This is a genomic window from Aliiroseovarius sp. PrR006 (assembly GCF_010500215.1).
In the GTDB taxonomy this organism is placed as follows: domain Bacteria; phylum Pseudomonadota; class Alphaproteobacteria; order Rhodobacterales; family Rhodobacteraceae; genus Aliiroseovarius.
On sequence record NZ_JAAGOY010000008.1, the window covers coordinates 113,947 to 160,226 of the forward strand.

The following is a 46,280-nucleotide window of genomic DNA, read 5'->3' on the forward strand; positions in this document are numbered from 1 at the left end:
TTTCTGACAGCCAGTTTGCCGTGGCTTTGTTCCAGCAAGGCGAACTGACACTGGACCCCACCCACAGCGTGTCTTTATTTGGTTCACTGCTGGCAGAATTGAACTCCGAACTTTCCAAGGTCGAAACTCAGATTCAGAACCTCAGGAAAGCTGCACCAAACAGCCCAAACCTTCCGTGGTTGTTGAACAGGTCCGAGGTGATCACCGACAGGATTGAGCAAATCAAATCCGAGTATTCAAGTGAAGAGACTGGGTACACAGAGAGCATTTCTGAATTCGAGCGCCTAGAACTACAGCATGAACTCGCTCTCAAGCGGCTCGCCGTTGTTGTAGCGTCATATTCGGCGGCACTTTCGGAAGCGCAAAGACAAAAGGTATTCCTAGAGCACTTCGTTTCACCAAACCTGCCGGACAAGTCAACAGAACCTAAGCGGCTTACGATTACCCTAACTGTTCTGGGTTGGGCGAGCTTGCTGTACTTGGTTGCTTGGCTGATGATTTCCGGCCTTCGCGAACACTCTGTGAGAGAGTGAAAACGACCAGCTAGCCTCCTCGCTCAAATCATATCTGCCGGCTAGCCGGCATTTCCCAGCATTGCTCAATCCTTTTTTAACGACAGTACTCTACGTGTTTGATTAGGCGGCGAATAATTTGTGAATTACGGCTTGGAAGCGCACCACCATACGTGTACTCATGATTGTATAGTCGATATCTTTATCTCCACAAAAGAGAGTGTGGCGTATCTATCATGTTTCAGTTTTCAGATCTTACTGATCGTTTCGAAAAAAATCTTGCGAGTGGCGCGCGTCCCCTCGCCCTTCTCAGCAAGAAAGATCGCACCTTGCTTGCGATGTCGAATGATCTAAGCACATGGTTCCACGAAAAGGCGCTTCCGCTCTGGGCTGATCGGGGTTTTTGTTTCGATGAATGCCGCTTTATCGAAGGCTTGTGTGAAAATGATCAGCCTATCCGGCTGGCCGACAACCGAGCACGGATTCAACCACGGCAGATTTATGCTTTTACATCCGCATGGATGCGTGGCTGGCGCGGTATGTCACCTGAGATGATCGTCAGCAGTTTAGAGTGGTTCACGTCCCGATACCGCCGTTCTGATGGCACTTTTGGAAATATCGTTAGTGCTGAGGGATTCCTAACCGACCCACGGTTTGATCTTTATAATCAGTCGTTCGTGCTATTGATGTTTGCCCAAATGGCTCAGTTTCAACCCAAGCATAAAGCCCTCTTTGAAGCAGAAGCAGTTTCACTACTAAGGGCAATCAAAGCCGGCTACACGAATGCCCACGGAGGATACCTATCAGGACCCGCTGCGGAAGGTTTCATGGAATCCAATCCGCATATGCATCTGTTTGAGGCTGCGCTTGCGTGGGAGAGTGTTGCAAAAGACAATTCCGTCTGGCGGGACCTCTCCGACGAGATAGGCGCGCTCGCCATAAAACGCATGATTGATCCCAGTTGCGGGACGTTAGGCGAATACTTCAATTCAGATTGGACACCTGCACCGGGCACCAAGGGAGAAATTGTCGAACCAGGGCATCAGTTTGAATGGGCTTGGCTGCTCGTCCGGTGGGCTAAACGCTGCAACAACCCCTGGGCCAAGAAAGCCGCGCTTCGTCAGTATAAGTTTGGGCGAAAACACGGGACATCCAAACTTGGGCTGGTCATGATGTCAGTTGGAAGGGATGCCGCCGTCATTGATCCGACCGCTCGGCTTTGGTCACAGACCGAATGGCTTAAGGCCGCCACCCTTTTCGCGCAAGATCCGTCCTTTTCAGGCCAACATGACTTCATGAGCGAGATAATTCGCTCACTCCACGCCATCTCAGCATTCCTGAATACAAAAGAGAATGGCTCTTGGATCGATCGGATTGATCCCAACGGTCACACTCTCGATGCCAAAGCTCCCGCCAGTTCTTTATATCACATCGCGAGCGCGGTTTACGAACTTGAAGACGCCCTAGAAGGGCTAACGCATCTCAAGCATTTCTAAAGAAATGCCCATTCCTTAGAGGCTCACGAAACATGCACTCAACCTTGGTTCAACCAGTAGTTTTGGCCGGTGGATCAGGCACGCGCCTTTGGCCACTTTCAACGCCGGAATATCCCAAGCAGTTCCGCCCTTTGCTTGGCGATACATCTACATTTCAGAGCACGCTGGCTCGCGTGACATCCCCCGGGCTGTATAAACCACCGATTACCATCACGAGTGCGGCACATATTCAGATTGCGAAACAGCAGCAGCAAGCCGTAGGCGTGAAGGGGACGTTAATCGCCGAAACGGCAAGACGTGATAGTGCGGCAGCCGTAGCCGTGGCGGCTCTGTCTGCACAGCGCGATGACCCAAAATCGCTAGTTCTGACCCTGGCTGCAGATCACGTGGTGCAGGACAACCAAGAATTCAACGCCACAGTCCGGGCAGGATGCACCGCAGCAGAAAATGGTTCTGTTGTTGTTTTCGGCTTGCGCCCTTCCGAACCGAAAACGTGTTACGGTTACATCAGCCCAGGCGTCCCACTGGATGGATCGGAAACGGTGTTCATGGTCGACAGATTTGTCGAAAAGCCTAACCCACAAAAGGCTATTGAGTTCATCCGAGATGGCTACCTCTGGAACTCAGGAAACTTTCTTTTCCGCGCAGATGTGATGGTTGAAGCATTCCGAACTTACGCGCCGGATATCCTCGCCGCCGCCCAATTCGCGCTCGAAAAATCATCCGAGTTTGAACCAGGCATCTGGGAACTCGACAAGTCTAGTTTCCAAAAAGCCCCCAATATCTCAATCGACTACGCAATTATTGAAAAACTAGAAAACTGCGCGGTTGTTGAAGGCCGTTTTGCTTGGTCGGATATCGGCGCCTGGGATGCAGTTTGGGAAACCTTACCCAAGGATAGCGATGAGAACGCATATGTTGGATCCGCGCATTTTTCCAAGTCCCGGGGCTGCTTCGTTCATTCAGAAAGTAGGGAAACAATGGTGGTTGGAATGACCGATGCGATCATCATCTCCACAAACGACGCTGTGCTGGTGCTGTCCAAAAACAATGCGCAGGATGTCAAAAAGATAGCGCAACTTCTGGATGACTAAAGGGATTTCACCTATAGGTCAGTTGATTATCTAGCTAGCAATAAGAAAGTTTCTTGTGGCAGACATGAAGCGGTTTCAGATCAACTATTTTGGCAAGGCCGAATCTTGGATTGTACCCCGGATGGTGCGCGCGTTGCCGAAGTGGGTAACACCCGACATGATGACTCTGCTTTCACTCATAGGGGCGGGGTTGGCATCTTATGGCATGGTCAAGAAGGGTGACGTGATCTGGGGGCTTGTGCTTCTAATCTTCGGGCTTCTTCTGAATTGGATTGGTGACTCAAGCGATGGCGCTTTGGCTCGCCACCGAAACAGGCAGCGCCCGAAACTGGGCTTCTGGATCGACCGTGCCGCTGATACGATCTGCTTCGTGCTTATCTTTGTATCGCTTGGCGCATCGCCCTATCTGAATATGGGTTCGGGCTTGGGTTTGGCTGGGGCATATCTGTTCTATCAACTGGCGTCATTGAATCTGGCAAGGAGAAATCGGATTGCGTTGATTGGGTATTGGGGCATAGGTGCAACTGAAGCTCGCCTGCTGATCGCATTGTCCGTGACAGTGCAGCATATTTTGATCTCTTTTGAAATCAGGCCTGCAATTGGACCGCTCCCCGTCGAGGCCTGTATTGCAACGGTGTTTTCGTTCGGGATGGTAACTGCGGGCGTTCGACTTCTGTCACAGTCCACCAAGCACCCGTCCAGCAAGAGAATACTAAACTAGAGGTGCTTTTGACCAAGATGAGAATGAAAGATCTGGCATTAAAAAGTCTTTCCCCAACCCAATAGCCCCTAGGCAGTTCAGGCCTGAAGGCCCCGGTAAAGATTCTCCATACGCTTTTCATAAGCCTTCATCGAGAACAGATCAGCTTGTTTTCTCCCCAAATCAGAAAGCTTGTTTCTAAGGTCTGCGTTGCCATTCAGCTCGCGGATACCTTCTGCAATCTGCTGCGTTTCATATGGATCCACCATAAGGGCTGCCTCTCCTGCAACCTCCGGCAACGAGCCCGCATTGGATGTCAAAACCGGTGTGCCAAGCTTCATTGCCTCCAGAACGGGTAGTCCGAACCCCTCGTATAGCGAGGGGAAGCAGACAGCTTTAGCCCCCATAATCAAACTCACAAGGATTGGGAATGGCGCATGATCGATATGGATGATCCGCTTGCGTCGATAGAAATCTGTGCCGACCTGCTCCAGATACGATGTGGCCTCGTCATTGATCAGTTTCATTTCTTGCGCGGATTTCCAAGCCAGCTTTCCGACAAGAACAAGCGGCGCATCAACATTCGAGGTCAAGTAGGCTTCGACCAGTCGCCCCACATTCTTCTTCGGTTCGATTGCGCCGAAGAACATGAAGTATTCTTTGTAGTCGAGGTTGAAGCTACCTTTTACCTCTCGGCGAACAACATCTGCTGATTTAGAAGCGTACTTCTCAGGGATATCAACGGCTTGATAGGTATTTGTAACTTTTTCTTCTGAAACACCTAAAAGGTTAATGATATCCTTCCTTGACGTTTCAGAGACCGTCACGATGTGATCGGCCTTCTTGGCAATCATCTTGCATAGCTTGTAATAAGCCGCCTTCTTATCAAGTGTCGTAAAGGGCAGCCGAAGCGGCACAAGATCGTGGAGCGTGTAAATGTTCTTCGCTCCCGGCGTGTACATTGGAAGAGGATACGTCCAGTGCGCGATATCGGGCGTTGAGGGTGTTTTTACAGCCAGCCGCGCCGGGTGAATGCTGAGCGTCTTCCAAAAATGACGGTGCGCCTTGCCGAAAACATCCGGACTGTTAACAATTTCGTCGAAATACGGCATTCTCGATTTATAATGGGTCGAGATGACATTACCTTCGATTTCAATGGGTTTGGCCATCGTTGGGCGGAAAGAGCTCAGGCTTTCGGTCAGAAACCGTCCAGCTAGCTTCCACTTGCTCGCCTCTTCTGTGTTTGGGTCAAAGAAAAATACTTCCTGAAGCAGAGGAATCTTTTCTGGCCCGCGCTTCGCGTCATAAAGGACACTGGTCTTGTAGTTCAAATTCCGCGTGCAGTAGCTTAGGTTCCTGGCATAGGTTGCAACCCCAGTTCCCTTCTCCAGTCCCAAGTTGAAACCATCAATCATTACATGCGTCATGTATGCCTCAATCAAATTTTCCAAAAACGGGCATTACGCACCTTCTTTTCAACCTCTGATTATGACAAATTGCCTAGTAAGTACATGGCCGAGATACACAAAAATTGCGCGGCAAAAGCTCGGGTTCACTCTCTGAGTGAATTTCCAAGCTGCTTTGAGCCATTGGGTGGCTCTTTCAAGTTGGATGGCCTTTATGCATCTAGCCCCTGAGCGACATCTTCAACAGGGCCATTCAAAACATGCACATTGAATGCCCGCAAAATTGCGGTCGCCGGTTTTAGGGCTATGCCAGACGCGGCGATACATTGACATGGAGAAGTCCAAAATGTCCGAAGATCGCGCCTTCATCGCTCTTAATTCGTACTTCGATCGGATCTTCAGGGAATGTTACATCCGCCGCCAAATTGGCAGCAAACTTTCCGGCTCTTGCTGCGGAAACCTTCCCCCGACCGATAACTTCTTTGTTCACCAATTCGATGGTCAAAGGTAAGTCGATAGCATCCTCTGAAAACTGCATTGCGATCCTGAAATCATACACTCCTTGGGGAATATGAAAATAAGGACCGTAGTACAAAGTTCGGGCAGGGCCTGTTAGATCCAACCACATGCTTCTAACGGGTTCATTTATCTCTCCGAGCATGAAAAGGGTATGGTCCCATTTATACCCGGTGGTTGGCCTGCCGCTTTTCGGACTGCCAAATACACCAGTTTGCAGTCTACTTTCGGCATGCTCTCCCTCGGTTGGATATGCATTGGGAAGATCCTGACCCAGCTCCTGCAACAGTTCGCCACTACTCTCAGCTATACCGCAAGCTTCCTTAACAAAGCCCTGCAACATCCGGACAATGTCGCACCCATCCGCGAAGTCACTTTTTTCCACGATCAAAGTATTCTCAAGTTTGGCTAAGTCAGCGCAAAGGGCCACGCTGGCCGAGATCGCCCGCAAGTCCGCAAGCGTGCCTTGTGTAAGTTCTTCACGATCGCTTCCAAGCGCACAGACAGGGTCGTCAAAAAAACCCACTATGGGGATGGATGCTTGAGAACAATTGTCGGCCAGCAGCGGGTTCGGAAAGTTGGTTGACACAACGTGAAACCCATCCACATCGCAAAAGGTGCCAGAAAAATCACTTAGATCGATATGGCTATGCATTACCTGCACGTGGGAGGCGATAAGGGACTTGAGGGCGTTCACCCCCCAATTGAAGAACGCCCCGGGGTAGCCGATCAGCAAGATCGTCATGTAGGTTCCACCTTGTCTCAACTCAGACCATTTGGGGTCATGATGCCCCGACTTATGGTCGCTACAATTCTCTAGCAGCGCTTACTTCAACCGATGGAGCTCTTGACACCAAAGTTGGTCAGGGTCGTTTGAGCGCCTCTCTGTTCCGTTTCAACCCAGCCTTTGCCGGACTTTTTCCAGACTATGCGCGACCAGTTCCTGAGCTTGGGTTGATGTCGGCGCCTCCGCATAGCAGCGGAACTCTGGCGCATTGCCAGATGGGCGAAAATGGACAACCAGATTCCTCTCAAACGACATGCGAAGACCATCCGTTGTGTCAATCGAAGATTCTGCCCCAAGGTCGCGGAAAAACGAAGCACGGGCCTGAGATGATTGGATCAGTTCTGCAAGGAAGTTCTGAGAAAGCTGGGTTGAAACCTCGGTCAAGCGGTCACCTGCAGTAAAGCGAGTTGGAAGTGTCGAGACCAACTCCGATAACGTGATACCTTCGGCTCGGGCGGCTGCCAGAGGTGCAAGCATTGGCAACAGGCAGTCGCGGGTCATCAGCGGTGCTAGGGTTTGCCCGGTCGGGCCGATAGCCGGAAAACCCAAAAGAAAACCTCCGTTGGCTTCATACCCAACCACCCGAGCAGCCGGGTCAGCCTTTAGGGCGTCGTCCATTGCCGCGATCACATATGGGGATCCGATACGTGTCAGGTTAACAGCAGCAAAACCGTCCATCTCTTGCACCCCTGAATTTGATGAAACTGGCGTACAAATTATCTGGGCGTTCAGTATTTGCGCGGTCAACATCCCCAGAAGATCGCCCGGCACGACGACACCATCCGCATCAGCGACCATAGGGCGGTCAGCATCACCATCGGTAGAAATCACAGCATCCAGGTCATGTTCGGCACACCACCCGGCTAACATGGCGCGGGTTTTGGGGTCCAAAGCCTCGGTATCGACGGGAATAAACGTGTTCGATCGGGCCAGTGTCACCGCCTCTCCGCCCAAAGCACTTACCACTTCACACATGATGTCGCGGGCCACAGAACTGTGTTGATAGACCCCAATGCGGAAACCGGTCAGAGCACCACTTCCAAATCCGTTTATGTAGCGCGCCACGTATTGCATACGGGCGGTGTCATTGTTGGTGATTGGCGCTGCAAGACCAAGACTGCCCCGACCCAGATTTGCTTGAATGCTTTGTTCATCTTCTTTTGAAATTTCGCCAGAAGGTACGTAGAATTTTAACCCGTTTCTGTTCGAGGGGATATGGCTACCGGTAATCATAATGGCGGCGTTTCCTGCTTTCAGCGCCGCCAGCGCCAGAGCCGGGGTGGGCAGCGCACCACAATCGAATACAGACACTCCCTGTGCCTGAGCTGCAGCGGCAACCGTTGCAGAGATAGCAGGAGATGACGGGCGGAGATCTCGCCCCAAGAATAGAGCACCACCATGAGGGCAGGCTTCTAGAAAGGCGCGTGTGTAATCTTGCACAAGGTTTTCGGTCAGCTCAGTGACCAAACCGCGTAGGCCGCTGGTGCCAAATTTAGGAGCCATTTCAATCTTCTTTTTGCATGAGATAGCGAGCCTATGCAAAGCCACCTGAGTTTAGTCTTCCTAGTACCCAGCCCTCACAACTAGGTATGGTAGTGCAATATTGATAATTATCTATCTTGACGGGCATTTGCAATCATTCAGCAGTGTATTTCGGAATGGTTACACCCCACATCGTGCGATGGGCTGCAAATCCTCAGACTTCGTACTGCCCAAGGGCGGCTAAACCTGATTTGCCACATCAACGCACCAAATCGGCCTTTCGTTCTACTCACCGCGGCTTTGATTGCGCCCGAGTTCTTGTGCTGATCCCCGTAATTGGATGAATGATTGCTCGCGACACCTATCCGGAAACGGAGGCGCGCGGGCCATCCTATGAACTCACGGACATCGGAATGCCGAACACGCCACCGAGCAACCCATACCTCAAATGGCGTCCCGGGAACGACTTTGAAATCACGCGCCATCATTCAAGCGCGCATAGTGGGGAGGGAAGCCTTTTTGTGCTCAGAATAGAAATTGAACTGAGAAAGCCACAATGGATGGGCGATAATGGCCCATTCCTATCCTTCGCAACCATTGCGGTGAAGACCGGCTTCAATATTGTCTGACTTGCCTAACTTGGCTTCAGGTCCGAGAAGCCTCGAACGCTGTCCAAGCTTTCTCGAACGCTTCGAAGTCAAACCCGTCGGCGCGGGCGGGGTCCAGAACCAACTTTTCGGTGTCGAGCAGCTTGTGGATCGCGTCTTCGAGCATTGGCACGACCTCGGGTGGGATGACCAAAGCACCGTGGCGGTCGGCGTGGACCAGATCACCATCGCGCACTGTCATGCCGAAGATCTCGACCTCGGTGCCGATTTCTTTCACGTGGACGAAGCCATGCGACGGGCCGGTGGACCCAGCAACCACCGGGAAGCCGTCGGGCAGATCGCCAAGGTCGCGCATCACGCCGTTGGTCAGTGCGCCGCTGATTCCAAAGCCCTTGTGGACGGTGGTGTTGATTTCGCCCCAATAGGCGCCGATGGCGTTGGGATAGTCCAAGTCCTCGACCACAGTGATCGCCGGGCGCGGGCCTTCCGACATGTGGCGGTAGTAGTTCATGCGCCGGGTTTTGATCACTTCGGGCGCTTCTTCGGGCGGGGTCACAGCGGCGATTTTCGCGGTGCGTGCATAGCCCACCATCGCCCCGCCATTCGGGTCCGAGCACAGCATTGTACCGCGGGTGAAGGCGTTGAAGCCGCGTTTGCCTTGGGCGACCTCAATGGCGTTGCAAACAGTGGGCGTGTCGACGCTTTGCAGAAGGGCAAGAAGGGATGGGGTCATAGCTCCTCCAACCAGCGGGACAGGGCCGCTGTGGTTTCTTCGGGTTGTTCCAGCGTGGGCAGGTGGCCCGCGTCTTCGATGATCTCAAGCGTGCTCTGGGGCATAAGGTCATGCATCAGTTCATGGCGCGAGACAGGACACAGCGTGTCGTCCCGCCCGCACAGCACAAGCGCCGGACCAGTAAAGGCGCGCAGCGTATCAGTTTGGTCCGGGCGGTCACGCAGGGCTTTGGACTGGTTCACGAACACCTCTGGCCCCAGATCCATCGCCATCGCCATGCACAGATCCAGAATAGCCCCGCGATTGGGACCGTCGGTCAGGTAGTTCGGCTTCATCTCATCCCGCATCACGCGGCGTAGCTCTCCGGCCTCGGTGGCGGCGATCTGCGGGGAGCGGCGGGCTTTCACTTCGTCCTTTTCGGCCAGCGGATTGGTGTCCATCAGAGCCAACCCTACCACCCGGTTGGGGGCTTGGCGCAGGACCTCCATCGCCAGAATGCCGCCCATGGACAGACCTGCCACGGCAAAGCGCGGCGGCGCGTGGTGCAGCACGTCCTGAGCGAGCGCAGACATGGCGTCATGCGCGCCCATCGGCATGGTCATCAGCGGAGTGCGCCCCGATAGTGCGTCGATCTGCGGCCCAAACAGGCGCGCGTCGCACATCATGCCGGGCAGCAGGATCAATGGTGTCATGAGACCAGCGCCGCCCCCTCGGACAGAGATTTCAACTTGGCATAAGCAATGTCGGGATCCACCGCACCGAAACCCGCAAACGTCCCAAAGCCGCAATCCGATCCGGCAATTACACGGTCTGCGCCCACGATGTCGACAAAGCGGGAGATGCGTTCGGCGACCAGTTCGGGGTGCTCCACAAAGTTGGTTGTCGTATCGACCACACCGGGTACCAGCACCTTGTCGTCAGGAATGTCGCCCTTGCGGTCGCGGAAGGTGGTCCATTCATGGCCGTGGCGCGGGTTCGAGGTCTCAAACAGCACATAGCGCGATTTGGTCGCCATCAGCGTGTCGAACATCTTGGCCATGGGAATGTCGCAGCAATGCGGGCCTTCATAGTTGCCCCAACAGATATGCACGCGCACCTTATCAGCAGGCACGTCCGACAGCGCGTGGTTCAGCGCCTCGACATGCATGTTGGCGACCTTGATGAACTCGTCATCCGACAGGTCCGTGAACAGCATATGGCGCGACAAGGCCAGATCGGGGCAATCGAGCTGCAGGTCTAGTCCCGAGGCGACGATTGTCTCGTACTCCGCCTTCATCGCGTCGGCCAGTGCGGCCAAATACGCCTCACGGTTCTTGTAATAATCGTTCTGTAGAAAAAGTGAGATCACGCCGGGCGAGGCAGCGTTCATGAAGCCCCGCTCGGTGCCGTGCTCGGCCATCGCCGCTTTCAGGTTGGCAATGTCTTTTTCCAACTCGCCCTGCCCTTTCGACTCAACCTCGCCCACGCACATGGGGCGGGCGTATTTGGGTGTGCCACCATCATCGGCGAGGCGCTTCAGAAAACCGGGGAACATCTTCAGATCGGCAGGGGCGTTGCGGGGACTGTCGCCTGCGAAGCCTGTGTAGCGGTCCTTCACATAGGTCGCGTAGGAGATCTTCGAGGTCTCTCCATCGGACACGATGTCGACCCCGGCCTCGACCTGTTTACGCACCGTCTCGGACACCGCTGCGGTCATACAGGCGTCGAACTCGGCTTGGTTGAAAGGCTGCTCATTCTCACGTGCGAAAATGAAATCGACCACGTCCTGCGTACGTGGGAGGGAGCCCACATGGGTGGTTTTGATACGCGTCATTTTGGGCTCCTTCCCGTTGGTTTCAGATTAGCTTCCGGTCCATGTGGCGCCTGCCGGATCATCCGTGGCGGTGATGCGATAGAGGCCAGCCTCGCCGGTCATGGACGGTGCTGCCGAGTAGCTTTCGCCGGGCAGAACCAGCACAGTGTCGCCGCCGGATACGGTGGTGGTCACGTCATTCACCGACACACGCCAGTGGCCGCGCGCGGGCATCAGGACCACGGGTTTGTCTGCGATGACCGCGTCATTCTGAGCCGAGCCACGGGCAAGGAACTCGACCTCGAACCCCGGCTTATCCTTGATGACGCCGTCTTCGCCGATCACCTGCGCAGGGGCCTTGGCCGCAAGGGCTGCCAGATCCCAATAGCGGGCAACATAGTGGCCGATCACCGCGTCGACGGGCACCTCGGGATAGTCCTTCAGTTGCTCGTCGGTCAATAGCGGCATTGGGGCCACGTTATGGGGCAGCTCTTCGCCCTTTTTGCTGTCATAGAGCACGCCGTTTTCGCCCAGCATCAAGCCGTGCGCCTCTGCGTCTTGGATGACATGCGGGGCCCATGTCACGCCGCCGCCCGCGTCGTCGCCGCCAAGGATCGACATGATCATCCCATAGTCATCACCCACGTTTTCAAACCCACGGAAGATGCCGGTGGGGATGTTGAAAATATCACCTTCCTCGGCGATGAATTCGCCTGCGGTGCCGTGCAGCCCCCAGAAGAAGCGCCAGCGGCCTTTGGCCACGAAAAACACCTCGGCGGTGGTGTGGCTGTGCAGGCTGTTGCGGCATTTCGGGGGCTGCCCCGCCGCGCCGATGTTGAAGCCAACCTTGTCGGTGATGTGGACATGCTGATCGGGGCTTTCCGACACGCCGCCGCCGATGATGGTGAAGTTCTCCTTCTGGTCCGAGCCCGGTGTGTGGGCGTCGATGAAGGCGGTTTTACAGGGCTGCAGCTCGCCGTAACGAACGATGCGGGATTGGATAGTGCTCATATCTTTGGTCCTTTCATGTGCTGAGATTAGGGGTTCAAATCTCAGCCCCGGGCGGGCGATTGTTCAGCCGCTTCGCCCGCAAGGCCGCTCGAAAGCAGTGAAACCTGCGGGTCGCCTGACTGGCATCCAGATATGAAATCCGGGTCGTCATTCAGAGATCGCCCGTGTGCAGCAGGATCTGCTTCCACACCGAGGTTTCGTCAAACAAGGTCCACTCGCGACGCAGCTTGACCTGACTGGGAAGAACAGCGCCGAACTCGGCATGGCTGGCACCCATCACGTGAACTTGCGCGCCGGACGGGCGCCCGAACGCGCCCCAGCCATCATGTGTTCCGGTCAGGCTCCATCGAATAGCGGAGCGGGGCGGCATATGCGCGTCGTCACGGCCAATCTGGTGATGGATTTCAAACGTCGCAGACGGGAAGGCGGCGCGAAGACCCATCCAGAAGCGTTCGACGGGATCCCAGCCGTGGCCGGTCACACCGCCCGCAAGTTCAGCCTGCACCGCGCGGTCATATTCCGCTTTGATGACTGTGATGTCGGCGTTCATGATGCGGGTCAGAATGTCGGCGTGGCGACTTCCCCACTCATTGTCATTGCCGCGGCCCGTATAGGGACCGGGCTGATCAATCTCGGGCGTGAAGGGTTTGACGCAAGCATCGGGCCCACCTTCACGGGTAATCAGATCGCGGGTATAATCCACAACATCCCAACCCATCTGCCGCACAATCGCGCCCTGATCACGGATCAGCCATTCGTCGTCGATGGCGTTGTTCTTGGCGTGGCAATCAGCAATCACGCGATAGGCAAGACGCTTGCCGGTTGCCGACCCATATACGCCGTCACCCAGATGGGTCGCAGTGGTCAAAATCCGATGCGAAGATAACATACCGTCCTCAGGCGTGCCGGACCAAATCACATCCTCTCCCAGCAGCTCGCGGTCGGGAAACTCGGCAAGGGTCGCCATGGTGGCGCCAATCACGCTTTCATTTCCGACCACCACACTGCCGGGGCTGCGCACCACGATCTTGGGCGCGTAATAGTCATGCAGCGTGGCCAGCCCGCGATCTTCCCAAATCTCTTTGGTAATCCCGATAATGTAATCAGGGAAATCGCGGAACTTGGGGTCAAATCCCTTCATTGGTCCATCCTTTGGGTTTGCGGGCAGAACCGCGCACGATCAACGGCCCTTCGATGGCCTCGCGTCGGGGTTCAGCGTTTTGAGGATTTTCGATGTGGCTCATTAAAGCCGAGACAGTCGCGTCCACCATGCGGTTCACCGGCTGGCGAATTGTGGTCAGGTCATATGCGCCCCACGATGCCATCGGCACATCGTCATAGCCGATGACCGAGATGTCATTTCCAACCACGATGCCCTTGGCCCGCAGCGCGTCGATCACAGCAAAGGCCATGTGGTCATTGCCAACGAAAATGGCATCCGGATTGTGGTCACGCAGCAGGGTTTCGGTGCACGCGATAGCCACATCGCGCTTGTACATCCCATCCAACGTGGCGACTGAGGCGACCCCGGCATCGGCAAGGGCTGCGTTGAAGCCTTGTTGCCGTTCACGCCCGGTCGAACTGCCCTGCCAGCCCGAGATATGCGCGATCCGTTCGTGGCCAGCCTCGAGCAGGAATTCTGCCACCTGCCGACCGCCTGCAATGTTGTCCGAAGTCACCTCGACAAAGGGGCTGTTGTCTTGCCCCCTGTTGAACAACACAACCGGAATGCCCGCCTGCGTTGCGCGCTCGGCAAGATCCGACGACAGCGAGACTGAGGCCGCCACGATCCCGTCCACCTGGTAATCCATCAGATCCTGGATCACACCGTCGATCCCGTCTGTCGAGTTTGGCGCGGTGAAGATCAGGATGTGATAGCCTTGCTCCTGCAGCGCATTGGACAGCTTTTCCAGCACGATCGGGTAGAACTGGTTTTCCAGATACGCGACCACCAACCCGATGATACGCGACCGGCCAGACACCATCGCGCGCGCCAGAACATTGGGGCGATAACCCAGTTCCGCGGCGGCCTTGCGCACCTTCTCGATCGTTTTCTTCGACGCGGACGCGCCGGGGGTAAAGACACGGCTGACGGCCGACTGACTGACGCCAGCGCGTTCGGCAACTTCGGCGGAGGTTATCTTCAGCTTCATTCTGCCGTCCACCCCCCGTCGATCATCAACGCGGTTCCGGTGATCAGGCTGGACGCCTCGGACGCCAGGAAGACCACGCCGCCCATAATGTCCTCGACCTGACCAATGCGGCCAAGTTTGATCTTGTCCTCGATCCAGGCACGGCGTTCAGGTCGGTCAAAGGTCGACTGGGTCAGCGGGGTGACGATGAAAGTCGGGCAGATCGTGTTGATCCGAATGCCCTTCTTGCCCCATTCGATCGCCATCGACTTGGTGAACCCTTCCACCGCGTGTTTGGTGGCGGAATAGACAGCGCGGTCCAACCCGCCAACCTTGGCCATCTGGCTTGAGATGTTGATCAACGATCCGGGCTTCCCCGCCGCGATCAACCCTTTGGCCACGGCCTGCGTCAGGAAATAGGCCCCCTTGAGGTTCAGCCCCGCAACCGCATCGAAATCATCTTCCGTGGTGTCCTCGGCTGCCGAATGGCGGGCCAACCCAGCCGAGTTCACCAACACGTCAAACGGGCCGTGCTCTGCCACCGCAGCCTGTGTCGCCGCCACATCCGAGACATCCATCGCCAGTGCTTTGGCAGCGAAACCAGCGGCTTTCAACTGCGCGACCAGATCCTCCAGTGCTTCGACGCGACGGGCGGCAACAGTTACCTCAGCCCCCGCCTCGGCCAGAGCTACAGCGCAGGCCAGACCAATGCCCGAACTCGCCCCGGCCACCAAAGCGCGTTTTCCGTCCAGTCGAAACGAAGGGGTCTTGGGCAGGGTCATGGGTGATCTCCGGTCATCTTGATTTTACCCGTCGGACGGGCCTTGTTGAACATGCGCATGCGCGCCAGCACATCCACACCCAACTGGTCGAAAATGTCCAGCAGATCGACCAGCACCCAGTTCTCGCGGATCAGCCCGTCTTCCACGCGCCAGAAATCCAACGAACGCAGCGTGATCTCTTGCCCAGCAGGCGCGAGCCCCAGCCAACCATCGCCGCTGATTGTCTGCTTCATGTTGGGCCAGCCCGTGACGGCGACATAGTCACCGTCTCCGAAAAAGTGAAACGTCAACGCGTCGTCATGTGCGCCGCGATCGGGCATGGCAGCCAGAAACGGGATCTGGTGCCAGTTGCGAAAGCCCTCGATCCCACGTGCGGTGCCGATCCCGGCTGGGCCGTACCAGTTGAACCGCGGATGCCAGAAGCGCTCCATCTCCATCACTTCGGGGCCGCCTTGTGCCGGGTGCCGGACCAGATGCGCCAGCATATCGACGATATGGTCGCAAGACGCCTTGGCCCGCGCTTCGTCCCAAGGACCAGTCACGAACCCGTCTTGCGTTGCAGGCCCGGGGATCAGCATCTCGAGCCCCAGTGACGGGGCCATCGGCCACGCCCCGGCCTGCATCATCAGTTCCGGGATGTCCCAAATCGCTTGCACCTCGACGGCTCTGTCATCCTCAAAACGATAGAACTCGTGAAACCGCATATGCGCCAGATGGCCGGTCGGTGGAATGTCCAGCCAAGGCGCGGTGAAGGTGCCAACATAATGGCCTCCGCACCCGACCCAATCACAGCCGTGATCATCCACACCTGCCATGACGATCCAGTCGCGCCGCTCCAGATCCGGCATCGCTGTCAAAAGCGGTGCATAGGCAGTGTCATAAACCGCCCCTGCCCCACGCAGAGTGCCGATGGGATGACACAGACGAATCTCGGCATCCGCCGTCAGAAGCCCCTCCAAAGCCGCCCGCACCGTTGGCTCAGAGAAATCCCGCATCGCCGCATGCAGGGGCGCAATCAATTGCTTGTGGCGGCTATGTCGGTCCATCTTTCCTCTTGCTCAAAATACCTCGGGGAGCGCGAGGTGCAGCGCCCCGCGTTCCCGCACTGTCTTCACTCGGCGGCGTCGCGATAGGGCGCACCTTCGCCATAGGGGACGTTGATCCCGCCATAACGACGCACCCGCACGTTGCATTGCTCAGCATGTCCGACAAAGCCTTCCAGCAGACACAGACGCGAGCCGTACTCGCCGATCAGCGTTGCGGCCTCGTCCGTGGTGACTTTCTGATAGCTGTGCGTTTTCAGGAACTTGCCCACCCAAAGCCCGCCGGTATAGCGCCCGGCCTTCTTGGTCGGCAGAGTGTGGTTGGTGCCGATCACCTTGTCCCCATTGGCCACGTTGGTGCGCGGGCCAAGGAACAGGGCGCCATAACAGGTCATGTTATCAAGGAACCAGTCGTCACGGTCCGTCATCACCTGCACATGCTCGGACGCGATGTCGTCGGCGACGACCAGCATCTCGTCATAACTGTCGCACAGGATCACCTCGCCATATTCCTCCCAGCTGACGCGCGCGGTGCTAGCGGTGGGTAGAATTTCAAGGATGCGGTCAATCTCGGACAGGGTGCCCTCGGCCAGCGCCCGCGAATTGGTGACCAGCACAGCAGGCGAATTATATCCGTGCTCGGCCTGACCCAGCAGGTCGGTGGCGCACAGCTCGGCGTCTACCGTGTCGTCTGCAATCACCATGGTTTCGGTTGGACCGGCAAACAGGTCGATGCCGACGCGGCCAAAAAGCTGACGCTTGGCTTCGGCGACGAAGGCATTGCCGGGGCCGACCAACAAGTGCACGGGCGCAATGCTTTCGGTGCCAATGGCCATCGCGCCCACCGCTTGAATGCCGCCCAGAACATAGATCTCATCCGCGCCGCCCAGATGCATCGCGGCGATCACGGCAGGGTTCGGTTCGCCATTGAACGGTGGCGTGCAGGCGATGATGCGTGGCACACCTGCCACCTTTGCCGTGGCGACCGACATATGCGCCGATGCGACCATCGGGAACTTGCCGCCAGGCACGTAGCAGCCCACCGATTGTACTGGAATGTTCTTGTGCCCAAGGATCACACCGGGAAGGGTTTCGACCTCGATATCCAGCATGCTGTCGCGCTGCGCCTGGGCAAAGTTCGTCACCTGCTCTTGGGCGAAACGAATATCGGCCATGTCCTGGTCCGAGACCTTGGCGATGATGGCCGCGATCTCGTCTTCCGACAGGCGATAGCTGGGGCGGTCGTAATTGTCGAACTTCACCGCCAGCTCGTGCACCGCCGCGTCGCCGCGTGCCTCGATGTCTTTCAGCGTGGCTGCGACCACGGCTGCGGTCTTGGCGTCGTCCTCGGCACGATCCGCTTCGGGTTTGCCACGTTTGAGATATTCAATGGCCATCATCTTTTTCCTTACTTGTCGGGGCGCGGCGCTTCTTTTGCGCCACGATCGTATGCTTCCCAGCCTTCGCCGTTGAAAAGGTCGACGCCCAGTTGCGCGGCGACGTGAGCGAAATCGACATTCACCCAGTTGTCGACGATCTTGCCGTCAACGACTTTCCAGAAATCCATGTAACGGATCTCGACCCGCTTGCCGGTGGGGGCGATTCCCAGAAACTCCCCCGAATGGGTGGCTTCCTGACGCCCGAAGGCGGCGGCCCATTCGCCCATATAGAGGCGGGCCTCGTCGATGCAGGTTTTGTCACTGAACGCCGCTTGAAACGGGCGCTGCCAGTTGTCTTGGAACTCTTTCAAACCTGTCTTCGTGCCGCAACCTTGGTTGCCCATCCAGCGAAAGCCTTCGGAAAAGAACTCGCCGATATCGTTAATGCGGTGGTCGTTCAGACCGTCCACCATGGTTTCGATCACCCGGCGGGTTTCATCGGTCTTGCTCATGTCGGTGTCGCGCGTCAGCACGGCTTGTTCGGGGCGGGAGCCTTTCATCGGGCCTCTCCTTTCAGAATGCATTGAGATTTTGAGGGGGTGAAGTGCGCCCCGCTCAGGAAATCCCGTGGCATTCTGTTCAACGCCGGATGGCGCGACATGGCGGTATGACGGGCGGAAGAGCTCATCCTTTTACCGCCCCGGCGGTCAAGCCCGACACGATCTGGCGCTGGAAGAACATCACAAGGATGAACAGGGGCGCGGTGGCCGATACCACGGCCGCAACAGCGAACATCACATTGCCTTCGGTATAGGTCGTGCCAAGGAAGGCCGCGATGGCCGGCACCATTGTGCGATTACTTTCGCTCAGCAGCATCGCGGTCACGGCGAAGTCGTTATAGGCCAGAAGGAAGCTGAACAGCCCGGTGGTGATGACGCCCGGCCACATGACCGGCACGATGACATGGCGGAAGGCCTGAAACTGGGTGCAGCCGTCGACTTTGGCACTTTCGTCCAGTTCCTTGGGGATGTTCTGGAAGAAGGAATGCAGCATCCACAGCGTAAACGGTTGGTTGATCGCCACAAGCACGATGATCGTGGTCGGCAGAATGCCCCAGACGTTCCATTCAAAGAACGGTAGCAGATAGCCTGCGACCAGCGTAATCGGCGGCATGGCGCGGAATATCAGCGCGGTGATGAGCAGCCAGAAGGTATAGCGATACCCCGACCGCGACAGCGCATAACCGCCTAACGTGCCAATGGTCAGCGAGGTCAGAACCACGAAGAAGCACACCATGAAGGTGTTGATGACATTGCGCCAGAACTCTTCCTGTACCCATGCGCCGTGATAGGCGGCCCCGGTAAAGGCACTGTCATAAGTCGCCTTGGTGCGCTCGCCGGTGATGGCATTGGTCCAGTTCGCGATCGAGAAGAAGTCGAGCTCGACCTTGAATGATCCCCACAGCGTCCAGAAAAACGGGAAGGCGGCTAGGATGAACCACAGCCCGACAAAGCCATAAATCAGGATACTTAGGCCCAGAGGGCGTCTTTGTGCTTTGGAGGCCATGTTACTTCCCCTTGAAATCACGCCAGGTGCGCACCAGCACGGGCGACAGCAGGATGGCGACGCCAATGATGGTTAGAACCGAGGTTGCAGAAGCAGCCGAGAGCTGTCGGGTTTCGCCGCCAAGATCGTTGAAAATGATCCAAGACAGCGAAGTCGCATGCGCTGAGGCGTTGAACCCCACCACAGGCTCGAAGACCCGGAAGTTGTCCATCAGCTGGATCAGCGCCACGAAAGTCACCAGCGGCATCAGGTGCGGCACCACCACGTATTTGATCTGTTGCCAGCGGGTGGCACCGTCGATCTGTGCGGCCTCGATCTGATCCTTCGGCAAGGTCTGAAGCCCCGCATAAAAGACCACGAAAGCAAACGGGGCCGAGTGCCAGATTCCGTAGACGATCAGCATGACCCACGTCAGCCCGGTTGACGCCTTGAGCGAGAAATTCGGATCCCCCGCAAGACCGACCAGTGCCGAGCCGATAATGCCGCGACTGTCGACCATCCAGAACAGGATCAGTGACCCGATCAAAGGCGTGACAATCATCGGCAGAAGCGAGAAGAAGATCATCAGCCCCTTCAGATGGCGGTGCAGCGAGTTCACGGCGAGCGCGATCATCAAGCCGACCACAATCAGCATCGGGGTCACGATGAAGGTAAATGTCAGAGTAAATGCCAACGCGCGATAAAGCGGCAGGTTGAACAGGCGGTCCCAGAAATCACCCCAGGTCTCGGCGGTGTCCCAAGCCTCGCCAAGTTCGGCAATCGCAAGGTGTCCACGGTCCAGATAGATATCCAGTCCGACGAAACGGCCAAGGGGCTGGGCCTCGCGGATCTCACGGGTGGCTTCTTGGTCAATGGTGGTTTCGGTCGTGCAACCCACCAGCGGGGTGCAATTCTCGACAGTTTTCAGAACCGCCTCATGCGGGGCAAAGACCGACTGGGTCACCACCGATACAATCGGCAGCGCGATGAACAGGAACATCGCAAGACCCGTCGGCAGGAAGAACCAGAAGAACGTTCTATGTTTCATCTTGGGACCCAGACTAAGTGAATGGTTACCGGAGAGGATCGCTCCTCTCCGGTGGGGAGGAAGGCTTACTTAAGGAAGCCCTTTTCCACGGCGGCAGCACGATAAGCTGCTTCGATGTCAGCCAAGGCCTGCTCGGCGCTTTCCTTGTCTTGCAGGAAGTCGGCCAGCTCGTTGCCGATCGCGCCATGCATCAGGCCCATGTAGGGAACCATCGGGTAGGGAACGGTGCCTGCTTTCGCGGCGTCAAACACACCGATGGCAGCGTCGGTCGGCTCATAGCCGTCGATCAGCCACACAGCCTGCGAGGCCACTTCGGCGTCCTGCATCAGCTCGGGACGGATGCCGTTCATCATGGCGATGAAGGTCGCTTCGGCTTCCTCGTCAGAGATGTTCTTGGCAACGGTCCAGCCGTCCCACCACAGGGTCGATGCCGGGATCGAGCCGCCGCCCACAGTCATCGGACCGGCGATGGCGTGGCCGTTCTTGACCTCGTCCGTGACACCGTCAGCGGTTGTCTGGGTTGCGGCACGCGAGCCCCACATGTTCAGAAGCGCGATGTTGCCTGCACGATATTCGGCGTTGGTCGCATTCGAGTCATGGGTCAGGAAGTCGGGGTTCATGTACTCGGTCAGTGCCTTCATCATGTTCAGCGTGTTCACGCCAGCTTCCGAGTTGATGTTCGGCTCGGCAGTGCCTTCTTTGAAGAAAGTGCCACCGTAACCGATGAACATGTTGTTGAATTCCTGCGCAAGGTTCCAACCGGCAGCATATGCACCGCCAATCGGGTTCTGCATGACGCCCTTGTCGCGGATCATCTTGGCCGCCTCCAGCATTTCTTCATAGGTTTTGGGCGGCTCGATGCCCAGATCGGCCAGAACGTCCTTGCGGTACATCAGGTGCTGGGCGTTCGCCATGAAGGCCACGGCCAGAACCTTGCCGTCCACGGTGATCAGCTGAGATTTCTGCAGACCTTGCCCGTGCTTGGCGACCAGATCGTCCAGCGGACGCACCAGATCATCGTTCATTAGGATCGTCAGGGTCGAGTTCGCCACAATCGCCGAAGTATATTCCGCAGGATTGCCCTGCATACCAGCCACATGGATGTCCTTGTGGTCGGCGGTCAGGTTTTTGGTCACTTCTGCGCCGGTGCATTCGGCCGCGCCTGCGCCAACGGTCTGGATCGCCGGGAATTCGTTGCCGATGATATTCACTCGCGCGCCGATCTCGCAGGCAAACGCGCTTCCTGCCATAAGGGCAAAGGCGCTGGACAAAGCCACTTTCCTAAAAAACATTGGTATTCCTCCCTGGATGGTGGGTGCATCTTCGAAGGCTGCACCCCTTGATTGCCCCGCCCTGCGGCGGAAAAAAAGTGGGGTTAGCCCCCCAAACGCGCCCCTGTTTCAGCGTCGAACAGGTGGCAGTGATCTGTGTGGATATGCATCGAGACAGTGTCATCGATCTCGGCCCGGAAGGACTTGTCGGCTTTCACCGACACCAGCTGACCGGCCAAGCGGACCGAAACCATGGTGCTGTCTCCCAAAAGCTCCAAGGTATAGATCGGCGCGTTGATCTCGCCTCTGGATCCATCAACAACGACGTTCGCGTCCTCGGCGCGGAAGCCAAGGGTGATGGGACCGTCAGGGGCGTCCAGCCCGGGAACTTCGGTGTATTTCGAACGGAACACACCGTTTTCCATCGTGCCTTCGATCAGGTTCATTGCGGGCGAGCCGATGAAGCTGGCCACGAAGGCGTTGGCCGGGCGATCATAGATGTCGACCGGCGTGCCGACTTGCTGCACCACACCCTGCTTCATGATGACCACGCGGTCGGCAAGGGTCATCGCCTCGATCTGGTCGTGGGTCACGTAGATCGTGGTCACCGCCAGTTCGTGCGACAGGTTCTTGATCTGCGCACGGGTTGAGACGCGCAGCTTGGCGTCAAGGTTCGACAGCGGTTCGTCCATCAGGAACACGTTGGGCTCGCGCACGATGGCACGGGCCAAGGCCACGCGCTGGCGCTGACCGCCCGACAGCTCGGCCGGTTTTCGATGCAGGAAATCGTCCAGCTCGACCATGGCGCTGGCGCGGCGGACCTTTTCGTCATGGGTCTTGGGATCAATGCCGCGGACCTTCAGCGGAAAGCGGATGTTCTCGTAGACGTTCATGTTGGGATAGAGCGCATAGCTTTGGAAAACCATCGCCACATCGCGGTCTTTGGGCTCCAGATCATTGACCTTGACGCCATCCACCAGGATGTCGCCCTCGGTCGCATCTTCAAGCCCTGCGATCATGCGCATGGTGGTGGTCTTGCCACAGCCCGAAGGCCCCAGCAGCACCAGAAACTCTTTGTCCGCAATGGTCAGGTCGAAATTGTCGACCCCGACGAAACTGCCCCAACGCTTGCTGATGTTCTTCAGCTGGATCTCGGCCATTCGGATTCCCCTCCCATTGGAATCAGATTTTGCATACGCATGCAAAAACGTTAGACTAGCCTGTGACAATTTGGCAAGGTATTTTTGCAAACGTATGCAATAATCCTTCAAGCCACTGACGGGAAGCGAAAATTTATGACGATGATTCAAGACGCCAAAGCCATGGTGCAGCGATTCCATGCAGCACTCGACGCCCCAGGTGCAGATCTGGAGCAGGTCTTGCAGACATATACTGGCGCAAACTTCGTGTGGCGCGGGTTCCACCCATTCAACGAAATGAACTCGCCCGAACAGGTCGCAACCGACTTTTGGTCGCCCCTCCGCCAAAGCCTTACGTCACTGCAACGCCGCCAAGACATCTTTTTCGCCGGCACCAACCAGATGGATGATTTCACCAGCGTCTGGGTGGTGTCGATGGGGCACCTGATGGGCCTTTTCGACACGGCCTTTTGTGGCATCCCGCCAACCGGCAAGATCGCCATGCTGCGCTATTGCGAATTTCACCGGATCGAGGGCGACAAGATCGTCGAAACGGCCATGTATTTCGACCTGCCCCACCTGATGGCGCAGGCGAGCATTGTGCCCTTCCCAGATCATACCGCGGCCCAGTTGGTGCAACCGGGGCCGATGACCCATGACGGGTTGCTGTTCGATGCCCAGCCCGCGCAAGAGGGCGTGGACACGCTGACCCTGATCAACCGCATGATCGGTGATCTGGGGCAATGGGACAGCGGGTTGAGCCTTGAAGACGAGCTGCGCCAGACTTGGGCCGAGGATATGCTGTGGTGGGGGCCGACCGGGATCGGCGCGACCTACACGATCGAACGCTATGCCAAACAGCACTCGGGTCCGTTCCGCGCTGCTTTCTCTGACCGCTCTAAAACCACTCACATCGCCCGACTGGCGGAAGGTACCTATGGCGGCTTTTTCGGCTGGCCCAATTTCACGGCCCGCCTGAGTGGTGACTTCATGGGGATGGCTGCGACCGGCAAGATAGGTGAGTTTCGCGTGATCGACATCTATCGCCGCGACGGGGACAAACTGGCCGAGAACTGGATCTTCATCGACCTGCTGCATTTCTGGAAATCTCAGGGCCTCGATATCCTGCAGCGCCTGCAAGACGGAGACTACGCATGATCGACGCACATCATCACCTGTGGGATCTCTCGGCGGTGCATTATCCGTGGCTGATGGCCAAGGGCGTCGAGCGGTTTTTCGGAGATCCCTCACCGATCCAGCGCGACTATCTGCTGGATGAGTTTCGCGCGGATGCTGCGGCGCAAGGGTTCTCTGCGTCGGTGCACATTCAGGTCGGTGCTGAGGACGGCTTGGCCGAGGCCAGATGGGTTCAGTCCGTCGCCGACACCACGCCCGACTGGCCACTGGCGCAGGTGGTGTTCTGCGACCTGACTGCACCAAATCTGGACACACAATTGGATGCCTTTCGGGCGCTTCCCACCGTCAAGGGCGTGCGCCAGATCGTCGGCCGCGCGCCGGGCGAAGATTCGGTGACGGGCACCAACGACCTGCTGGACAACCCACGGTTCCTTGACGGCCTGCGCGAGGCCGGGCGGCGCGAATTGTCCTTTGATCTGCAACTGATCCCCGAGCTGATGGATAAAACCGCGCGGGTGCTGGAACAGGCGCCCGACACAAAGATCGCCCTCTGTCATGCGGGCAGTTCGCATGATCGCTCACCCCAAGGGCTGGCCGATTGGGCCACCAAACTGCGCGACCTGACCGCCCTGCCCCAAGTGACCTGTAAACTCTCGGGCTTGGGTATGTTTCAGCATGATTGGGCAGTCGACGACTTCCGGCCAATCATCGAACCCTGTTTGGCGCAGTTCGGCCCCGACCGCTGCATGTTCGGATCAAACTTCCCGGTCGACAGCCTCTATTCCGACTATGCCACGCTGGTACAGGCGCACCGCGCCATCGTCCCGCAAGAGATGCACAAGGCGGTATTCCATGATACAGCCGCGGCATTCTACGCGCTGTGATCCAAGGACTGCGAAATGAGCGAAACCTTCATCTACGAGACCACGGTCATTTCCGACTGGATCGACTATAACGGCCACATGCAGGACGCCTATTACGGGCTGATCTTCAGCTTTGCCGTCGACGCAGTACAGGACGCGATTGGGTTCGACGCAGCCTATCGCCAGCGCACCGGCTGCACGATCTACCTGCTGGAAGACCACAAGTATTTCCTGAAAGAGGTCAAGCTTGGCGCAGAACTGCGTGTCGAAACCGTGGTGCTGGACAGCGACGAAAAGCGGTTTCACCTGCACCTGACCATGCTGCACGGAGGCACTCCGGTGGCCGTCAGCGAAACCATGGAACTACACGTCAACCAGCACCCGACACCTCATGCTGGTCCCATGCCCGCCGAGATCGCCGAACGGTTGGCAGCCGCGCGGGTCCCTGACCCCGACGACCGCAAATTCCGATCCCGCAAGATGACGCTAAAGCATACGACCTAAACCGAAACCGAGGCGGGGGAGACTTCCCCTTGATCGTGGTGGAAAGGTAGAGGCCACATCGTGACCTCTACCTCATCCGCTTACTTATTGAAGAAAGCAGCCACCGCGTCGGTCGATGCATTCACCGCCTCGGGCTTGTAGTAGGAGTCCACGTGGCTGAATTCGTCAAACGCCAGTTTTTCATGCTCGTTGGTCAACTTCGCGACAAACTGGGTCGAGCAAGGCGCTGTCGAGGCAATGATCGAGCCACCTTGGCAGACGCCCAGACCATAGATCTCGTCCACGAAATGTAGCGTGCCCAGATAGGACTACCGCATCCCAAGTGTTTTCGATCAGGCGGAACATATAGCGCAACTGCTTGCGCTTTACCCGCATATGTCGGTCGAGGAAAATATGGGGTTCGGCCTGAAAATGAACGGCCATCCCAAAGACGAGATCAAGGCCAAGGTCAGCGAAGCCAGCCGCATCCTGAAACTGGATGACTATTTGAAGCGCAAACCCAAGGCGCTGTCGGGCGGGCAACGTCAGCGGGTCGCAGGCGATGGCGAGAAGATCATCGGTGAAAATCGCGAAATCGACACGCTGCCTGAAGGCAGCACCGTCATTGTTGAGTTTGATGCTGAGAACTGCATGTTCTTTGACGCGGAAACCGAACAAAGACTGCGCTGACACCCCTACCAGGTATCAAGACCTAGAAACGGGCGCGTACTACGCAAGGCGGCCGCTTCCGGGCATTTTCGTCTATGTCAGGGATTCATGCGCGCCTGTCAGGACTCATAGATTTCCGACAGCTTGGCAGCCGCATCCCTGAGCGGACCAAGGAATCCGACAATCTGCTCGAAGGAACAGCGCATCACTGGGGCATGTACAGACAACGTCGCCAACATGCGGCCTTGCTGGTCAAGGATCGGAACCGCGATGGCCGCCATTCCTGTCATGAACTCTTCATTGTCCTGAGAATACCCGCGCTTCCGGGTCGCCGCGAGCTCTTGACGCAGCTCAGCCGGATCGGTGATGGTCTTGTCCGTCAGTTTCTCTAAGGGCTTCGCCGACAAGACGCCATTCAGCGTCGTCGATTTCAGGGTCGAGAGATACATCTTGCCGCTCGCCGTGCAATGGAACGGCACCTGCGTTCCCCGGGGCAGCTGAATGCGCAAAGGCCACTTGGTTTCCACCCGGTCGAGATAGGTCATGCCCTCCCGGTCAGGCGTAGCGAGGTTGATGGTTTCGCCCAGTTCCTCGGCGGCCGCTTTCATGATGGCCAACCGTGCTGTGCGGACACGTTCAGAGGACATCGTGTTGACAGCCAAGGCGCGCAAACGATCTCCGGGCCCGTAAGAGCGGCCATCCAAATCACGTTGCAAAAAGCCTTCGGCCTCTGCAGTTTGCAGAAGCCGATGTATCGTTGGTTTTGGCAAGCCCATGGACTCGATCAGATCAGTGGGTTTGACGGACACCCCAAGCCGCGCAACTTCTTCAAGGATTCTCAGCAACCGAAGGTTGGTTGGGATCTGAGGTTCTTTTGAAGTTCTCGCGTCTTCAGGCATCGCATCTCGATCTTATCTGTTGGGCAGCAACATCAAAGCGAGGTCCGGCACAAGTGACACCAACACCCAAACGCCAATCAGTGCTGCAAGATAGGGAACCGTATACCTGAGCAGGCGGAAATAGGGAACACCCGTAACGCCGGAGGCCACGTAGAGATTCAATCCGTACGGCGGTGTGATAAATCCGATGGATGCCCCGACCAGGAAAATGACCGAGAAGTGGATCGGGTCAATGCCAACCGATGCTGCAATCGGTGCCAGAATGGGCGCCAGAATGATGGTGACAGGCAAGCTTTCCAGCACCATGCCCGAGAAGAAAACGATGACCATCGAGGTGAACAACACCGCATAGTATCCTCCCATTGAGGTTACGAAATCACCGATAGTCTGCTGTGCCCCTAGAAGAGATAGGATTTGTTGCATCACAACAGAAATCGCAATGAGAGGAGCAAGGATGCCGCTGATTTGGGCAGAGCGCACCACGATTGATGGGATCTGCGGGACAGTGAATCCTTCGACCACAAACATCTCGGCGAAGCTTTTGTCGGAAACGGGCTTGTCTCGGTCCGAACCCATGATCTTGTTGAGCGGGTAGCTGACAAGCCCTGCGATTACACAGAAGCCGACGGTGACGCCTGCGGCCTCGGTGGGTGAAAACTTACCCGTGTAGATTCCCCACAGCACCAGCCCGATGGCGAAGAAACCAAGCCAAGCACCAAAGGCCGTTTTCAGCACGCGATTCAATTGCAGCGGAATAAGATAGCCCCATCCATTGATACGGCAGATAATCCAGCAGGCAAACTGCATCCCGATCACCATCAGCGCACCCGGCAGGATACCTGCGACGAACAGGTCCGAGATCGGCAGGTTCAACAAGAACCCGTAGACGATGAAGATGATCGATGGCGGGATGATAATGCCGACTGTACCGCCCGCGGCGGCAGTGGCTGCTGAGAAGCGCTCATCATAGCCACCTTTGACCATTTCCGGGTGCAGCATCGAACCGATTGTAGCTGTCGTGGCCGAGTTCGACCCCGAGATCGCCGCGAACAGACCACAGGCGCCCAGCGACGCCATCGCAAGCCCGCCTCGCAGCCAGCCAAGACAGGCATAGGCAAAGTCGGACAGCCTTCGGGCGATCCCGGATTGGTTGATCAGGTCACCGGTTAGAATGAAGAGCGGCATCGCAAGAAGGGCGAAACCTTTATTGAACACATTCATCAGCTCGGCACCCATATTGTCGAGCGTCAGGCCAAGCACAAACGAACAGCCGATGACCCAATAGGCAATAACCAGCAGCACCGGAACGCCCAGCATGAAAAGTAAGGTGACCCCAAGTGAGATCAGTGTAACCAGAGTACCATCGGTCATCACACGTCTCCCCCAATGACAGCTTGTTTGATCAGCGGTTGCCCACTGCGGAAATTGCGAATGTCATCGAACAGGTTTTCGAAGACACGGGCCGTCATCAGGACGGCCGAGAACGGCACGGTGATCAGAAACCACCACTGCATCGTGTTGTCTGTGCCCAAAACAATCTGGAAATTTGATGCCGAAAGTGCTGTGGCACGAGTGGTCGTGACCACCACGATCACCGCGAAGATGAACCACAGGACCGCATCCAGACACAGACAGGCAATCTGCCCACCGCGCGGCATAGCGGTTCGGAACTCGGCAAAGCTAAGGTGCGTGCGCAGGCGGACGTTGAACGCCGCACCGAACCACGCCATGATCATGAACAGAAGCGGTGGGATGGTCGTTGACCACGGCTGCTGATTTGAAAAAATGAAACGGTCGATCACCCCCCAGAAGATGATGAACGCAATAGCAAGATAGCTGTAGACCATAATCGTGCGCTCAAGATGGCGATCCAGCAAAGGCACCTTCTTATAGACCCACAGCATCACCAACCCCAAAAGGGCCGTCGCCGCTGCCCCGAACACCCATGCAGCATTCGGTTTAAGTGCGTTGCGTATTTCGTAGCTATCCTGAGACGCGAAGGCGCTGATGATCGCGCCCAACTCTGACCAGAGTGCCATTCATTCCTCCCTTGGATGCCCGCCGGCTTCCACCGGCCTGAGGGCAGACGGGACCGGCGCATCCTGCGCACCGGCCCCGGTTCTCTTGTTCTACGACGAACGTTAGCCCTTCCACCAACGGCGGGGCTCAACATTCTCCGGCTTCATATCTTTTGGAACCTGCCGCGCGATGTCGTAGATCTCTTGATAGGTGTCGATGCCACCTGCCCAACCGTTCAGACGTTCACGCCACTTCTCCCAAAGCTGCGGTTGATACTCGGGCGAGCACATTTCCTCGGCCATCTTGATTTGATCGTCGGCCAGGAAGGCGTTGCGGACATTGTTTTCCGCAAAGATCGTTCCCGGCATCTGCGGATCCGAGTGCCCCACGGTCTTGATAAGCGCAGCTTCGTTGGCTGCCTGGACATGCGTTTGCGCCCAGTAAGCTGACTCCATGACTGCATCCTGCAAGTACCCTTCAAGGCTGTCAAATACAGAGGCGCTCATCGAGGTGTGCTCGGTGCCGCAGAAGAACTTGAGGTCCACCGACTGCGAAACCACAGGCGACATATTGGCATAAGCTACTGCCGACGCCCATGTTTCAGCACCATCGATCAGGCCCTGCTTCAGACCATCCAGAGTTTCTTCCCATGCAACCGGAACCGGGTTCAGGTTCAGGGCCTGCATGGCGATCCGGCCCAGCTGGGTACCAGTCACGCGGTTTTTCGTTCCAAACAGCTGTTCCAACTTGGTCACGGTGGGCTTGTCTTCCCAGCCTAGGCCCAGCTGGATTCCGCGCAGCTCGCAATGACTGAACAGGAATTTCAAGCCGTGTCGCTTCTCAAGCGGATCGCGCAGGATGCGCTGCGATTCTGGGCTATAGAGGAAATGATATTGCGAGGCGCGGCCCGGGAACATGTAGGCATAGTCCAACACGTTCAGGTATGGCGCACCACCAGCCGAGTTTTGAGTCGACGCGGCATAGATATCAACGATCCCTTGTTGGGTTTTTTCCACACAAGAGGTTTGACCACAGATCTGGTTATTGCCGATGAATTCGACCCGAATTTCACCATCGGTGCGGCTCTCTAGGTCACGCGCGAACTCCAGCGCCCCTGCACGTTCGATAAGTAGGTTCTGAGCGTTAAAGCCAGAAGCGCCGAATTTCAGGGTGTGTTTTGCAGGCTTGGAATAGCGCTTTTCGTAAGTCGATTCTGCAGCCGACGCGAGGTTCGCGAGGCTCATAGCGCCGCCGAATCCACCAGCGGCCAAAAGCGTCGAGCTCATCCCATAGCGCCCAGCCACTCTGAACAGATCACGTCGTGAGATCTTACTCAGGTTGTTGGATACACTCATTTCATTCCTCCCTTAAGTTCAATTATTGAGACTTGTGGTCTCATTAATACTGTATTAGTGATGGATTACGCAAGGGAATTCGCGTTTCGCCTAAAAAACAGCCATTGGAGAAAACTCACATGTCGCAGAAAAAAGCTGATTTTCTGATAGTTGGAGCAGGATCTGCTGGATGCGTGCTGGCAAACCGATTGAGCGAAAACCCCGCGAATCGGGTGATTCTCTTGGAGGCAGGGGGCCGCGACTTGAATCCGTGGATCCACGTCCCGGTCGGCTATTTCAAAACGCTGCACAATCCGAATACCGATTGGTGCTACAAGTCCGAACCCGACCCTGGCCTGAACGGGCGCTCGCTTGATTGGCCGCGTGGGAAAACCTTGGGGGGATCCAGCTCGATTAATGGGCTTCTTTACGTGCGCGGGCAAAAAGAAGACTATGATCGCTGGGCACAGCGCGGAAATCGTGGCTGGAGCTATGACGACGTCCTTCCCTTATTCAAGCGCTCAGAAGCACATGAGAATGGCGCAGACGAGTTCCATGGCGGCGACGGCGGTCTTTCGGTTTCATTGATCCGCGCCAAAAGCGAAATATCGGAAGCCTTCATTGATGCGGCCGTGGAAATGGGCGTGCCGCGGACAGACGACTATAATGGCGCCGATCAAGAAGGGGCTGGATACTTTCACCAGACCGCCAAAGGCGGCTTCCGGTGTTCGTCCGCCCGCGCCTTCCTTAATCCAGCCAAGAAGCGTTCGAACCTTGAGGTCGTCACGCACGCCCATACCGAGTCTCTGATTTTCGACCCCCAAGATCCGAAGAAGGTGATCGGGGTGCGCTATTCCCGCAATGGCGCGACCCACGAAGCGCTGCTTAATCCGGGTGGCGAAGTTGTGCTGTCCGCGGGCGCCATCGGGTCACCGCAGATCCTTGAGCTTTCAGGGATTGGCCGCGGAGATGTATTGCAAAAAGCTGGGGTCGACGTCCGGCACGAATTGCCCGGTGTAGGGGAGTGCCTGCAGGACCACCTGCAAATCCGACTGGTCTATGAGGTCAACGCGCAAACCCTGAACGACGCGATCAACCGATTTGTTCCCCGGATGGGCATTGGTCTGAACTATGTGTTGTTCCGACAGGGTCCGATGAGCCTTGGAGCAAGTCAGGTTTGTATTTTCGCCAAGTCGATGGAAGGGCTCGAGACCCCGGACATCCAGTTCCACTTTCAGCCGCTGAGCGCAGACAAACCCGGCATTGAGATGCATCCATTCTCGGGGATCACGTCATCCGTATGCCAACTGCGTCCAGAAAGCCGGGGGCATATCCACATCGCAAGCCCGCGCGCCTCGGACTATCCCAAGATCGTGCCGAACTACCTTTCGGCCACCGCAGACCAACTCTGCGCCATTCGCGCCGTCAAATTTGCCCGTGCCATGACACAAACCAAGGCGCTCAGCCCGTTCATCGTGCGCGAACATGTGCCGCAGGGTAATCCGCAAAGCGACGAAGAGCTTTTGGATTGCGCGCGCAGCATCAGCCAGACGATCTATCACCCCACCAGCACCTGTCGCATGGGAAATGATGACCTTGCCGTCGTCGACGATCGCCTGCGTGTACGCGGGATATCGGGGCTGCGCATAGCGGATGCCTCGATCATGCCCGACATCGTTTCGGGCAACACCAACGCCCCGACAATCATGATTGGCGAAAAGGCCAGCGACATGATCCTCGAAGATCGTGCCGGCCGCGCCTGAGCCCACCAACAGACCATATTCCTATAGGAGACGCGACAATGAAAATGACCACGGAAGAAGCCTTCGTTAAGGTTCTACAAATGCACGGGATCGACCATGCATTTGGCATCATCGGATCGGCCATGATGCCGATTTCGGACCTGTTCCCCGCAGCGGGCATCAAGTTCTTTGACTGTGCGCACGAGTGCAACGCAGGCATGATGGCAGATGGCTTCACGCGTGCTTCCGGGGATATGTCGATGATGGTGGCCCAGAACGGCCCCGGCATCACCAGCCTCGTCACGCCGATCAAGACCGCCTATTGGAACCATACGCCTTTGCTTGTCGTGACCCCTCAGGCCGCCAACAAGACCTTGGGCCAAGGTGGTTTCCAAGAGGTCGAACAGATGGCTCTTCTGGAAGATATGGTCGCCTATCAGGAAGAGGTCCGCGACCCCTCGCGCATGGCCGAAGTGCTTAACCGTGTGATCCTGCAGGCCAAACGCGCAAGCGCGCCTGCACAGATCAACATTCCGCGCGACTATTGGACCCAAATCATCGACATCGATCTGCCCGCCGTTGTTGAATTCGAGCGCCCGTCGGGTGGCGAAAACGCTGTTGCGGAAGCGGCCGCGCTTCTGTCGACCGCCAAGTTCCCAGTGATCCTGAACGGCGCTGGCGTTGTTCTGGGCGATGCTATCGGCGATTCAATGGCGCTCGCTGAACGTCTGGATGCGCCGGTTTGTGTTGGCTATCAGCACAACGACGCTTTCCCCGGTTCACACCCGCTGTTTGCTGGCCCGCTTGGCTATAACGGGTCGAAAGCCGGGATGGAGCTGATCTCGAAAGCCGACGTCGTGCTGGCGCTTGGCACACGTTTGAACCCGTTCTCGACGCTGCCGGGCTATGGCATTGATTACTGGCCCAAGGACGCAAAAATCATTCAGGTTGACATTAACCCGGATCGCATTGGTCTTACCAAGCCGGTTTCGGTCGGCATCGTAGGTGACTCGAAGAAAGTGGCACAGGGCATTTTGGCGCAGTTGGGCGATGGTGCCGGTGATGGTAGACGTGCAGAACGCAAGGCCGCGATCTCGGAAACCAAGTCACGTTGGGCTCAGGAACTGACCTCGATGGACCACGAGGACGACGATCCGGGCACCACTTGGAACGAGCGTGCGCGTGACCGCGAGCCGCAGAAAATGTCTCCGCGTATGGCATGGCGCGCCATTCAGGCCGCCCTTCCGAAAGAGGCGATCATCTCGTCCGATATCGGCAACAACTGCGCGATCGGCAACGCCTATCCGTCCTTTGAAGATGGTCGCAAATATCTGGCCCCCGGCTTATTCGGACCTTGCGGCTACGGCTTCCCCGCGATCTGCGGTGCCAAGATCGCCTGCCCGGACACGCCGGTTGTCGGCTTCGCCGGAGACGGTGCATTCGGCATCTCGATGAACGAGATGGTGTCAGTAAACCGTGACGACTGGCCTGCCATCACCATGGTGATCTTCCGCAACTATCAGTGGGGCGCGGAGAAGCGCAACACGACCTTGTGGTTCGAAGACAACTTCGTCGGCACCGAACTGGCCACCGAGGTAAGCTATGCCGGTATCGCCCAAGCCTGTGGCGTGGACGGGGTTGCCGTTTACTCGATGGAAGAACTGACCGACGAGCTGAACAAAGCCGTGACCCGTCAGATGAAGGAAGGCAAAACCACCTTTATCGAGATCATGCTGAACCAGGAACTGGGGGAACCGTTCCGCCGCGATGCCATGAAGAAACCAGTCAGCGTTGCAGGTATTGACGCGGCTGACATGAAGTCGAAACGCTCGGCCTAATCTCCCGTGCCGGCACAAGGCCTACGTGCCGGCACTCCTCGCGTCTCCTCCACCGACCGGAGGAGACGCCCTTTCCTAAGGACAAACAGATGCAAACCACTGCGCGCCCTCCTTTGGTGCCCAGACTGCAGGGCTTTCTAGAGACCCATTGGCGCGGCTTCATGGTTTCCGTGGTCGTGGCCGTTGCCGCACAATTCCTGTCAGAGCACTATGGCGCTCCGGCAATGCTGATGGCGCTGCTTCTGGGCATTGCCTTTCACTTCCTCACCGAAGACAGCGGTGGAGCCTGCAAGGCGGGGATCGAGTTTACCGCCCGCACAGTGCTGCGCTTTGGCGTTGCCCTTCTAGGCGTGCGGATCAGTGTCGAGCTGATGATCGGGCTTGGCGCGAACCTGATATCCGTGGTCGTCTTGGCCGTTATCCTGACGATCCTTTTTGGCCTTGTGCTGTCACGCCTGCTTGGACGCGGCTGGCGCTTTGGCCTTCTAACAGGCGGGTCAGTGGCGATCTGTGGCGCCTCGGCCGCAATGGCAATCGCTGCGGTCCTGCCGAAAAACGAACATTCCGAACGCAACCTGATCTTCACCGTTCTATCGGTCACGGTGCTGTCGACCATCGCAATGATCGCCTATCCCATCCTGACCGAGGCCTTTGACTTCAACGATGAGGTTTCGGGCGTCTTCCTTGGCGGGACGATCCACGATGTTGCCCAGGTTGTTGGCGCGGGCTTCTCGGTCTCGGATCAGGCGGGCGAAGTGGCCACGATGGTCAAATTGATCCGCGTTGCGATGTTGGCACCCGTTGTATTGATCATCTCGATCGCCGTGCGGAGGTTTGCCGAAGACAATGCGACGGACGGCGCGCACCCACCTATCCTTCCGGGTTTCGTTATCGGGTTCCTGATCTTTGCGACGCTCAACTCGATTGGGCTGATGCCGGCCATTCTGATCGATGCAATGTCAAGCCTGAGCCGCTGGGCCTTGCTGGTTTCAATCGCAGCCGTCGGGATGAAAACGTCCCTGAAACGCATTCTGGATGTTGGTGGACAAGCCATCGCGATGATCGTCATCGAAACCGTGTTTATCGCGGTCTTCGTACTGCTTGGCGTAACACTTCTTGGACACTGAAAGGACGTTTCATGAAACCGTTGGAAATGCTTCTGAAAAACGCCGCGCGGTCGCAAAAGAAGATTGTGCTGTCCGAAGGGGCTGACCCACGCGCGGTTCAGGCGGCGATCGAGGCCCGCAAACAGGGCATCGCCCAGATCGTCCTAGTAGGCGACGAAAAGGCGATCATGTCCCAGTTCGCCATCTCTGGCGCGACGCCAGATGAGGGGGTTGAGATCCACGACCCGGCGTCCTCGCCCTTGGTTGAGGAGCTGGCGCAGATTTTTCACGAACACCGCAAACAAAAGGGCATATCGCTGGAAGAGGCGACCGAAGCAACGCACAAGCCGCATATCTATGCGGCATTGCTGGTCAAGACCGGGCGCGCGGACGGCACTGTCGGCGGCGCGATTGCCACGACAGCCGATATTGTTCGGGCGGCAATTCAGGTAATCGGCCCGAAGCCCGGTTCTAAACTGGTCTCAAGTTTCTTCCTGATGCTGTTTTGCAAGGAACATCACACCAAGAAAGGCGCTCATGTTTTTGCCGACAGCGGGTTGGTTGTTGCCCCTTCCGCCGAAGAAATGGCGCAGATTGCGATCGACTCGGCTAACAGCCTGTCCACGCTGACCGGTGAAACTCCGCGTGTTGCGATGTTGTCATTCTCGACCAGAGGCAGTGCAGATCATGACAAGGTTTCGAAGGTGGTCACTGCCACTGACCTTGCCAAACAGGCCGACCCGACACTCACAATTGATGGGGAACTGCAGTTCGACGCCGCCTTCGTGCCGCATGTCGCAGCCGCGAAGGCCAGCGATTCACCTTTGGCCGGCGACGCGAACGTCTTTGTTTTCCCCAATCTTGAAAGCGGCAACATCGCTTACAAGATCGCACAACGCCTTGGCGGAGCCGTCGCAATCGGGCCTATTCTTCAAGGTCTCGACAAACCAGCAAACGATCTGTCCAGAGGATGTGATGCTGAGGATATCCTTCACATGATCGCCGTCACTGCGGCCCAGGCTGATGCCAATCAGTAGATGCGGGATAGCGGCACAATTCTTGCTGAGCAGCTTTCCTCAAAGGTTGCTAAAAACACGGCATGCCACCCTCTAGTAAGTAGTCTCGTGTTGTTTTGCTATCTATCTATTTGAAATAAGCTCACTTCGGCTCCGCCATCCAGATAGGGGTTATGTCCACTTGCTGGAACAAGGCTGCCGTCAGGTATCGATCTAGGTCCACGATAGCTAATACTGGCGGATATGTCTCAAGTGACAACTTTACCCCGCAAGGCCAGTCTGGGTTCGCTGCGCAACGAAGGTCTGCAATCCGCACGTATTGACTTTGGAGAGGGCAGAAGCTTTTTCCGCCCTTCCCGAGGACCGGAGGGGGGAACCTTTTTGTGCGCAAAGATGGAACTGAACTCAAAAAGCCATAAAGGCTGACAGCTGGCGGCCCGACCGCAACCGTTCGAGCCCAGAATGGCTAGTACTGCTCGACTGACATCTACCTTTTTGTGGTAGCTGCAATCGTGACCAAATCTTCCTACTTGATTCAAAGGATTTCATCACGTCCATATCGTTGATCTTGCGACTTGAAAGATGATCGTATGCGATCACTCGCTGATATGGCGGGCTGGTACTATCCGAAACAAATCCGGATACTATTCTCCTCAAGATACCAAGCTCTAGTCGCAGCGTTCTTGTCGAAGGCTAAAAGCTCAGAGGACTGTAGATCTGGCAGCACCGAGAAACGTTATGCGAAACAGTCCTATTCTCCCCAGTTGCTCTGCATTCAATGCAGCAACGCCTCTTGCTGTGTCTGACGTTAAGGCTTTTGGACCTATTAATAGCAATTGATAAGAGTATGATTTGTCTCATCGCGACTACCGAGATGTAGTCCTTGTCAATGTACATTTGACCTGAGATGCACACACAACTGAGAAGGTTCACCTTCAAGTGCAATCCATCACTCCGCCTTCACATTAAAATTTACTGACACTCAAAATCCTTTTAGTGTACATTTCCTTGGGCTAACGTAGAAGCAAGCAGTCGCTGAGAGGAAATGACATGGACGCGCCCAACAATTCGAAACCGCGCAAGCAAAAAGGACAGCCCTCAAAGCTCGGCGAAGCGATCCGACATCGGCGAAAGGCGCTCGGCAAGACGCTGGCGCAAGTGGCGCAGGAAACCGAGCTGACGACGGGATTCATCTCGCAGATTGAACGCGGCATCAGCTCCCCCTCTCTATCCTCACTGATGTCCGTGGCGTCAGCCCTGCAAACCAGCATCGAGCAACTTCTGAGAGTTCCCGAGGAATTTTGCGAGTTTATTCCAAAGGATAAGCGCCAAACCTACGCCTTGGGAACCGCTGGAAGATTCTATGAAAAACTGGGGCCAGGCTTTCCTGGTGCGCTTTTGTATTCCCAGATCATATATCGCCCGGCGGGTCATCAATCTGAACGCATGTGTCATGAGGGCGAAGTGTTTTTCTATCTTATGTCTGGAGAGGTCGAGTACCATCTGGGCGATGCGGTCTTCTCCATGTCTGCTGGGGACGCGCTTCATCATGATACCTCCAAGCCACATTTCTCGCGCGTTCTAGGTAACGAAGAATCAGTCGAGCTTTGGGTGAGCACCTCTCCGCCCGGGAGCACACCTACGACGTGAGCTGAATTTCGTTCATCGGTAAAATACGAAATTTTATATATATTTCAAAGTTGTAAACTAACTTCGGGCAGTCGCCACACGCGGTATGGGTTAACGCTTTGCCGCCCTACTAAAAAAAATGTTTAGTAATTTTAAAAAACTAAGTTACGCTCCAGTCACCGAATGGGAGGAGACATTCAATGAACTTTAGCAAGACAACAGTCGCGGCCTTGTCCGTTGCAACGGCCCTAAGCACACCCCTTCTGGCTCAAGAGCGTGGCGGGACAATGAATTTTGCACGCTATGACGGTTCGCGTCTGATCGACCCGATCTATGCCGACCGCAATCCCGATATCTGGATGGTTGGCAGCCTGTTTGATACGCTGCTTCGGCCGAGTGCGGATGGTAATAGCGTGGTCTCAGGCCTTGCCGAGAGCCACGCGGTTTCGGCAGACGGCAAAACTGTGACCCTGACGCTTCGTGAGGGTTTGAAATTCGCCGATGGCACGGCCCTGACGGGTGAGGACGTCGTCTTTTCGCTTGAACGCGCACGCAACCCCGATCTCAGCCCCTGGGCAGGTCTTCTGGGGTCGGTCAACAATGTAGCTGTCGAAGGCCGCGAGGTCACTTTGACCCTCAACACGCCAGATCCTACGATCCTGTCGATGCTGGCGACTTTCAACACAGCGATTGTTTCCAAAGCCGTATTTGACGCCGCCGAAGGCGCCACGGATCAGGAAAAGTCTGCCGCAATCTTCGCCGCTGGTGGGGCGGGTGTCGGCTCTGGACCATTCTTCTTGTGTGGTTTCGAGCAGGGCGCGTCTATGAATTTCTGTGCCAACGAACACTACTGGAAGATGGGTGCAGATGGTAAACCCCTGCCGTATCTTGAAGGCGTGAACTTTCAGATTATCCCTGATGACGCCACCCGCATTCTGAAATTGCAGGCTGGAGAAGTCGACGCAGCAGAGTTCATCCCGTTCAGCCGTGTGGCAGAACTTGAGGCCGATCCGGCGATCAACATGAACCTCTATCCTTCAACCCGGATCATCTATTCGCCAATAAACACCCGCGACATCCGCGCTGATGGGTCAGCAAACCCGCTGGCAGATGTGCGTGTGCGCCAGGCGATCAACTACGCGACCAATAAAGATGCTTTGATCGGATTGGTGCTGCAAGGCTCCGGCAAACCGATGACATCCCCCTTGATGGCGGCAGCAACCCAACTGGCGACGGATCAAGGCCCGCTCTATGGCTATGACATGGAAAAAGCGCAGGCTCTGATTGCAGAAGCTGGGTTGGAACAAGGCACCGAGATCACGTTCACGACGCTCGCTGGATCTGCTGATGACAGCACCATATTCGCAGCTCTTCAACAAATGTGGGCGCCCTTGGGCATCAAGCTCAGCGTAGAGCAAGTCGACGGCGCAACCCGCGGGGCCAAGAACCGGTCGGGCGAGTTCGACATCCACACCTACGGCTGGGTCAACGACGTGAATGATCCCAGCCAAGTGGTCGGCTGGCTGGGTCACACACCCACCGCGAATGCAGTTGGCACTGGATGGGAAAACGCCGAGTTCAACGGCCTGTTCGAAGCATCAGCAGTCGAGATTGATCCGGCCAAGCGCGCCGAGCAATACGCGACGATGCAGGCGCTCTATGCCAAAGCTGCTCCACTTCTGTTTATGTACGAAACCCCCTTCGCAGTAGCTGTGTCAAATGCGGTTGATGGCTACGTGCAGACACCGCTGGGCAACAACATCTTCGAAGAAGCCAGCGTTAGCCGCTGAGTTTACCCTGACGCCGCCGGTCTGGCATCCATGATCGGCGGCGTTCCCTATCTATATAGGAGGACCAAATGGCTAGCATCCAATACATCCTGAAACGCCTGGCGCTGATGGTGCCAACTTTCATCCTAGTGATGATCATCATCTTCCTGCTTGTGCGGTTCTTGCCAGGCGATCCAGCCGTCGCAATCGCAGGCGATCGTGCCTCGGACGCTGATCTCGAGGCGATCCGCGAGCGCCTTGGGCTGAATGAACCGATGCTGGTCCAGTTCTGGCTGTTCGTCACCAACACGCTACAGGGTGATCTGGGTCGCTCGATACTGATGCGTACCCCGGTTACAGATGTGATTTTTGAACGCCTACCGACAACTGCCTTTTTGACTGTTTACGCAGTCGTGCTGTCTCTTTTGATTGCCGGTCCACTTGCCTTTGTCGCTGCACTCAACCGCGGGAAATGGCCAGATGCGGTAATTCGCACGGTGTTTCAGGTCGGCTTGTCGATGCCGGTCTTTTATATCGGCCTGATCCTCTTGACCTTCCTGGCAGCGCGTCTGCACTGGTTCCCGGTCGGAGGATACGGAGACACGTTTGGCGCACGTCTTTACCACCTCTTTTTGCCATCGGTGACAGTTGCGCTTTATACGTCGGCGATCATCATGCGCAACTTGCGCTCGGCAATCATTGAAGTGCTGGACGCGGAATATGTGCAGTTCGCCCGCGCCAAGGGCCTGCCGAACCGGCTGATCTTGGGCCGTCACGTTCTGCGCAACGCGTTGATTTCCACAGTGACCCTGCTGGGTCTGTCGATTGGCGGGTTGATGAGCGGCACGCTGGTCACTGAAACCGTTTTTGCTGTTCCCGGCGTCGGACGATTGATGCTCGAGGCGATCTTTGCCCGTGACTACCCGCTGATTCAGGGTCTGACACTCACCTTCGCTGTTCTGGTGTCGGTTGTCTTCCTGCTTACTGACCTCTTCCAAAGCTCTCTTGATCCGAGGATGCGTTTGTCATGACCGATATCACTGCCATCTCCGCCGAAGCCACGCCGCCGCAGAAGACCAAACTGCAGCTGGCGCTGCGCAAACCCGGCTTTCTGATTGGAACCTTCATTATTGGCGTTTCGTCATTGCTCGCGCTTATGCCAGGAGTTTTTGCGCCACTCGATCCCAATTTCATCGACTACAATGCGGTAAAACAGCCACCAAGTTGGGCGCATCCTTTTGGCACCGATATGCTGGGTCGAGACAGCCTTAGCCGGGTGATCCATGCCTATTCCGTCAATATGCAAATGGCCATTCTGGCCACGATCTTTGCGCTGATCATCGGCGTCGTTGTTGGTGCATTGGTGGGCTTCTATCGCGGCATTGCGGACATGATATTTGGTCGCTTGGTGGACGCCATCATCACGTTCCCGTTCCTTGTGCTGGTGATCGCCGTTGTCGCGGTGCTGGGGCCTGGATTGGTCAATATGTACATCGCAATCACGCTGGTTGGATGGGTCTACTATGCGCGTCTGATGCGGGCTGAAGTGATTGCCCAGATGGGCAACGACTATGCCTCGGCCGGAGTGGTTATGGGATATTCCGACAGCCGCATCATCTTCCGCCATTTGCTGCCCAATGCGATCACACCGGTGATCGTCTACTGGATGACCGATATGGCGCTGGCGATCTTGCTGGGATCCTCTTTGGGCTATCTGGGGCTTGGCGCGCAGCCGCCACAAGCCGAATGGGGCGTGCTGATCGCCGAGGGACGCAATTTCATCACAACGGCTTGGTGGCTCAGCCTGATGCCCGGTATCGCTATCGTCTTGACCGGACTTGGTTTTTCGTTGGTTGGCGACGGTCTTGCCGACCTGTTGCGCCCGCGTGGATAAGGAACACATCATGACCAATGACATGCCAATCCTAGAAGTTCGTGACCTTTGTACCACGTTTTCACGCGGAGGTGTTGCCCTGCCGGCGGTGCGTGACGTTAGCTTCAACGTCGGCAAGGGCGAAGTGCTGGGTCTGGTCGGCGAAAGCGGCTCGGGCAAAAGCGTCACACTGCGGTCCATACTTGGGCTATCGCGGCGCTATGGCGATGTGACTGGTGATGTGCGCTGGATGGGGCAGGACATCTCGCGCATGCCAGAACGCAAACTCCGCCAGATCCGAGGGCGCGACATCGCCATGATTTTTCAAGAGCCGATGACATCGCTTAATCCGCTTTTGACGGTTGGTATGCAGCTTACAGAGACCCTGAAAGCGCACACCGATCTGGGCCGGGCAGCGCGACGTGATCGCGCCATCGAGATGCTCGACCATGTGGGTATTCCTTCTGCGGCCTCCCGGCTGGAGGAATACCCACATCAATTCTCAGGTGGGATGCGCCAGCGGGTGATGATCGCCATCGCGCTGGCGGCAAATCCAAAGCTTCTGCTGGCCGATGAGCCAACCACCGCGCTTGACGTAACCATTCAGGCGCAGATCCTTGACTTGATCCTGTCGCTTGCTGACGAGCTTCACATGGGAGTTATCCTGGTGACACACGATCTTGGTGTTGTCGCACAGACCTGTGAAAACGTTGCCGTCATGTATGCGGGCCGGATCGTAGAGCAAGGCTCTGTGCGTCAGGTGCTGCGCACGCCGCGTCACCCTTATACGGTTGGTTTGATGCGGTCGGTCCCACAGGATGTGCCCCCACGAACACAACTTTATTCGGTTCCCGGCACACCGCCGAGCCTCGAAGCCCTGCCTGCCGGGTGCGCCTTCGCGCCGCGCTGTCAAAACCAGACCGAAGCCTGTCTGAGCGCCCGCCCAACACTCGAGACTATTTCAGAAGGTCGAGCCGCCGCGTGCTTCAACCCAATGGCCATTGCACAGGGAGAAGTCGCATGACCCAGACCGTTATGGAAATTCGCGATGTAGGGTTGGAGTTCCCCCTGCCGCGAACACTTCTTGATCTGTTGAACAAGCGGCCAGGGCGGGTTGTCAACGCGCTGAACGGCGTCAGTTTGCAGCTGCACAAAGGGGAAACCCTTGGCGTTGTGGGCGAGTCCGGTTGTGGCAAGTCCACACTCGCGCGTTGCATCGTGCGACTTTATGAGCCGCAGCACGGGTCTATCCATTTCGACGGACAAGATATTTTTGGCGCCGGGATGAAGAAAGACCGCAGCTATAACCGCAGGGTCCAGATGATGTTTCAGGATCCTTATTCCTCGCTTAATCCGCGCATGACGACTGGGCAAATCCTGTCCGAAGCTTTGAAAGTCCACAAGATGCGGCCCGAAGACGAGATCCCCACACGTGTCGCCGAACTTCTGGAGCTGGTGCGCCTGCCGCAGGACGCGGCTCAGAAACTTCCGCACGAGTTTTCCGGCGGCCAGCGTCAGCGCATCGCCATCGCCCGTGCTTTGGCGGTGGAACCAGAGGTTTTGATCGCGGACGAGCTTGTTTCGGCGCTTGACGTGTCGGTGCAGGCACAGGTCGTCAATTTGCTTTTGGAGCTGCAAGAGCGGCTGAACCTGACGATCCTCTTTGTCGCCCATGACCTTCGGCTGGTGCGGCACGTATCGAACCGGGTTGCAGTGATCTATCTGGGTCGCATCGTCGAGATCGGCGACAGCGAAACTTTGTTTGCCAATCCCTCGCACCCGTATTCCCAAGCCCTGCTCAGCGCTGCACCGTCGATCAATCCCGACGACAAAGGAGAGGCGATCCGGCTGGAGGGTGAACTACCGTCACCCCTTAACGTGCCGTCGGGCTGTCCGTTCCACGTCCGCTGCCGCCACGCGAGCGACCTATGCAAAAGCGAAGTGCCCCCGTTGCTGGCGCAAGAAGGCCGGGGCGAAGTCGCATGCCACCATATTGAAGAGATCAACCAACATGCCTGATGAATTTCACACCGGCGCGGCACAACATATTGCGGCACTTCGCACTGAGCTAGAACGCAGGGGGCTGGATGCTTTTATTGTGCCGCGTTTTGATGCTCATCAGGGTGAATATGTCGCCCCCCATGACGAACGGCTTTCCTTTGTAACCGGGTTCACCGGATCGGCTGGCATGGCCTTGGTGACACCCGATATCGTCGCTGTTTTCGTCGATGGGCGCTATAGCGTGCAATTGGAAAACGAATGCCCGGGCCCCGATTTCCTGCGTCTGCACCTGCTGGATCAGCCACCTGAAACGTGGCTGGCCGACGTGGCGGGCACGGGGTGGAGAATTGCCTTTGACCCCATGCATTTGCCGCCAATCTGGTATGACCGTTTTGCCGCGGCTTGCACAAACGCCGGGGCTAGCTTTGTGGCGCTTACCGACAATCCGATTGATGCAATCTGGGAGGATCAGCCTGCCCCACCGAAGGGACAGATTACGCCCTTTTCACAGCAATTCGCCGGGCGTTCAGCGACCGACAAAATTGCAGAGTTAGGCCTCTGGATGAAAGAACAGGGTGCCGATTTCCACGTCGAGACCCAACCCGACAACATCGCCTGGTTGCTGAATGTGCGCGGCGAAGACGTAGACTACAACCCAATGCCACAGTCGTGTGCGTTGGTGGATCGTGAAGGAATGCTGACCTGGTTTGTCGACCCGCAAAAACTGAGCGACGAGGTCCGCGATCACATTCCGGCGGCCTCACGACTTTGCACGATGCAGGCCTTCCTTCCAGAGTTGCGTACCCGCCTCTATGCTGGCGCGCGCGTCCTGATTGACCCGGATTTCTCGCCCGTTGCCGTACGGCTGACACTGGAAGAAGCCGGGGCAGAAGCCTTGGAGAAACTCTCTCAGATCACCCTTGCTAAAGCCCAAAAAAACGCCACTGAGCTGGAAGGCATGCGCGCCGCCCATGTGCAAGACGGCGTCGCCTTGACTGAGTTTTCCGCCTGGCTTGAACAAACGGTGCCCGCACGCGCGGCCGCTGGCAATCCTGTCAGCGAACGAGAGGCCGAGGAAAAGGTGCTCGAGTTTCGTAAAGCCCGCCCCGGTTTCCTAAGCGAGAGCTTCAACACGATTTCTGCCGCCGGGGGCAATGCCTCGATGTGCCACTACGCGACCAGCCAAGAACGCAATGCACCGGTTCTGCCGGACCGGCCCTATTTGCTGGACAGTGGTGGCCAATATGAAACCGGCACCACCGATGCCACCCGCAGTTTCTCCTTCGGGCCACGCCCAGCGGGTTATGACCGTGCTTACACAGCCGTATTCAAGGCGTTTTACGCACTCGCCACACTGCGCTTTCCTCATGGCACGCAGGGCCATCATATTGATGCAATCAGCCGGCGGCCGCTTTGGGATCTAGGGTTGGACTATGACCACGGAACTGGTCACGGCGTCGGGCATCGCTTGTCCGTGCATGAACACCCCCAACGCATTGGAAAACCGGTTAACCTTGTGGATCTGACCCCCGGCATGGTGCTGTCGATCGAGCCCGGTCACTATGTGGCGGAGCGATACGGTATCCGCATTGAAAACCTGTTCGAAATCATCGAAGCCGAGGATGGTTTCATGGAGTTTCGCAATCTCACATTGGCGCCGATTCAGGCCGAAATGCTAAGGGCCGAAGACCTGACACGTGCCGAAAAGAACTGGCTGATCAACTATCACAACGAGTTGGGCATAACGCTCGGACCGCTGCTCAGTCCGATTGCCTCCGATTGGCTCTCTTTGCTCAAACGGCGGACCGTTTCTAGGTTGGCGCACTGACTACAGTGTACGATGAAATAGCTATCGGCACATTCTGCCAATACGTAACCAGCTGATCTAAGGGGCTGTCTGACGCAGCCCCTTCGCAGTTTGCGTGATCAGATGCCCAGATCGCGATAAGCGTGGGCGACCTCTTCGATCGCAAGAACATAGCCAGCATTTCTGAGCGTTTCCAAGCTGGGTTCGTTTTTCAAGCGGTCTGCCATATGGCGATAGGCGCTACGTATCATCTCTTCCAGTCCGGATCGCACAAGGTCCAACTCCGATCCGGTCTCGGCAAGATCCGAGCGGATATGCGAGGGGATCGCCTCAAGTCTTGCGCCCTCGATCAAATCGGCAACATGCGAGAACCGCCGTTGCGAAATTCGCCGCTCCATCAATCCAAATGGCATATGGCTTAGGTTTTTCACCCATTCAAAGTAGCTTACGATGACACCGCCGGCGTTGGCGCATAGATCGGGGATCACGTCGATACCGCGCGAGCCAAGGATGGCGTCCGCTTCAAAGTCGATCGGACCATTTGCGGCCTCGACTATGATACTAGCCTTTATGTCATGCGCATTTTCCGCGGTGATGACGTTCTCTTGCGCCGCAGGAATCAGGATGTCACAATCCGTGCAGATGGCAGTAGGCGAAGGTACTTCAATCCTGCCGACGGGGGAATTAGCAATGCTCCCTCCCTGCTCGACGTGCTGAAACAGTGCTTCAATGTCGATGCCAGTCTCATCGAAAAGATTGGCATCGCGTTCAAGGATACCAACGATCTTGGCGCCGTACTCGCGCACCAGCGTCAAAGCGGCATGCGATCCGACATTGCCAAACCCCTGAATAATGATCCGCGCATCGCGAAGGCCGTCCTTGTGGCCCTGATATTCCAGATGCTCGGCAAGCACATAAGCAACGCCACGCCCGGTTGCTTCGGTTCGCCCGGCGATCCCCCCACGCGACAGGGGCTTTCCGGTGACACATGCGGCAGCATTCAACGTCTCTTGCGGGGCGATGCGACGAAACTCATCCGCCATCCAAGCCATTTCGCGTTCACCGGTCCCCATATCGGGGGCTGGCACGTTCCGACCGGGGCTGATCAATCCGCGACGGGCCAGTTCTTGCGTGAACCGCCGCGTGATCTTTTCGATTTCCGGTTCCGTCCAGTCGCGTGGATCAATGCACAAAGCACCTTTTGACCCACCGAAAGGAACCCCTGACAGCGCATTTTTCAGCGTCATCAACGCCGCCAGCGCCTCGACTTCATCTCCGTTTGCATCTGGTGCATAGCGAATGCCGCCTTTGACCGGCTCGTTCTGTTCCGAATGGACCGCACGCCAACCCGTGAAACTGATGAACTCCCCCCTGAGGCGCACCCCAAACGAGACCCGATAGATAGAGTTGGTCGCCTTGATGCGCTCTGTCAGCCCAGGGGAAAGGTCGAGATGTTGGAATGCTCGGTCGAAGTTGGCTTCGACACTGTGCAGGAAGGATGAGCCTTGGTTGGACGACATCGTTACACCCCCTCAAGCATCACCGGCACAGCTTCGAAGAGGTCGGCAACCAGACCGAAATCGGCGACCTGGAAGATCGGTGCTTCTTCGTCTTTGTTG

Annotated in this window: 42 protein-coding genes and 2 pseudogenes (1 of these 44 running past the window's edge); 20 read left to right on the forward strand and 24 right to left on the reverse strand. The window is 56.8% G+C overall.

Annotated features, from left to right (window positions below):
• From G0Q00_RS14460 to G0Q00_RS14475, 4 genes are all read left to right on the forward strand, one after another.
• Positions 1-533 carry the 3' portion of a hypothetical protein gene (locus G0Q00_RS14460; protein WP_163040617.1) on the forward strand. The gene continues 589 nt to the left of window position 1, outside the view, so only the last 533 of its 1,122 coding nucleotides appear in the window; the start codon falls outside the window, past its left edge; its stop codon occupies positions 531-533.
• Positions 534-748: 215 nt separating this feature from the next.
• Positions 749-2,008 carry an AGE family epimerase/isomerase gene (locus G0Q00_RS14465; RefSeq protein ID WP_163040620.1) on the forward strand — a complete coding sequence of 420 codons (1,260 nt, stop codon included), beginning with the start codon at positions 749-751 and terminating at the stop codon, positions 2,006-2,008.
• Positions 2,009-2,052: 44 nt separating this feature from the next.
• Positions 2,053-3,102, forward strand: coding sequence for a mannose-1-phosphate guanylyltransferase (locus G0Q00_RS14470; protein ID WP_163040622.1), 1,050 nt, complete (start codon positions 2,053-2,055; stop codon positions 3,100-3,102).
• A gap of 64 nt (positions 3,103-3,166) precedes the next feature.
• A complete protein-coding gene (locus tag G0Q00_RS14475) occupies positions 3,167-3,823 on the forward strand; it encodes a CDP-alcohol phosphatidyltransferase family protein (RefSeq protein ID WP_163040624.1) in 657 nt (218 codons plus the stop codon).
• A gap of 77 nt (positions 3,824-3,900) precedes the next feature.
• Here the strand turns inward: G0Q00_RS14475 and G0Q00_RS14480 are convergent, their stop codons facing one another.
• The 3 genes from G0Q00_RS14480 to G0Q00_RS14490 all read right to left on the reverse strand — a co-directional run bounded on the left by G0Q00_RS14480 (position 3,901) and on the right by G0Q00_RS14490 (position 8,014).
• A complete protein-coding gene (locus G0Q00_RS14480; protein WP_203565020.1) occupies positions 3,901-5,229 on the reverse strand; it encodes a glycosyltransferase family 1 protein in 1,329 nt (442 codons plus the stop codon).
• A 283-nt stretch (positions 5,230-5,512) separates the two neighbouring features.
• The gene (locus tag G0Q00_RS14485) at positions 5,513-6,469 is read right to left on the reverse strand and encodes a hypothetical protein (protein ID WP_163040626.1); all 957 of its coding nucleotides are present in this window, start codon (positions 6,467-6,469) and stop codon (positions 5,513-5,515) included.
• 150 nt (positions 6,470-6,619) lie between these two features.
• Positions 6,620-8,014: a phosphomannomutase gene (locus G0Q00_RS14490; protein ID WP_163040628.1), complete on the reverse strand. Its 1,395-nt coding sequence runs from the start codon at positions 8,012-8,014 to the stop codon at positions 6,620-6,622.
• Between the two features lie 323 nt (positions 8,015-8,337).
• Here G0Q00_RS14490 and G0Q00_RS14495 point away from each other — a divergent pair, with 323 nt between their 5' ends.
• Complete coding sequence (locus tag G0Q00_RS14495) at positions 8,338-8,622, forward strand: hypothetical protein (protein WP_163040630.1); 285 nt, start codon at positions 8,338-8,340, stop codon at positions 8,620-8,622.
• Between the two features lie 16 nt (positions 8,623-8,638).
• Here the strand turns inward: G0Q00_RS14495 and G0Q00_RS14500 are convergent, their stop codons facing one another.
• The 14 genes from G0Q00_RS14500 to G0Q00_RS14565 all read right to left on the reverse strand — a co-directional run bounded on the left by G0Q00_RS14500 (position 8,639) and on the right by G0Q00_RS14565 (position 22,497).
• Positions 8,639-9,334, reverse strand: a complete 696-nt coding sequence (locus G0Q00_RS14500) for an RraA family protein (protein ID WP_163040632.1) — start codon at positions 9,332-9,334, stop codon at positions 8,639-8,641.
• A complete protein-coding gene (locus G0Q00_RS14505; protein ID WP_163040633.1) occupies positions 9,331-10,026 on the reverse strand; it encodes an alpha/beta fold hydrolase in 696 nt (231 codons plus the stop codon). The genes G0Q00_RS14500 and G0Q00_RS14505 overlap by 4 nt, the downstream gene beginning before the upstream one ends.
• The gene (locus tag G0Q00_RS14510; RefSeq protein WP_163040635.1) at positions 10,023-11,147 is read right to left on the reverse strand and encodes a cobalamin-independent methionine synthase II family protein; all 1,125 of its coding nucleotides are present in this window, start codon (positions 11,145-11,147) and stop codon (positions 10,023-10,025) included. The genes G0Q00_RS14505 and G0Q00_RS14510 overlap by 4 nt, the downstream gene beginning before the upstream one ends.
• Positions 11,148-11,174: 27 nt before the next feature.
• Positions 11,175-12,137: a cupin domain-containing protein gene (locus G0Q00_RS14515; RefSeq protein WP_163040637.1), complete on the reverse strand. Its 963-nt coding sequence runs from the start codon at positions 12,135-12,137 to the stop codon at positions 11,175-11,177.
• A 151-nt stretch (positions 12,138-12,288) separates the two neighbouring features.
• Positions 12,289-13,278: an ester cyclase gene (locus tag G0Q00_RS14520; RefSeq protein WP_163040639.1), complete on the reverse strand. Its 990-nt coding sequence runs from the start codon at positions 13,276-13,278 to the stop codon at positions 12,289-12,291.
• Positions 13,265-14,290 (reverse strand): LacI family DNA-binding transcriptional regulator, encoded by a 1,026-nt coding sequence (locus G0Q00_RS14525; RefSeq protein WP_163040641.1) that lies wholly within the window; start codon positions 14,288-14,290, stop codon positions 13,265-13,267. The genes G0Q00_RS14520 and G0Q00_RS14525 overlap by 14 nt, the downstream gene beginning before the upstream one ends.
• Entirely contained in the window at positions 14,287-15,051 is a 765-nt protein-coding gene (locus tag G0Q00_RS14530; RefSeq protein ID WP_163040642.1) for an SDR family NAD(P)-dependent oxidoreductase, read from the reverse strand. The genes G0Q00_RS14525 and G0Q00_RS14530 overlap by 4 nt, the downstream gene beginning before the upstream one ends.
• Positions 15,048-16,097: an ester cyclase gene (locus G0Q00_RS14535; protein ID WP_203565021.1), complete on the reverse strand. Its 1,050-nt coding sequence runs from the start codon at positions 16,095-16,097 to the stop codon at positions 15,048-15,050. Before G0Q00_RS14535 ends, G0Q00_RS14530 begins: the two co-directional genes overlap by 4 nt.
• A gap of 65 nt (positions 16,098-16,162) precedes the next feature.
• Complete coding sequence (gene hisD / locus G0Q00_RS14540; RefSeq protein ID WP_163040644.1) at positions 16,163-17,491, reverse strand: histidinol dehydrogenase; 1,329 nt, start codon at positions 17,489-17,491, stop codon at positions 16,163-16,165.
• A gap of 11 nt (positions 17,492-17,502) precedes the next feature.
• Positions 17,503-18,033: an ester cyclase gene (locus tag G0Q00_RS14545; protein ID WP_163040646.1), complete on the reverse strand. Its 531-nt coding sequence runs from the start codon at positions 18,031-18,033 to the stop codon at positions 17,503-17,505.
• A gap of 124 nt (positions 18,034-18,157) precedes the next feature.
• Positions 18,158-19,039, reverse strand: coding sequence for a carbohydrate ABC transporter permease (locus G0Q00_RS14550; RefSeq protein WP_163040648.1), 882 nt, complete (start codon positions 19,037-19,039; stop codon positions 18,158-18,160).
• Position 19,040: 1 nt separating this feature from the next.
• Positions 19,041-20,066, reverse strand: a complete 1,026-nt coding sequence (locus tag G0Q00_RS14555; RefSeq protein ID WP_163040649.1) for a carbohydrate ABC transporter permease — start codon at positions 20,064-20,066, stop codon at positions 19,041-19,043.
• Positions 20,067-20,131: 65 nt separating this feature from the next.
• Positions 20,132-21,358 carry an ABC transporter substrate-binding protein gene (locus G0Q00_RS14560; RefSeq protein ID WP_163040651.1) on the reverse strand — a complete coding sequence of 409 codons (1,227 nt, stop codon included), beginning with the start codon at positions 21,356-21,358 and terminating at the stop codon, positions 20,132-20,134.
• A gap of 83 nt (positions 21,359-21,441) precedes the next feature.
• Positions 21,442-22,497, reverse strand: a complete 1,056-nt coding sequence (locus tag G0Q00_RS14565; protein ID WP_163040653.1) for an ABC transporter ATP-binding protein — start codon at positions 22,495-22,497, stop codon at positions 21,442-21,444.
• A 135-nt stretch (positions 22,498-22,632) separates the two neighbouring features.
• Here G0Q00_RS14565 and G0Q00_RS14570 point away from each other — a divergent pair, with 135 nt between their 5' ends.
• The 3 genes from G0Q00_RS14570 to G0Q00_RS14580 are packed head-to-tail and all read left to right on the forward strand — an operon-like array spanning position 22,633 to position 24,980.
• Complete coding sequence (locus tag G0Q00_RS14570) at positions 22,633-23,634, forward strand: ester cyclase (RefSeq protein WP_163040655.1); 1,002 nt, start codon at positions 22,633-22,635, stop codon at positions 23,632-23,634.
• Positions 23,631-24,497: an amidohydrolase gene (locus G0Q00_RS14575; protein WP_163040657.1), complete on the forward strand. Its 867-nt coding sequence runs from the start codon at positions 23,631-23,633 to the stop codon at positions 24,495-24,497. The genes G0Q00_RS14570 and G0Q00_RS14575 overlap by 4 nt, the downstream gene beginning before the upstream one ends.
• A gap of 15 nt (positions 24,498-24,512) precedes the next feature.
• Positions 24,513-24,980 carry a thioesterase family protein gene (locus tag G0Q00_RS14580; protein ID WP_163040659.1) on the forward strand — a complete coding sequence of 156 codons (468 nt, stop codon included), beginning with the start codon at positions 24,513-24,515 and terminating at the stop codon, positions 24,978-24,980.
• A gap of 80 nt (positions 24,981-25,060) precedes the next feature.
• Here the strand turns inward: G0Q00_RS14580 and G0Q00_RS14585 are convergent, their stop codons facing one another.
• The gene (locus G0Q00_RS14585; RefSeq protein WP_203565022.1) at positions 25,061-25,264 is read right to left on the reverse strand and encodes a hypothetical protein; all 204 of its coding nucleotides are present in this window, start codon (positions 25,262-25,264) and stop codon (positions 25,061-25,063) included.
• 61 nt (positions 25,265-25,325) lie between these two features.
• Between G0Q00_RS14585 and G0Q00_RS14590 the strand changes: the two are divergent.
• A pseudogene (locus G0Q00_RS14590) lies at positions 25,326-25,517 on the forward strand (ATP-binding cassette domain-containing protein); the annotation flags it as partial.
• 230 nt (positions 25,518-25,747) lie between these two features.
• On the opposite strand, the gene G0Q00_RS14595 reads toward G0Q00_RS14590, so the two are convergent.
• The 4 genes from G0Q00_RS14595 to G0Q00_RS14610 all read right to left on the reverse strand — a co-directional run bounded on the left by G0Q00_RS14595 (position 25,748) and on the right by G0Q00_RS14610 (position 29,901).
• Positions 25,748-26,527 (reverse strand): IclR family transcriptional regulator, encoded by a 780-nt coding sequence (locus tag G0Q00_RS14595; protein WP_163040661.1) that lies wholly within the window; start codon positions 26,525-26,527, stop codon positions 25,748-25,750.
• Between the two features lie 12 nt (positions 26,528-26,539).
• Positions 26,540-27,898: a TRAP transporter large permease gene (locus tag G0Q00_RS14600; RefSeq protein ID WP_163040662.1), complete on the reverse strand. Its 1,359-nt coding sequence runs from the start codon at positions 27,896-27,898 to the stop codon at positions 26,540-26,542.
• Positions 27,898-28,566 carry a TRAP transporter small permease gene (locus G0Q00_RS14605; RefSeq protein WP_163040664.1) on the reverse strand — a complete coding sequence of 223 codons (669 nt, stop codon included), beginning with the start codon at positions 28,564-28,566 and terminating at the stop codon, positions 27,898-27,900. The genes G0Q00_RS14600 and G0Q00_RS14605 overlap by 1 nt, the downstream gene beginning before the upstream one ends.
• Before the next feature lie 102 nt (positions 28,567-28,668).
• Positions 28,669-29,901, reverse strand: coding sequence for a TRAP transporter substrate-binding protein (locus G0Q00_RS14610; protein WP_163040666.1), 1,233 nt, complete (start codon positions 29,899-29,901; stop codon positions 28,669-28,671).
• A gap of 119 nt (positions 29,902-30,020) precedes the next feature.
• Here G0Q00_RS14610 and G0Q00_RS14615 point away from each other — a divergent pair, with 119 nt between their 5' ends.
• The 11 genes from G0Q00_RS14615 (at position 30,021) to G0Q00_RS14665 (ending at position 44,682) form a co-directional block, all read left to right on the forward strand.
• Entirely contained in the window at positions 30,021-31,643 is a 1,623-nt protein-coding gene (locus G0Q00_RS14615) for a GMC family oxidoreductase (protein ID WP_163040668.1), read from the forward strand.
• A 38-nt stretch (positions 31,644-31,681) separates the two neighbouring features.
• Entirely contained in the window at positions 31,682-33,460 is a 1,779-nt protein-coding gene (gene xsc / locus G0Q00_RS14620) for a sulfoacetaldehyde acetyltransferase (RefSeq protein WP_163040670.1), read from the forward strand.
• An 89-nt stretch (positions 33,461-33,549) separates the two neighbouring features.
• Entirely contained in the window at positions 33,550-34,587 is a 1,038-nt protein-coding gene (locus G0Q00_RS14625) for a YeiH family protein (RefSeq protein ID WP_163040672.1), read from the forward strand.
• Between the two features lie 11 nt (positions 34,588-34,598).
• A complete protein-coding gene (pta, locus tag G0Q00_RS14630; protein WP_163040674.1) occupies positions 34,599-35,603 on the forward strand; it encodes a phosphate acetyltransferase in 1,005 nt (334 codons plus the stop codon).
• A 1,029-nt stretch (positions 35,604-36,632) separates the two neighbouring features.
• The gene (locus tag G0Q00_RS14635; protein WP_163040676.1) at positions 36,633-37,232 is read left to right on the forward strand and encodes a helix-turn-helix domain-containing protein; all 600 of its coding nucleotides are present in this window, start codon (positions 36,633-36,635) and stop codon (positions 37,230-37,232) included.
• A gap of 179 nt (positions 37,233-37,411) precedes the next feature.
• Positions 37,412-39,001, forward strand: coding sequence for an ABC transporter substrate-binding protein (locus G0Q00_RS14640; RefSeq protein WP_163040678.1), 1,590 nt, complete (start codon positions 37,412-37,414; stop codon positions 38,999-39,001).
• Positions 39,002-39,069: 68 nt separating this feature from the next.
• Positions 39,070-40,011, forward strand: a complete 942-nt coding sequence (locus G0Q00_RS14645) for an ABC transporter permease (RefSeq protein ID WP_163040680.1) — start codon at positions 39,070-39,072, stop codon at positions 40,009-40,011.
• Positions 40,008-40,874 carry an ABC transporter permease gene (locus G0Q00_RS14650; RefSeq protein WP_163040682.1) on the forward strand — a complete coding sequence of 289 codons (867 nt, stop codon included), beginning with the start codon at positions 40,008-40,010 and terminating at the stop codon, positions 40,872-40,874. The genes G0Q00_RS14645 and G0Q00_RS14650 overlap by 4 nt, the downstream gene beginning before the upstream one ends.
• Before the next feature lie 10 nt (positions 40,875-40,884).
• Positions 40,885-41,877 (forward strand): ABC transporter ATP-binding protein, encoded by a 993-nt coding sequence (locus tag G0Q00_RS14655; RefSeq protein WP_163040684.1) that lies wholly within the window; start codon positions 40,885-40,887, stop codon positions 41,875-41,877.
• The gene (locus G0Q00_RS14660) at positions 41,874-42,872 is read left to right on the forward strand and encodes an ABC transporter ATP-binding protein (RefSeq protein WP_163040686.1); all 999 of its coding nucleotides are present in this window, start codon (positions 41,874-41,876) and stop codon (positions 42,870-42,872) included. Before G0Q00_RS14655 ends, G0Q00_RS14660 begins: the two co-directional genes overlap by 4 nt.
• Positions 42,865-44,682, forward strand: a complete 1,818-nt coding sequence (locus tag G0Q00_RS14665; protein ID WP_163040688.1) for an aminopeptidase P family protein — start codon at positions 42,865-42,867, stop codon at positions 44,680-44,682. The genes G0Q00_RS14660 and G0Q00_RS14665 overlap by 8 nt, the downstream gene beginning before the upstream one ends.
• A 98-nt stretch (positions 44,683-44,780) precedes the next feature.
• On the opposite strand, the gene G0Q00_RS14670 is transcribed toward G0Q00_RS14665, so the two are convergent.
• On the reverse strand, positions 44,781-46,181 hold the full coding sequence (locus tag G0Q00_RS14670) for a Glu/Leu/Phe/Val dehydrogenase (RefSeq protein WP_163040690.1): 1,401 nt from the start codon (positions 46,179-46,181) through the stop codon (positions 44,781-44,783).
• A 2-nt stretch (positions 46,182-46,183) separates the two neighbouring features.
• Positions 46,184-46,280, reverse strand: a pseudogene (locus G0Q00_RS14675) (electron transfer flavoprotein subunit alpha/FixB family protein); the annotation flags it as partial.

What these genes read in the sequence shown, in the direction of transcription:
- G0Q00_RS14475 (WP_163040624.1), top strand. Translation starts at nt 3,167, where the DNA reads ATGAAGCGGTTTCAGATCAACTATTTTGGCAAGGCCGAATCTTGGATT.
- G0Q00_RS14480 (WP_203565020.1), bottom strand. Translation starts at nt 5,229, where the DNA reads ATGACGCATGTAATGATTGATGGTTTCAACTTGGGACTGGAGAAGGGA.
- G0Q00_RS14660 (WP_163040686.1), top strand. Translation starts at nt 41,874, where the DNA reads ATGACCCAGACCGTTATGGAAATTCGCGATGTAGGGTTGGAGTTCCCC.
- G0Q00_RS14525 (WP_163040641.1), bottom strand. Translation starts at nt 14,290, where the DNA reads ATGAAGCTGAAGATAACCTCCGCCGAAGTTGCCGAACGCGCTGGCGTC.
- G0Q00_RS14570 (WP_163040655.1), top strand. Translation starts at nt 22,633, where the DNA reads ATGACGATGATTCAAGACGCCAAAGCCATGGTGCAGCGATTCCATGCA.
- G0Q00_RS14550 (WP_163040648.1), bottom strand. Translation starts at nt 19,039, where the DNA reads ATGGCCTCCAAAGCACAAAGACGCCCTCTGGGCCTAAGTATCCTGATT.
- G0Q00_RS14640 (WP_163040678.1), top strand. Translation starts at nt 37,412, where the DNA reads ATGAACTTTAGCAAGACAACAGTCGCGGCCTTGTCCGTTGCAACGGCC.
- G0Q00_RS14625 (WP_163040672.1), top strand. Translation starts at nt 33,550, where the DNA reads ATGCAAACCACTGCGCGCCCTCCTTTGGTGCCCAGACTGCAGGGCTTT.
- G0Q00_RS14655 (WP_163040684.1), top strand. Translation starts at nt 40,885, where the DNA reads ATGACCAATGACATGCCAATCCTAGAAGTTCGTGACCTTTGTACCACG.
- G0Q00_RS14665 (WP_163040688.1), top strand. Translation starts at nt 42,865, where the DNA reads ATGCCTGATGAATTTCACACCGGCGCGGCACAACATATTGCGGCACTT.
- G0Q00_RS14635 (WP_163040676.1), top strand. Translation starts at nt 36,633, where the DNA reads ATGGACGCGCCCAACAATTCGAAACCGCGCAAGCAAAAAGGACAGCCC.
- G0Q00_RS14615 (WP_163040668.1), top strand. Translation starts at nt 30,021, where the DNA reads ATGTCGCAGAAAAAAGCTGATTTTCTGATAGTTGGAGCAGGATCTGCT.
- G0Q00_RS14610 (WP_163040666.1), bottom strand. Translation starts at nt 29,901, where the DNA reads ATGAGTGTATCCAACAACCTGAGTAAGATCTCACGACGTGATCTGTTC.
- G0Q00_RS14645 (WP_163040680.1), top strand. Translation starts at nt 39,070, where the DNA reads ATGGCTAGCATCCAATACATCCTGAAACGCCTGGCGCTGATGGTGCCA.
- G0Q00_RS14605 (WP_163040664.1), bottom strand. Translation starts at nt 28,566, where the DNA reads ATGGCACTCTGGTCAGAGTTGGGCGCGATCATCAGCGCCTTCGCGTCT.
- G0Q00_RS14650 (WP_163040682.1), top strand. Translation starts at nt 40,008, where the DNA reads ATGACCGATATCACTGCCATCTCCGCCGAAGCCACGCCGCCGCAGAAG.
- G0Q00_RS14580 (WP_163040659.1), top strand. Translation starts at nt 24,513, where the DNA reads ATGAGCGAAACCTTCATCTACGAGACCACGGTCATTTCCGACTGGATC.
- G0Q00_RS14595 (WP_163040661.1), bottom strand. Translation starts at nt 26,527, where the DNA reads ATGCCTGAAGACGCGAGAACTTCAAAAGAACCTCAGATCCCAACCAAC.
- G0Q00_RS14530 (WP_163040642.1), bottom strand. Translation starts at nt 15,051, where the DNA reads ATGACCCTGCCCAAGACCCCTTCGTTTCGACTGGACGGAAAACGCGCT.
- G0Q00_RS14560 (WP_163040651.1), bottom strand. Translation starts at nt 21,358, where the DNA reads ATGTTTTTTAGGAAAGTGGCTTTGTCCAGCGCCTTTGCCCTTATGGCA.
- G0Q00_RS14520 (WP_163040639.1), bottom strand. Translation starts at nt 13,278, where the DNA reads ATGAAGGGATTTGACCCCAAGTTCCGCGATTTCCCTGATTACATTATC.
- G0Q00_RS14500 (WP_163040632.1), bottom strand. Translation starts at nt 9,334, where the DNA reads ATGACCCCATCCCTTCTTGCCCTTCTGCAAAGCGTCGACACGCCCACT.
- G0Q00_RS14555 (WP_163040649.1), bottom strand. Translation starts at nt 20,066, where the DNA reads ATGAAACATAGAACGTTCTTCTGGTTCTTCCTGCCGACGGGTCTTGCG.
- G0Q00_RS14515 (WP_163040637.1), bottom strand. Translation starts at nt 12,137, where the DNA reads ATGAGCACTATCCAATCCCGCATCGTTCGTTACGGCGAGCTGCAGCCC.
- hisD (WP_163040644.1), bottom strand. Translation starts at nt 17,491, where the DNA reads ATGGCCATTGAATATCTCAAACGTGGCAAACCCGAAGCGGATCGTGCC.
- G0Q00_RS14495 (WP_163040630.1), top strand. Translation starts at nt 8,338, where the DNA reads ATGATTGCTCGCGACACCTATCCGGAAACGGAGGCGCGCGGGCCATCC.
- G0Q00_RS14575 (WP_163040657.1), top strand. Translation starts at nt 23,631, where the DNA reads ATGATCGACGCACATCATCACCTGTGGGATCTCTCGGCGGTGCATTAT.
- pta (WP_163040674.1), top strand. Translation starts at nt 34,599, where the DNA reads ATGAAACCGTTGGAAATGCTTCTGAAAAACGCCGCGCGGTCGCAAAAG.
- G0Q00_RS14485 (WP_163040626.1), bottom strand. Translation starts at nt 6,469, where the DNA reads ATGACGATCTTGCTGATCGGCTACCCCGGGGCGTTCTTCAATTGGGGG.
- G0Q00_RS14535 (WP_203565021.1), bottom strand. Translation starts at nt 16,097, where the DNA reads ATGGACCGACATAGCCGCCACAAGCAATTGATTGCGCCCCTGCATGCG.
- G0Q00_RS14600 (WP_163040662.1), bottom strand. Translation starts at nt 27,898, where the DNA reads ATGACCGATGGTACTCTGGTTACACTGATCTCACTTGGGGTCACCTTA.
- G0Q00_RS14565 (WP_163040653.1), bottom strand. Translation starts at nt 22,497, where the DNA reads ATGGCCGAGATCCAGCTGAAGAACATCAGCAAGCGTTGGGGCAGTTTC.
- G0Q00_RS14510 (WP_163040635.1), bottom strand. Translation starts at nt 11,147, where the DNA reads ATGACGCGTATCAAAACCACCCATGTGGGCTCCCTCCCACGTACGCAG.
- G0Q00_RS14465 (WP_163040620.1), top strand. Translation starts at nt 749, where the DNA reads ATGTTTCAGTTTTCAGATCTTACTGATCGTTTCGAAAAAAATCTTGCG.
- G0Q00_RS14490 (WP_163040628.1), bottom strand. Translation starts at nt 8,014, where the DNA reads ATGGCTCCTAAATTTGGCACCAGCGGCCTACGCGGTTTGGTCACTGAG.
- G0Q00_RS14505 (WP_163040633.1), bottom strand. Translation starts at nt 10,026, where the DNA reads ATGACACCATTGATCCTGCTGCCCGGCATGATGTGCGACGCGCGCCTG.
- xsc (WP_163040670.1), top strand. Translation starts at nt 31,682, where the DNA reads ATGAAAATGACCACGGAAGAAGCCTTCGTTAAGGTTCTACAAATGCAC.
- G0Q00_RS14545 (WP_163040646.1), bottom strand. Translation starts at nt 18,033, where the DNA reads ATGAAAGGCTCCCGCCCCGAACAAGCCGTGCTGACGCGCGACACCGAC.
- G0Q00_RS14670 (WP_163040690.1), bottom strand. Translation starts at nt 46,181, where the DNA reads ATGTCGTCCAACCAAGGCTCATCCTTCCTGCACAGTGTCGAAGCCAAC.